Source organism: Terrabacter sp. Soil811, assembly GCF_001429655.1.
In the GTDB taxonomy this organism is placed as follows: domain Bacteria; phylum Actinomycetota; class Actinomycetes; order Actinomycetales; family Dermatophilaceae; genus Terrabacter.
Map to the genome: position 1 here is coordinate 1 of NZ_LMSX01000014.1, position 56,829 is coordinate 56,829.

The window sequence follows — 56,829 nt, forward strand, 5'->3', positions numbered from 1 at the left end:
CCCAGCATCAGAACCCAAGACCCGGCAGACTAGAAACACACGACCCGGTGGCCTCGTTTTCGACCGTCGGATCGGCCTCAGTTTCGAGCGTTGCCGACACCACGCCGCTCTACGACCTCATCCGGCCACCGGAACCGACGTGGCCGGCCTCTGTCGACGGGAAGAAGGTCAACGGCGTGTGGCGGCAAGGGCAGAGCCGGCTGTCTTCATCGTCCGAGTTGGTCACCGTCGTGGCCTCCGATGGGCAGGTAGGCATCAAACGCTGTCCGCCGGGAGTTGCTGCGTTCCACAGAGAACCCTGGTCGGAACGCCGCGAGGCGGCCGTTGCTGAGTCCTAGAGGACTCATCCAGCGAGGGCGGCGCAGAACGCGTCTAGACCCCGGCTCGTCCCCACGTCCGGCAGCACCACGTACGCGAGCCCGGACGCAAGCTGATCGACCCGACCGGCGGAGAAGAACGTCGAGCCATCAGGCAACGGGACCTTCACAAGCACGCCTGCGGTCGTCTCACGCACGATGTTGCCTTGCAGGTCGAGCTCCCCAGTGAAGTGGAAGGAGTACGGCGTCGACGTCAGGCTGACACCGTTTGCCGTGAACGTGTCCACCTCGCGGAGGCTGACCTCGAAGAGCGTGCCGTTGGCGGTCTGTCGAACCGAGATCGTGCCTTCCTGGTACGGATGGTTGGCGACCGGGAACGCGCAGGCGCCAATGTCCTCCACGTCGCCGGGGTATCCGGCGACGCGGATGACATTGGCGTTCGGCTGCGCGTTCGCCGCGGCGGGGGCGAACAGGAGAAGCGCCACGGCGCCACAGGCGATGGTGAGTGTCCGGACGGGGTGCTTGGGCGATTTCACAGTGCGTCCACCTCCATGGACCGGCCGCGTGAACTCGACCCCTGTACACCCGCGCACGCGGCGCATCGGTTGCTCCCCTGAGACCGCATTAGCCTAGTGGCTGCCCCTTCGGCCCTGTAGCGGAATCACTCATGATGCCCTGAAGGAGTGTCCCCCTCGTCGAACCGCGGCGCCAGCCTTGACATGCCGTCTCGTGCTGATCACCGATCCTGATGGCTGAGACACCTGTCCGCTCTGGGCCGCTACCCCCCGGCCGCGGACGCTACGCCACGGAAGTCACGCCGCTTGCCCGAACGGGAGGCGTTGCCCACGTGCGGTTGGCCAGAAACGCTGACACCCCTGCGCGGCGATGCCAACCTGAAAGGTGCAACCGTTTCCGCGACCAGCAGTCACGTTGGAGGTCACGATGTCAGGTCTTGTGCGCAAGAGCCTCGACTCGCCCGAAGAGACGCGCCCCTTCGAAGGGGACACGGGCCAGCTGCAGGTAGTGAACACGCAAGAAGGGGTCGTCGGCCGGGCGACGTTCTTGCCCGGCTGGAGATGGTCCGAGCACGTCAAACCGATCGCCGGCACGGACAGCTGCCAGGCGGCCCACCTGGGCTACTTCGTGTCCGGCCGCATGACGGTCGTCATGGACGACGGCGAGGAGACGGACTACGGCCCGGGCGACTTCGCGGCCATGGCGCCGGGCCACGACGCCTGGGTCGTGGGGGACGAGCCCTGCGTCTTCATCGACTGGCAGGGGTTCGCCGACTACGCAAAGCGCTGACGCGCCGGGCCCGGGACGCCACGTCTCGATAGAGCCGCGAGGCGCGCGATCGGGCGTCCGGCAGGGTCGCGAGCGTCACTACGGGGCTCCTGCGCCACAGGATGTCTGCTGCGGGAGGCGCCGCACCGGCCCCTCGCGCACGTGAGCCCGCCGCCCTGACGACGAGAGCGCCTGTGTGAATGCGATCGAGAGAGAACGACATGACTACTAGCCCGACTGGGCCGTGCAAGCCGCTGCCCTGTCGTCTCAACCTTCGCTACAAATGGCGCGTGGAACACTCTTCTGGCGGTGGACAGTATCGGCGTTGCGCCCGGTGCGGAAAGGACGATCCCGGCGGGTCCCCCGACCGCCCCTTGGACTTCGGCGATCACTTCATACGCAGGCCGACACACGTCGCCGGCATGCCTGGTGACGTCTCTGCCAACCCGGCGCGTGATCCCGAAGTCATCGCCGAAACTGGGGACGTGGACGTGCGACTTTGCCGCCGATCGGTCGTGCCGATGTCCGCGCTTTCGGGAACTGACTCACGCCGTTAGAACTCGGTGCGCACTCGGCTCCGCTCGTCGGTGACCCGGCGATCGTTATAGATGTCGCCGGCCCGCGCCATCGCCCGCCAGGGGCGGGCAAACTCGAGCGCACCGCGAAGCGCCGGATCTGCACGGTCCAAAGTCCCGACCACCAAGCCGGACTCGCCTCCGGCGTCGGCCAGCACCTCGCCGTCCGGGCCGATGAGTCCGGAGTGGAACAGGTGCGTAGTCTGCGCCGGAACCGACAGGCTCAACCAGTAGCTGTGGATCGCGGCGTACGCACGGGCCTTGGTCGCGAAGATCGAGTCGACCGGATAGGCGGACAGCAGCAGACAGTCGACGCCGAGCCGGTCGTACTCGGCAAACACGTCGGAGAAGTTGATCTCGATGCAGATCGCCATACCGAACCGGAAACCCTCGACGTCGAGGACCACCGGCTCGAAGCCAGGTGTGTAGAACCGCGTGACCTCGGTGTGCGAGCACTTCCGCTTGTCGTATCGGTCGACGAGCCTCCCCTCCTCCGAAATGACGTACAGGCTGTTGTGCGGCCAGTGCGGCTCGGTCAACGGGTGGGCAGACCCGAGCACCACCCAGATCCCCAGCTCGCCGGCGAGCGCGGCCACATCCTCGAGCTCGCTGCGGACGAGTGCCCAGTCGAAACCGTCCCAGGAGGCCACGTCCTCAACCGCGTACCCAGACAGGAACCCCTCGGGGAAGTGGGCTAGCCGCGCACCGGCGGCCGAGGCCTCCCTGAGCATGCGACGCACCTCGGCGCCGTTGGCGCGGGGATCGGTCGACGCGGTGGGCTGGCAGGTGGCGATGGCAAGGCTCATCCGCGCATGCTGGCAGGTCACGGCGACGAAGGGCGGTCGACTCACAGGTAGCCCATTCATTCGATCGGCGCGGCTCCCCAGCGCGCATGCTGAACTCCCACATCTGCCGCTTGTCGCATGTTCTGTTTGCCATACAAGAGATCGCTACGCGGACCGCACCCGCGAAGGCCGACGACTCGCGAGCTCGACCCTTCTGTCCGTCATTCCTTCCAAGAGCGAGGGCCCAGCGGAGCGCCTCCTTGTCGCATCTGCCGGGTCGCCATCAGTTCCTGATGGCCACAGCGCTGGCAGACGAGCATGTCCTTGTCTCCGGGCTTGTGGAGGTACATGTGGCCCATGACCCAGCACGGGAAGTTCCTCAAGCGCATACTCGATCATCCACCCGACCGCGCCTGAGCAGTATGCGTTTCGGCAGTCCGAGGTGTATGGCGGCGACGGTCTGTCTACGTCCAGTCAAGCCGCTGTCGGCGCGTCGCCGGGCGCCGTGGATGTCGCCGTCGGGCACCTGCCACGGCACTGCGAGCACCGCCGGGCGCCGGGCGCCGGGCGCTTGTCGCAGTCCCGTCAGGGACACTAGGGGAACACCGACCGTAGCTTCGACAAGGAGTCAGCCGTGACCGAGGGAACCGTCCGCTGGTTCGATGCCGACCGGGGGTTTGGCTTCATCGCCCTCGGGCAGGACGCAGAGGACCTGTACGTGCATGCGTCCGAGATCGTCAGCGACGACGCGATGAAGCTGCTCCGGGAGGGGCAGGTGGTTGAGTTCGAGATCGGCGAGGGGGACCGCGGCCCGCAGGCACGCCGCGTCCGGGTCACGGCCGACCAGGCCGCCGATACACCGCTGGGCGTGCTCGGCACCGTCGCCTGGTACGAGCCTGCCAAGGGGTACGGCTTCATCACGCCCGATGGCGGTGGTGCCGAGATCTTCGTGCACAGTTCGGCCATCGTGGCGGGCGGCGTGGTCTCGGAGGGGCAGCGAGTGGCGTTCCTCGTTGTCGACGGGGAGAAGGGACCGCAGGCTGACCATCTGCTTCCCTTGGGAGCCCCGGCCGCCCAGCAGGCCGTGGCATCCGACGGGGCGGACGGCACCGTGACCTGGTACGACCTCGACAAGGGCTTCGGGTTCATCACCCCCGAGTCGGGCGGCCCCGATGTCTTCGTCCACTTCCGGGCGCTTGCCGACGGGCTCCCCGAGCTGGACGAGGGAGACCGCGTGACGTTCGACGTCGTCGTGAGTGAGAAGGGCCCGCAGGCTCGCGACGTGCGCCTCGTACGCGGCTCGACACCGCGGGGCGCACCCGCGGCATCGACGGCCCGCCCTCGGTCGCGACACCTGGACGCATCCGACGTCCCGGCGCGCGGCGGCGAGGGAGTGGTCGCACGCTACGACGCGGAGCGGGGGTTCGGCTTCATCGCCCCGGACGCGGGAGGCCCGGACCTGTTCGTGCACGTGTCTGTCCTCAGAGACGCCGAGGCGCTGCACGAGGGCGATCGGGTCCGGTACCAGGTGCGACAGAGCGATCGAGGACCCCAGGCCGACCGCGTCGAACGGGTGTGAGCGGGACGCCGGTCCGGGCGGAGCCGGTGCTCGAGCGTGTCCCGATCCGGCTGCACGCCCGTCCCGCTCTCCGCGAGCGGTTCTGCCGACGGGTCGTACGCGGCTCGTCAGCGCGAGGGTGAGCGGCGCGGATGACGTGGCGCGGCAGCGTCGCGGCTCGGTCGATTCTGGACCCTGCCCTCGAAACGAGTCAGCCCCTGCGCCTACTGCAGGGGAAACGGTGGCTGCGACCACCAGGGTTGCGCTTGGACGCTGATGTGGTCGACCCACTTGACCCACCAGAAACCTCGGCGTCCGGGTGCGACCAACCGGACCGGCGCGCCGTGGCCGGACGAGAGCAGGGCGCCGCCCACCTGGGTGGCCAGCAGCAGCACGGACGTGTCCTCGGGTGGGAAGCGTCTCGTGTAGCCGGTCGCCGAACGGACGACGACAGATCCCCGGTCCGGGGTCCCGAGCAGGGTGTCCAGACGGACGCCGCGCCAAGTCTGCTCGGCCCACCACCCGCCCGTGCAGTCCAGGACCGCCACCTGCGTCGTGCTACTCATCGCCAAGAGCTCGCCGTGTGAAAGTGCAATCGTCGGCTCACCGGGTCGGCTGACCCTCAACGCGTACGTGTCCAGGTCGATACGGGCCACGTCGTCGGTGAACCACTGCGTGACCGGCATGGTGGAGGGGACGCCAGACCCCACCTCGTAGGACCCGGTCGCCCGACGGTGTCGACCCGGGAGACCTGCGACCGACGTGACGGACTCCGCCGCGCCGTAGGCCAGTGCCGCGGAGCCACCGATCACGATGGCTCTCAACGCGGTTCGACGGGACATGTCGGTCTGGCGCGGTCGCTGCGCCCGACGCGCCACGTGGAGCAGCACGAGCAGCGCGACCGCGACTGCAGAGGCGACGTGCACGGCGAGCACACGGACGCCGCCGACCTCAAGGGGACCGAGCGTGGCATGGACCACCCCGGCAGCCAGGCTGACAGTGACGACCACCGCCAAGGCGACGGCCACCGTGTGCCGACGCCGACGACGGAGTCCACGTCGCACGATCACGCTCTTCCACGGGGCGAGCACCAGGATGCCCAGGCCCAGGATGCCGTGCACCACGCTCACGGTCCTGGACTGCGGCGAACCCTCGACCCCGAACGCCAACCAGCCGGTCGCGAAGGCTCCCGCCAGCAGCAGAAGCAGGGCGAGGTTGGTCTGCCGGCTTGGCCGGGACGGTAAGACCATCCGTCAAGTGTGCCCCGGACTCCCGGAATGGCACCGTCACGCGCGTGCTGTCATCGGGCGGATGCCCCAGCCGTGTCGGGGTCCGCCCGCGAGCCTCCTCCGATCCTCACGACGACGGTCATGGCATGCGCGACTGGTTCACCGCTGTGCGCAATCGGCTGTCGAACCGGTCGCCGTGACAGGGGCGTAGGGAACGTCTGCATACGTCGCGTGAAGGGCGGCTGCGGGTGCCCGGTCGTGCCGCATCGAGACCTGCACGTGCAAGCAAAGGCGCGACGTTGAGCGACGCCGTCAGTCAGGGCGGAAGAACCTCAGGAGATCGAAGTTTGTGGTCTTCTCGGCGACCGACCGGGCACTGTTGTGAGAGAAGTTCTGAAGGTCAGGGTCAGCCCCGGCGGCCAGCAGCAGCCGCACGACCTCACCGCCTTGGTCGCCCACTCTCATGATCGCCACGAACAGCGGCGTCCTGCCGAAGCGGTCCTGCGGGCCAACCGGCACCCCTGCCGGCCAGCAGGCTTCGCGCGACGCTGGCGTGCAGTCCTTGGGCCGCGAAGTTCAGAGGGGTGTACCCGGCATGGTCAGGCAAACCCGGGGCGAGCCCTGGGTGATCAGTGCATCGGCGGCCTCGACGTCTCCCTCCAGGGCGGCGTAGTGCAGCGGGCTACGTCCGGCTCTATCCAGAGACCCAGCCTGCACCCAGTCCTCTTGCTTTCTGGGTGGCCTCATCAAGCCGAATGCTTCGACAACGGATATGCCGACAAATACACCGGATGCATCCGCACTCACAGCGCCAAGAGAGTCGTGACAGTTGAGTCCATAGCGTTGGTGTACGACGACACCGGTGAGCGTGTCCCTGCACATGCAGGTGCGGTCACCGCGTGATCCTTCGAGTGAACCTCTCACAAATGGAGCATCGCGATGACCGCGAAGACCAGTATCGACCCTGCCGCCTTTCTTCACGAGCAGCTGGCCCAGGCCAGTCCCGACCTGATGCGTGAGCTGCTCAGCACCTTCATCAACGCCTTGCTGTCCGCGCAGGCCGACAGCGTGTGCGGCGCCGAGTACGGGGTCCGCAGCGACGAGCGCACCAACCGTCGCAACGGCTACCGCCACCGCGACCTGGACACCCGCGCCGGCACCATCGACGTCGCGGTCCCGAAGCTGCGCGAGGGGTCGTTCTTCCCGGACTGGCTGCTCGAGCGCCACCGCCGGGCGGAGGCGGCGCTGACGACGGTCGTGGCGACCTGCTACCTGCTGGGGGTGTCCACCCGGCGGATGGACAAGCTCGTCCGCACGCTAGGGATCACCGGACTGTCCAAGTCGCAGGTGTCGGTGATGGCCAAGGACCTCGACGAGCAGGTCGCCGCGTTCCGGACCCGGCCGCTGCACGAGGGGCCGTACACGTTCGTCGCGGCCGACGCGCTCATGATGAAGGTCCGCGAAGCGGGCCGTGTCGTGAAGGTGGCGGTGATGGTCGCCACCGGTGTCAACGCTGACGGCTACCGGGAGGTCCTCGGGATCCACACCGCCACAATAGAATCGGGCGCCGGCTGGCTCGGGTTCTTCCGGGACCTGACCGCCCGCGGCCTCAAGGACGTCGCGCTTGTCACCAGCGATGCGCACGTCGGCCTGGTCGAGGCTATAGGGGCGACCCTGCCGGACGCGTCGTGGCAGCGGTGCCGCACCCACTACGCCGCGAACCTCATGGCCGCGACGCCGAAGTCGCAGTGGGGGTGGGTCAAGGCGCTGCTGCACTCGGTGTACGACCAGCCCGACGCCGAGGCCGTGAACGGCCAGTTCGACCGGGTCTTGGAGGGACTGTACGAGAAGCTCCCGACGGTGGCTGAGCACCTCGAGCTGGCCCGGGCGGACATCCTCGCCTTCACCGTGTTTCCGAAGGAGATCTGGCGCCAGATCTGGTCCAACAACCCGAACGAGCGGCTCAACCGTGAGATCCGCCGGCGCACCGACGTCGTGGGTATCGTCCCAAACCGCGAGGCCGTCATCCGCCTCGTCGGAGCGGTGCTGGCGGAGCAGCACGACGAGTGGGCCGAGCAGCGCCGCTACCTCGGCCTGAAAGCGCTGAAGAACGCCCGAGCCGTCCTCACCGAGCGCTCCCGCTGACGACAAGCCCGAGGAGGTACCGAACGACCTGATCGCCGCCACGATCACCGCCTGAACGAACGACCTCAACGGATCACCGTCGTACACCACCGATCCGGACTTGACCGTCGTGACCGTTGCCATACGCCCAACCAGTCACACCAAGACATGCCGCCAGGATGGCTGCCCGAATCAGCAAGTCCGCCCAAACGCCCTCACGCACTCCCTCGTCCTCGCTCTCCATGCGGCCGATCAACCAGGACCCTCGGCTCTTTCAACTGGGTGCGCGCCGTCGCACAGATATGTATCAAACACCTCCGAGGAGGACCGCGACATCCAAGGTCAGGCCGACGGCCTGTCATGCCGCTCCGCGAGGGATCGGGCCGCTGGGAGAACGTGCGGTTGAGGGAACGACCCGGCTTTACCGAGGCGTGCCCGGCTACGCATCATGAGAGACTGCCGGTTCTTTGGCTCTTGAAAGGTGCCCATGTCCGACGTGCCAGTTGATCGCCCAAAGATCGTCTGTCTGTGCGGTTCCCTGCGCTTCGGCAGCGAGTTATCGGCTGAGCGCACGCGCCTGACGCTCGATCTGGCGATCGTCTTGGCTCCGGAGGCCACCGAGGTGTCCGTGCCGGGCCCTTCCCTCGTCCGCTCATTGGGAGAGCTGCACCTCCGCCGGATCGACCTCGCAGACGAGGTGAGAATCGTGAACCCCGGCGGCTACATCGGAGAGGCCACCCGGCGCGAGATCGCGTATGCCGACGCAATGGGCAAGCGCGTGACGTACGTCCACGAGCCGGCCACGAGGGACAGCTAGTCCACGGCTCCGTCGAAGTCCGACCATCCCGCTGATGGGTGCGTGTCATAGCGCCGACGGCAGCCCTGCGCGAGACCGCGCCATGGGTCCAGTAGCCTGTCCCCGTTGGTCGGCCCGACAGGGCCTCGTGACAGCGAGGGTTACAGCGACCCTTGCAGCGAGGTTTCCAGCGAGGGTTCCAGCCATGCCCCGCCCTCGTAGCTCAGGGGATAGAGCACCGCTCTCCTAAAGCGGGTGTCGCAGGTTCGAATCCTGCCGGGGGCACCACCAAGAAATTCGCAACCGAGCGGCCATCGCCCAGCTCTCGTCACCGAGCGACCAGGGCGACCGCTAATCCACGGATCCACGAGCCACCCTCACGACAGCACCCCGACCAGCTGCGCCACGGTCGGCGAACCGTCCCGCCCGTCCGGCGTCGTGAACACGCGACAGGCCAGAGCCGGCTGCTCCGTCCCCGAGGCAAACGGGTCCGTGCCGTCGATGAGGATCGTGGGCGAGCCGATGAAGTCGAGTCGCTCGGCGTCCTCGATGGTCTCGACCCGCACTCGCAGAATCGGCTCGTCCCCATGGCCCACTTCGGCCAGTGCCGAGCGGAGCCTCTCCTCGGCCATCACCCAGTTCGTGCACCCGTCGAAGTAGAGCAGCCGCACGTCCATCAGCCCATCATGCGCTCCGTGGACAGCAACGCGGACCGGGCCCGACTCGGTCACCTCGCAGCCGCAGCATCAGCGGCTCCCAACTGGGTGGACGAAACGCTCGTCACACGACACTCGGTGCTCCTAGAGTCACTGCCATGGCGGGGCGTGGGCGGCTGGACTGCTCCCGACGATGACGACAGGCGTGGGGGCGGTGGAGACCTCGGGCCCTGCTGCCCTGCCCTCCCGCGTCACCCAGGATCTGGACGGCAAGGACACACCGGACATCTCCCCCGCCGCCACCCGGACGCGACGCCTCGTCCGCCTGGCCGCCATCGCCGTCGCCTACTACCTCGGCGCCCGCCTCGGCCTGAGCCTCTCGCTCGTCGGCAACGACGTGACCCCGTTCTGGCCGCCGACCGGTGTCGCCGTCGCCGCGCTCATCGTCTTCGGGCGGTCCTACTGGCCGGCCGTCGCCGTCGCGGCCCTTGCAGTCAACCTGCCGATCAGCGCCAACCCGCTGGCCGCGGCGGTCACGGCCGTCGGCAACACCCTCGCACCCGTCGTCGCGGTCACCCTCCTCCAGCGGGTGGGCTTCCGCCGCCAGCTCGACCGTCAGCGCGACGCCCTCGCGATCGTCTTCCTCGGCGCCCTCGCCAGCATGCTCGTCAGCGCGACGATCGGCGCGGCGACCCTCCTCGCCTCGGGCTCGATCACGACCGGGCAGCTGCCCGCGACTTGGGCTGTGTGGTGGACGGGTGACGCCATGGGCGTCCTCACCGTCGCGCCCTTCCTGCTGTGCCTGCCTCTCTTCTGGGAGCAGCGTCGCTGGCCGCTGCGGCTGTGGCTCGAGGCCATGGCGATCCTCATGGTGGCAACACTCGTCGTGGCGGCCGCCGTCACCACGGGGCTGCACATCTTCTTCCTCACCCTCCCGCTGCTGGGCTGGGCCGCCTGGCGCCTCCAGCTGCGAGGAGCCGCCCCTGCTGCGCTGATCGCCACCCTCCTCGCCACGGCGGCAGCCACCCGGCAGCGAGGTCCCTTCGAGGGCAAGACGCTGCTCGAGCAGATGGTGACGCTCCAGGCCTTCAACGCCTGCGTCGCGCTCACCTCCTTCTTCCTCGCCGCCCTCGTCAGCGAGCGCATGCAGACCGCCGCCGCCCTCGAGAAGGCCGCGTCCGAGCTCGAGCGACGGGTCGAGCAGCGCACCGCCCAGCTGTCGGCGGCCAACACCCGGCTCGTCCAGGAGATCCAGGAACGCTCCGAGGCCCAGGAGCTGCTGAGCCACGAAGAGGCCCGGGCGCAGCGCGAGCACCAGATCGCCGAAACCCTGCAGCGCAGCCTCCTGCCCGACCGGCTCCCCGACGTGCCCGGGGTCGCCCTCGCCGCGCGCTACGTGCCCGCGACGGCCGACGTGCAGGTCGGCGGCGACTGGTACGACGTCGTCCAGCTCCCCGGCGGCCTCATCGGGCTCGCCATCGGCGACGTCGCGGGCCACGGCCTCACCGCCGCCGCGACGATGGTCCAGGTCCGGATGGCCCTGCGCGCGTACGCCCTCCAGGACCCGTCGCCACCCGCCGTCATGCGCGGCGTCCACCAGCTCGTCGCCCAGCTCCCGGTCCCCGAGATGGTCACCCTCATCTATCTCGTCTTCGACCCGGCCACGCGCCGCATCCGCTGGACCAACGCGGGCCACCCGCCTGCGCTCGCCTTCGCGGGCGGTCACGGCACCTACCTCGAGGGCGCCCTCTCCCCTCCCGTCGGCGTCACCGTCGACGGCTCGTTCACCGAGGCCAGCCAGGTCCTGCCACCGGGCGCGACCCTCCTGCTCTACACCGACGGGCTCGTCGAGCGGCGCGGTGTCTCACTCACCGCCGGCCTCGACCGGCTCGACCGCGAGGCCTCCGCCATCCCCGACGACGACATCGAGGCCCTCTGCGAGCGCCTCATCGACACCTTCCTCGACGAGGAGCACATCGAGGACGACGTCGCGATCCTCGCCATGCGCCCCCTGCCGTCGGTCGACGGCGAGCTCGACGTCCGGCTGCCCGCCGAGGCCCGCAACCTCGTGCAGGTCCGCAGTGCCCTGCGCCGCTGGCTCAAGGAGGCCACCGTCTCCGAGGCCGACGTCAACGAGGTCCTCGTCGCCTGCGGGGAGGCCTGCGCCAACGTCGTGCAGCATGCCTACAGCGGGCAGGGGTCGGCCGGTGAGCTCGTCGTCGAGGCGCGCCTCGACGGCGACGCCCTCGAGGTGCGCATCCGTGACCACGGCCACTGGCGCCCCGCCGCCGACCGCGGCGGCGGCTGGGGACTCCAGCTCATGGACGCCCTCATGGACGACGTCGACGTCGAGCACACCCACGGTGGCACCGACGTCCGCCTGCGCCGCCGCGTGCACGTGGGGGTCGAGGCATGAGCGACCTCGCCCGTGTCGACACGCGCCGCGCCGGCACCACCCAGCTCGTCCGCATCACCGGCGAGCTCGACCTCTCCAACGCGCGCGAGCTCACCGACGCCCTCGGACACGCGGTCCCCGACGACGTCACGCTCGTCGTCGTCGACCTCAGCGGCACGACCTACCTCGACAGCGGCGGCATCGCCGCGTTCTTCCGCCTCGCCCAGCGACTACGGGACCGCCGACAGGACCTCCGGCTCGTCGTCCCCCACGACTCGCCCATCCGCGCCGTCGTCGAGTTGACCCGGCTGAGCCAGGTGATCCCCGTCGACGAGAGTGCCCCCGACCTCCCCGGCCAGATGGCGTATGCCGCCCTCCCGCCCGACGGCGCGCCCGCCCCGTCCCAGCCCCCACCCACCACAGACCTGCCCGATCCCGGGGACCCTGACCTGGCCGAGCCCGAGGGCGATCAGCGCAACGGGTAGCTGCCCGACCCGGGCAGCGTCGCTCCGGAGCGGTCGGTGAAGCGGGCCACGAGGTCCCCCGAGAGACGGGGCTGCACGCGGGTGACCTCGACGACGACCTCCCCGGCGCGCAGCCGCCCGTCGAACTGCGCCGTCGGCTGGCTCACGTGCTCGACGACCCGGGCGCCGTGCACGTCGCGCACCGAGGTGAGGAGCCAGCCGGCCGGCGCCGTCAGGTGCGCGAGATAGCCGCGGTCGCTCGGCGTGAATGCCAGGCTCGTCACCGTGCCGACCGGAGCGGGAGGCGGCGCGACCTTGGTCGTCGGGGTCGGCCGGCTGCTCGTCGGCGTCGGCGTCGTCGTCGGGCTCGGGCTCGGACGGCTCGTCGAGGTGGCACTCGTGCCGGTGGAGGTCGGTGCGGGGCGCGACGGCGGCCTCGTCTGCCGGTCGGCGCTCCCGCTCCGGCCGCCCGACGACCGGAAACGCGAGACGTTCTCGGCCGTCGCCATGCCGATCACCGGTCGCGGCGCGGTCGACGACGGCACCGACGAGCTCGTCGTCTCGGCCGGGTAGGGCGACTCCGTCCCGTCCACCGGTCCGGCCGACGAGTCCCGGCCCACCGGCGCGTCGGCCGAGACCCGTCCGGCCGGCTGGAGCTGGAGCAGGAAGAGCGCCGTCGCGACGACGAGTGCAGCCGCAGCCAGCACCGCGGCCGCCGAGCGACCCGGCACCGACAGCACGCGACCGTTGACCCCGCCCGAGCCACCTCCGGGCCCACCTCCACTGACGTCGGCGGCGAACTCTGACAGGTCGTCGGCCCCGTCCATGAGCGAGGCCACGCCCACGGCGACCGGGATCGTGGCACCGCCCGTCGCTGCGACCGCACCCACGCCCGCTGCACCGGCGCCGACCGTGCCGTCGCCCACCGTGCCGTCGCCCACCGCGTCGTCGCCCACCGCGTCGGCGACACCGACCCCCGACGCCACCGCGAACGCCCCGGGCAGGAGCACCGGCGCGACGCGCAGCCGGATGGCCGCGTCGACGTCGACGACGTCGAGCACCGCTGCCCGGCACCGGGCGCAGCCGTCGAGGTGCTCGTCGACGCGCTCGCGAGCCTTGACCGGGAGCGAGTCGCGCACGTAGCCACCGAGCTGGCGTCGCACCGCCCGACATTCGGCGTCGCCGGCGTTCGCGACGAGCTCGGAGAGGAAGGTCTGGCGCAGCCGCTCGCGTGCCCGCTTGCTCCGGCTCGCGACACCGTTCGGCGTCGTGCCCAGCCCGGGAGCGATCTGGTGCGGCTTCTCCTCGTGCACGACCAGACGCCAGAGCAGCGACCGGGACTCGTCGGGCAGCGAACGCCAGGCCGCCCAGACGGCGTCGCGCTCCTCGGCGTCGACGGCCTCGTCCTCCGCCGAGGCAGCCGTGCGGGTGTCGACGGTCGTCTCGTCGTCGGTCAGCACGACCCGGTTCGTGTAGCGCCGCGCCACGTCGATGTTGGCGCGGCGCAACGTGCTGAGCAGGTAGGGCCGGAAGGCGGTGTCGGGCCCGCCCCCACCACGGAGGGCATCGAGGGTGCGGGTGAAGCTCTCGCTGACGAGGTCGTCGACGTCGCTCGGCGAGGCGACCCGGGAGGCGAGCCGTCGGGCCGCGGGCTCGTGCCGCGACCACAGCGCGGAGTAGGCGGCGTCGTCGCCCGCCCGAACCCGGTCGACGAGCGCCGCGTCGCTCTCGGGTCCGTCGACGCGTACGCCCTCGTCCGCCCCATCCACGGACTCGCCGCCGTGCTCGTCGTGCGCCCGCTCCACGATCTTCTGTCCCCCACCCGTACGCCGACGTCTCGTCGGCTGTCTCGACCCAAGTTCCAGCAGGGTGCGTGACCGGGCGCCGGGTCCCGTCCCCGACCCGTCGGCGCGTCAGCAACGCACCTCACGCATCCTCCCCCCTGGAGACGCTCGAGGGACCGAATCATGGCGCGACATGCCCGCGGATGTACAGGGTTGACGGCGTGCCGGGTGATTTGCGTGCGTTTGCGACACACCTCGGGCGCCGCCACGTCTTCCCCCGTGAGGCGCCGCGCCGGACGCTTGGGCGGGGACCCGGGCGAGCCGGTGGGGGCGACGACCGGCGCATCACGAACGGCGGCGACGGGCTGCGGTCCGACGGGTGGTGGGTGCTCCCGAGGAGGGGACGGGAGCACCCACCGACGCCCGGGCGGGCTTGCCCAAGAGCCGGATCCGACCCGGACCTGCATGCGACGATGGAGACTCCACGACCCGTCACCCCAGGAGCAGCACATGACGGCGACCGACCCGAGCCACGGCTTCCTCAGCGAGCCGGCTCTGACACCGGAGCTCGAGGCCTACTTCGCGAGCGACGTCACCGACCATGGCTACGTCATGAACCTCAGCCGCGTCTGGGCCCAGTCGCCCGCGGCCCACGACACGCTCTTCGCGCTCCTGGCCGACATGGTCTCCGTCGCCGGCCTGAGCTTCCGGCAGCGCGGCATCCTCATCGCCGCGACCGCCTCGACCATCGGCGACTCCTACTGTGCGCTCGCGTGGGGTGGCCGCCTCGCCACCGCAGCCGGCGAGGAGGTCGCAGGCGCCGTGCTCCGCGGAGACGACGAGCCCCTCGACGCCGCCGACGCCGCCCTGGCGACGTGGGCCCGGACCGTGGCGAGCACCCCGAACGCCACCACTCCCGCCGATCTCGAGCCGTTGCGCGCCGTCGGCTTCGACGACCGGCAGATCTTCGCGATCACGGTCTTCGTCGCGCTGCGCCGAGCCTTCTCGACCGTCAACGACGCCCTCGGCCCGCTCCCCGACCACCAGCTGCGCGCCGACGCCCCACCCGCCGTGGACGACGCGGTCTCCTTCGGCCGCCCGGCCGCGGACCAGCCCTCCTGACCGAGGGCGTATGCCGTCCGCCCGGCTCCCCGGGTCGGGCACCCGGCCCGCGCGTTCGCGCTCAGACGGTCTGCGTGGCCACCCCGCGCAGCAGCGCGAGGTAGTCCTCGACCGGGTGGGCTCCGGTCACGGCGGCATACCCGTTGGCGACGACGAACGGCGTCGACGTCACACCCATGGACCGCGCCTGCTGCTCGTCCTCACGCACCTGTTCGGCGTACTCGTCGGAGGCGAGCACGGCCGACACCCGCCGCTCGTCGAGACCGCACTCGCCGGCGAGGCGCTGCAGGACCTCACGGTCGTCGATGGCGAGGCCCTCGCCGAAGTGCGCGGAGTGGAAGCGCTCGACCGCCGCGGAGCGCAGCGCGGGCCCGCCCATCTCGCCGGCGAGGGCGCAGAGCCGGTGCGCGTCGAAGGTGTTGGCGCGCACCGCGCGGTCCCAGTCGAAGACGAGGTCGTCGGCCTCGGCCACCTCGCTGGCCTTGGCGTTCATGAGCCGGCCGGCGCCCGCGTCGCCGCCGTGGCGCACCGAGAGGTGGTCGCTGACGGGCACGGAGCCACCGACCGGGACGTCCGGGTCGAGCTCGAAGGAGCGCAGGCGCACCGTGACGTCGTGCGGCCGCTCGAAGGCGGCAACGGCAGCCTCGACACGGCGCTTGGCGACCCACGAGTAGGGGCAGACCAGGTCGCTCCAGAGGTCGAGCTCGATGATGGTCGTGGACTCGGCAGCAGGCTGATCGGTCATCGACTCAGTCAACCACGGTGGCTGACGGGGCCGGAAAAGCGCTGCGCCCCCACCGGATCCGGTGGGGGCGCAGCGTGTGGCGTGAGAGGTGACCGCTCAGATGCGGCCGTACATCGACGGCGTCGTCCAGATGGAGTGGTTGCCGATGACGGTGCCGGGACGCTGGGCGTCGATCATGCGGCCCGGGCTGACGTAGATGCCCACGTGGTAGATCGGCGAGCCGAAGAAGACGAGGTCGCCGGGGCGCGGGTTGCTGACCGGGGTCGAGGCCGCGGCCTGCGCCGACGCGGTGCGCGGGATCGAGATGCCGGCCTGGCGGTAGACGTAGGACGTGAAGCCGGAGCAGTCGAAGCCGGAGGGCGTCGTGCCGCCGTAGACGTAGGGAACACCGAAGTACGACTGGGCGATGCCGATGATGCCCGTGGCGCTGGGGTTGGGCGCGACGTTGAGGGCGGCCCGGGTGGTCGAGCCGGAGCGCGACGCGCGCTGCTGGGTGGCCTCACGCTCGGCGGCGGCCTTCTCGGCGGCCTTCTTCGCGGCGCGCTCGGACTTGACCTGGACGTCCTCGATGACGACCGGCTTGACCGAGGCCTGCTTGAGGGCGGGCTTGGCGTAGCCGATCGCCGACAGGGCGTTGCCGGCCTTGAGCGTGCCGACGGCGGGGCCGACGGCCGCGGGACCGGCGACCGTGCTGGCGGAGCCGTCAGCGGCGTTCGCGGTGCCGGCGAACGAAGCGACGAGACCACCCGAGGCCGCGACGATGGCGGCACCCTTCACGGCGGGCTGGGCCGACTCCTTGGCGATCGTCTTGAGCTCCGAGATCGCGTTGAAGCGACCGGGGGCGCGGTGGCGCCCGGGAACGTTCTGAGCCACGTTTGACCTCTCGACGCCTACGAGGTGAGCTGTCGGGTTCGGGCTGGAGGTACTGCCCGGCCTTCGCTCGGACCGGTCTCGGTCCACGGAGGGCTTCACCCCGAGGGCGTCTCTCGACGCCCGGAGAAAGTGGTTCCCCCGCTCCTGCCATGCGGTTCGTACTGAGCCTCAGGTCGATGGCAGGACTAGGCGGTCCGACCCGGGGCACTCACTCGACGGGGAGAGCAAGTTCGCCCACCGTACCCAAGTAGGAGTGCCTTGTCACCTTCGAGTTCCCGGAAGTCAAAGAAATTTCAGCGACCTCCGGACGGGGCCGGACGAGGTGTGGCAAGGCCTGCCAAAACGACCCGGCACACCGGGGCAAACCCTGCCGGATACGGCGTGTTCAGGCGGCCTGGCAGAAGACGTGGACGGCCACGTCGTCGGGCAGGGAGACGCCCGTGGACGGCTCGCTGCCCTCGCGGACGGCGACGACCCGGCCGCCGTCACGGACGACCTCGACGCGGGCGCCGGGCACGACGCCGGCACTCGTCAGCAGCGCGAGCGCCTCCGGGTCGACCTGGACGGGCTCACCGATGCGACGGATCGTCACGACCGTCGGCGCGGCCCCCACGGCGGCGGTCAGGGTGCTGAGGCCGGTGAGGAAGTCCTCGTCCTGGCGCACCCCGAGCTCCTCGAGACCGGGGATGGGGTTGCCGTAGGGCGACTCGAGCCCCTCGCCGATGAGGCCGAGGATCTTGCGCTCGACCTTCTCGGACATGACGTGCTCCCACCGGCAGGCCTCGTCGTGGGCGTACTCCCACTCGAGGCCGATGACGTCGACGAGCAGCCGCTCGGCGAGGCGGTGCTTGCGCATGACGCGGGTCGCGAGCAGCCGGCCGTGGTCGGACAGCTCGAGGTGACGGTCGCCCGAGACCGCGACGAGCCCGTCGCGCTCCATGCGGGCGACGGTCTGCGACACGGTGGGGCCCGAGTGGCCGAGACGCTCGGCGATGCGCGCGCGGAGGGGCACGATGCCCTCCTCCTCGAGCTCGAAGATGGTGCGCAGGTACATCTCGGTGGTGTCGATCAGGTCCGTCACGGTCATACCTTCTCAGAATCGGAGAGCGGTCAGGGACCGCCCGTCAGTGGCCCCGGCGTCGGCCCGGTCCTCGCGCGTCGGGTCGGGTCGTGCCGTGGCACCCAGATGCGCAGCCAGCCCGCCCCGACCACGGCACCCACGCCGAGCACGACGGCGGAGGCGCCGAGCGACATGATGGCGCTCAGCCCTGACAACGCCAGCGGACCCGCCGCCCTTCCCACGTCCGCGCAGAGCCGCCAACCGCCGAGGAACTGCGCGCGTCCGTCTGCGGGCGAGGCGTCGGCGCCCAGGGTCATGATGAGCCCCGCCCCGAGGCCGTTGCCGAGACCGAGCACGGTCGCCGCGGCCGTCACGGCGACGAGGCTCGTGGCGAGCGGGAGCAGCATCATGCCGAGGCCGAGCACGAGCATGCTGGGCACGGCGGCCGCGACCCGGCCGTGGCGGTCCATGAGCCAGCCCGAGGGGTAGAAGAGCGCCATGTCGAGCGCCCCGGCGACCCCGAAGACGAGCGACGTCTGTGCCGGGGAGAAGCCGACCGACTCGGCCCACAGCGGCACGAGGGCCTCGCGGATGGCGCGCGCCCCGGCCACGCACATGGCCCCGGTGCCGAGCGTCAGGAGGACGTGCCGGTGCTGCAGGAGCACGGATGCCACGCTGCGCGGCGGTCCGCCGCCCCCGATCCGGTGCGCCGAGCCGGTGATGTCCGGCGCGACGAGGACGAGGACGAACGCGGCGATGCTCGCGACGCCGCCGACGGCATACGCCGCCTCGGTGCCCCACCTCGCGATGACGAGCGATCCGATGAACGGGCCGACGAAGTAGCCGATGCGGTGCACGCCACCCAACGTCGACAGGGCCCGCGCCCGCATCGCCACCGGAACCGCCTCGGTGAGGTAGGCCTGCCGGGCCAGGCCGAAGAGCGAGCCGGCGAGCCCGATGACGAACACCCCGACGAAGAGCATGACGAGACCGCCGGCCAGAGCCGCGACGAGCATGCCCATGGCCTCGATCACGGCCGCGACGAGCAGCGCCCGGCGCTCACCGATGCGGGCGGCGAGGGCACCGGACGGCAGGTCGCCGAGCAGCTGACCCACGCCCAGCATCGCGACGAGCAGCGCCGCGACGCCGACCGAGGCGCCGAGCTCACGCGCCGACACGGCGATGATCGGGGACACCGCGCCCGCGCCCGTCGAGCCCAGGAGGGTGGGCCCGTAGGCCGACAGCGCGAGGGCACGCAGGCTGCCGCTGCGCCCCTCCGCGCCGTTTCCCTGAATCTCGGTCACGCCACAGGACCCTAACGATCGGGTTACTCGGGTGGCCGGGCCGACCAGCCGACGAAAGCATTGGCCCGTGGCCGGGACTCAGAGGACGAGCAGACCGATGGCGGTGGAGGCGGCGTTGGCGGCGACGACCGCCACCGCCACCGTCACCGCGTCCTCGCGCGCCCGCACCCGCCAGCCCGCGACGAGGAGCACGGTCTCCACGGCGGCGACGGCGACCTCCGCCCCCACGAGCTGCCACGGTGACCCGAAGCCCGTCGACACGGCATACAGCACGGGGTGGGTCACGACGTTGACGCCGACCGCGCCGACGACCGCGCGGCCCCACCCGGCCCAGCCTGCCGCGCGCGCGAACGCCACGAGCACGGGCACCTCGACGGTCAGCGTCAGCGCCAGGGCCTGCAGCGCAGCGGGGCTCACCTCGTGACCGCGCGGCCCCGAGCGGGCGGCTCCGTGACCGACGCGCCCGACCCGGCCGTCGCGGTGCATCGTTCGAGCACCATCACGCTCCTCGTGCTGATGGCAGTCTGCCTCGCGCTCGCGATCGCCCTCGGGGCGCCGATCGCGACCGCCGTGATCGGTCTCATCCTCTTCGGCATCCTGCACAACCTCCTCGAGATCCGCTACGTCGCGGGCCGCTTCGCCGGCCTGCTCGGGCGGCCCTTCCTCGAGCTGCTCGCTGCACTCGTCACCGGCATCGTGGTCTGCCGGCTCCTCGCCGGTGTGGTCGGGCGGCCCGCGCTGCTCGCCGAGATCGTGCTCGGCTACGTCATCCTCGCGGCTGCCGCCCGTCACGGGCTCGACGGCCGGCGGCGCGTCGCCGCCTGGGTCCTCATCGGTGCCGCGGCTGCCGTCTCGCTGACCTTCCCGACGTACCACTTCGTCGTGCTGACCCACCTGCACAACGTCGTACCCCTCTTCTTCCTCTGGGAGTGGTCGCGCCGGATCACCTCGCGTCGCGGGCGGCAGGCGTTCCGGGCCGTGCAGCTGCTGTGGGTCGTCGCCATCCCGGCGGTGGTCCTGCTCGGGTTCCTCGACGGGTGGCTCAGCGCCGACCCCGGCATCGTGCGCAGCGTCGTCGGCGACGGCCAGACCGTCCTCGCCGCGAGCGCCCCGCCGAGCGCCGCGGCGACGGTGCTCGGGATGCGCTTCCTCACCGTCTTCGCCTTCATGCAGACGATGCACTACGTCGTGTGGGTGGCGCTGCTCCCCCGCGTCGCTCCGGACGCCTCGGCGGCCTTCGAGGCCCGCGTGCCGTGGGTGACCGGTCCGCGGCTCTGGGCCGTCGGCTTCGTCGCCGCCGCACTCTTCGCCGTCCTCTTCGGTCTCGACTTCGCACAGGGCAAGACGTTGTATGCCGCCCTGGCGAGCTATCACGCCTACCTCGAGCTGCCCGTGCTGCTCGCCCTGCTCGTGGGGGCCCGCAGTCTGTCCTCGCCCTCCCGCTCGGCCGACCGCCGTGACGGCTCCGGCTCGGGGACCGGGACGACCCCGCCGACCCCCACACCGCCGACGCCGCTCCCTCCGGCGGGCGGCGGGTCACGCGGCGCCGAGCTGAGGCCCGAGGCCACGGCGGCGGTCGCCCCGGACACCGAGGTGGGGCCATGACGGTGCCCGTGTCTGTGGGACTGGTCGCGGCCCTGCCGGTGGACGCCACGGCACCGCCGGACGCGGCCTGGGGCCCGATGGTCGTCGTGGCGCTGGTGGTCGTCGCAGTCGTGGCCGCGGTCGTCGCCTTCGCCCGGATCAGCCGACGTCGGACCAGCGCACCCGACCCGACCCGCAGCGGTGCCGGTGCCGATGCCGGCGCAGGTGCTGGCACCACGAGTGGCACGACCACCGACGACCCGCTGCCGACCGACCCGCAGCAGCACCGACGAGGGCAGCCCGGCGGTTCAGACGGCCCCGACGGCCCCGCCGGACAACCCTCGTAAAAGGTCTTGCCGCCCGTCAGGCCCCGACGTACGGTCGTGACATCGAAACCGAAGGGAGGTGATCCGAGAAGTGATTTCTTCCGGAGCGTGTGAGGTGGCCACGCGATAGCCGCGTCCCCATCCACACCATGGATGAAGCAGGGCAGTCCGACTCGTCGGGCTGCCCTGTTCCGTGTCCGGGGTGTGGGCGGGACTCAGGGCTGGAGACGCAGCCGCGTCCACGAGTCGGCGTCGGCGAGGTCGCCGTCGCCCGTGCGGCGGAAGACGATCCGGTCGTGGAGGCGGTTGCGCCGCCCGGCCCAGAACTCGACCTCGTCGCAGACGATGCGCCACCCGCCCCAGAAGTCCGGCACCGGCACGTCGTGATCGCTGCCCGTGTCGGGGAAGCGCTCGAGCACGTCCTGCCACTTGCGCTCGAGCTCGGCCCGGTCGGCGGCCGGGCGCGACTGGTCCGACGCCCAGGCCGACAGCCGCGAGCCGTAGGGCCGGGCGTCGAAGTAGGCCTCGACCTCGTCGCGGCCGACGAGCTCTGCCGTGCCCCGGAAGCGGATCGCGCGGTAGATGGCGGGCCAGGTCAGGGCCGCCGCGACACGAGGGTTGGACTGCAGGTGCTCGCTCTTGGCCGAGCCGAGGTTGGTCACGAAGCCCGGGCCGCGCTCGTCGAAGAAGCGCATGAGGACGGTGCGCACGTCCGGCGCGCCCGTCGCGTCGACGGTGGCCACCGAGATGGCGGTCGGCTCGGGCACGTCGTCGCGGTCCTCGGCGGCCGTGAGCGCGGCATCGACCCAGGCCCTGGCCTGAAGGTAGGGCGACGCGGCCACGTCGGACTCGACGAGGCCGTCGCCGGAGTAGTCGACGCGGCGTACGGCGGCGAGGCCCTCCCGGGCCGGCTCGCGAGATGAGCTGTCCATGACCCCACACTAGGGTTGGCCCGAGAAGGTCCGCGCGGACGTCAGGCCACGGCGCGCGCGGTCCCGGCGACAGCCCCGGCCCGTCCGGGGCGCTGTGAGGAGTCACCAACCATGGCAGGCAAGGGCAAGCTCGTCACCCAGACCGTCAAGCTCGGCATCAAGTACGGCCCCCAGATCTGGGTGGCCACGCAGGCGCTGCGCGAGCCCGCCAAGGAGGCCGCCAACAAGGCGATCTCGAGCGAGCGTGCTCGTCGCCAGGCGATGGCGCACGCGAAGTCGCTCGCCGACGGCAGCATCCTCAAGGTCTACAAGGGCGACGTCGCCCACTGGGTCGTCTTCAGCGGTGACGAGGCGGTCGGCGTCCACCCCGAGACCGACATGCTGCTGACGGCCCTCGTCGAGCGGGCCGACCTGACGAAGCGGATCCGGCCCGACGACAAGGTCAAGGCCACCGACCGCGCCAAGGACGCCGCCACTGCGGCGCTGCGTCGGGCCAAGCCCAACCAGATCAACTGACGCGCGCGCGGGGCGCAGCGTGCTCACGCCGCCCTGCGCTCAGTCGGCGACGAGGATCCCGAGCTCGGCCGCGAACGCGTCGGCGAGGTCGATGACCTGCGGGCGGCTCATCGTCGCGCCCTTGAGCCCGGCGAGACCCACCGGCGAACGGAGCGTGGCCCCAGAGAGGTCGAGCGCGGCATACGTCCCGCGACCGAAGGTCGGTGACACGAGCGTGCACCCCTCGAAGGTCAGGCCGTCGACGGTGGCTTCCTGGAGGTCGAGCTCGACGACGACGCAGTCGACGAAGGCGACGTCCTTGAGCCGGGCGCCGCGCAGGTTGAGGAAGTCGACCTTGCCGCCACGCACCGTGACGTCGCGCCACGTCGAGCCCCAGGCGGAGACGGCGGCCAGCCGGCACCCCTCGATGGTCGTCTCGATGATGCTCGCCTCGGCCAGCGTCACGCCGACGCCGCCCACGCGCTCCCACTCGCACTCCGACCAGCGCGAGCCCTCGAGGTGCGCCTCGTCGAGCGTGCCGCCGAGCACCGAGCACTCGAGGAACGAGTGGCCCTCGGCGTGGGTCCCGGTGAAGTCGGTGCCCTCGAAGCGGACCGCGTCGTGATGTTGGTCTCGGGTGGCGAACACGGCGTCACGAAACACGGTCTGGTCGGCGGCTGACGGCATACGGTGAGTCTGTCAGCCGGGACCGACGCCCACCGTCCGCATCCCGGCTGCGGCCTCCACACCGCGGTGGTACCGCCTGCACAGCAAGGACGCACATGGCAGACAGCACGCCCGACCCCGACTTCAAGCCAGGACTCGAGGGCGTCATCGCCTTCGAGTCGACCATTGCAGAGCCGGACAAGGAGGGTGGGGCGCTGCGCTACCGCGGTGTCGACATCAACGACCTCGTCGGGCACGTCGACTTCGCCCACGTGTGGGGCCTGCTCGTCGACAACGAGTTCGACCCCGGCCTGCCGCCGGCCGAGCCCTATCCCCTGCCCGTGCACACCGGGGACGTACGCGTCGACGTCCAGTCCGCGCTCGCCATGCTCGCACCGGTGTGGGGTTTCAAGCCGACGCTCGACATCGACGCCGACGAGGTGCGCGACAACCTCGCCCGCGCCGCCGTCATGGCCCTGTCGTTCGTCGGGCAGTCGGCCCGTGGGCTCGACAAGCCGATGGTCCCGCAGAGCGAGGTCGACAAGGCCCGCACCATCACCGAGCGCTTCATGATCCGCTGGCGCGGCGAGCCGGACCCGAAGCACGTGGAGGCCGTCGACGCCTACTGGGTCTCCGCCGCCGAGCACGGCATGAACGCCTCGACGTTCACCGCCCGCGTCATCACCTCGACCGGTGCCGACGTCGCCGCCGCGCTCTCGGGCGCCGTCGGGGCGATGTCCGGTCCGCTCCACGGTGGTGCACCCTCGCGCGTGCTCCACATGCTCGACGGGGTCGAGCAGCAGGGCGATGCCACGGCCTACGTCAAGGGCGTCCTCGACAAGGGCGAGCGCCTCATGGGCTTCGGCCACCGCGTCTACCGTGCCGAGGACCCCCGCGCCCGCGTGCTGCGCTCCGCGTGCGAGCGCCTCGGTGCGCCCCGCTACGAGGCCGCGGCCGCCCTCGAGAAGGCCGCGCTCGACGAGCTGCACGCCCGCCGACCCGACCGGGTGCTCGCGACGAACGTCGAGTTCTGGGCCGCCGTCATCCTCGACTTCGCGGAGGTCCCGCCGTCGATGTTCACGCCGATGTTCACGTGTGCGCGCACGGCCGGATGGTCCGCGCACATCCTCGAGCAGAAGCAGACCGGCCGGCTCATCCGGCCGTCGTCGCGCTACATCGGCGAGGGTCCGCGCAAGCCCGAGGACGTCGCCGGCTGGACGCCCGACATCTCCCACTGACAGCAGGCCCACCCCGTCGAGTGAGCGCGGCGTCCCAGGAGCGTGTGGCAGGTGGGACGACGGGGCCACTCGAGTGGGACCGGGCGCTCACTCGAGTGGGACCAGGCGCTCACTCGAGTGGTGACCGGCACTGAGCGGCGGTCGCCGCACCCGGACGTCCCGCTGAGCTCTCGACGCGCGGACCTGCCCGCTCGCGCGTAGCCTCGCGAGCGGAGCCAGCAGGTCACCGAGTCGGGGAGTCAGCATGGTGCAGCGACTGCGAGTCCGAGGATCGATCGCCCTCGTCGGCGCCCTGGTCGCGGGAGGTGCGCTCGCCGTCCAGCCCACGCCCACGGCCGAGGCGGCGCCGACCCTCCAGGTCACGACGGTCGTGTCCGGCCTCGGCTACCCGTGGGACATCACCTGGGTCGGCGACCTCATGCTCTACGACCTGCGCGCCGGGCAGGTCTGGAGCAAGCGAGGCGGCAACGCCCCTCGACGCGTCGCCATCTCGGGCTTCCCCTCGCTCTACGTCAACAGCGAGGGCGGCCTGCTCGGCATGGTCTCCGACCCATCCGCGGCGACGAACAAGCGCTTCTACACCTGCCAGGCCGTACGCGACTCGGCGGGCAACCCGCTCGACGTGCGCGTCCTGCGCTGGCGACTGACCGGCGACACCACCGCGGTCTCCGACGGGTCGCCGGTCGTCACCGGGCTGCCCGTCACGAGCGGTCGCCACTCCGGCTGCCGGCTGCGCTTCGGCGGTGACGGCAAGCTCTACGTCGGCACCGGCGACGCGGCCACGGGGACCAACCCTCAGAACCTCGGCTCGCTCGGCGGCAAGGTGCTCCGGGTCAACGCCAACGGCACGGTCCCGACCGACAACCCCTTCTACTCCCGCGGTGGCAACGCCCGCTACGTCTGGAACTACGGGCACCGCAACATTCAGGGACTCGCCGTGCGGCCCGGCACGACCGAGCTGTGGTCGGCCGAGCACGGCACGAGCCGCGACGACGAGATCAACCTCTCGGTCCGCGGCGGCGACTACGGCTGGGACCCCGTGCCCGGCTACGACGAGACCACCCCGATGACCGACCTCGGCAAGTTCCCGACCGCCCGCGTGGCCATGTGGTCCTCGGGCGACCCGACCGTGGCGACGAGCGGGGCCACCTTCCTGCGCGGCTCGGCCTGGGGTGAGTGGCAGGGTGCTCTCGCCGTCGGGCTGCTCAAGGGCCAGGGCATCTACCTCATGCGCTTCAACCCGTCCCCCACGACGACCCGCCCCGCGACGGTGACCCGGATCGCGATCGCCCAGGGCTACGGCCGCATCCGAGCCGTGCAGCTCGGGCCGGACGGGGCGCTGTGGTTCACGACCTCCAACGGCACCGACGACAAGATCGTCCGCATCACCCCGAGAGCCACGGTGCCGAGACGGTCCGGCGGCAGCCTCATCTCGCCCGTCGGCGTCACCGCCGCGCGCACCGGGTCGCAGGTCACGACCTTCATCCGCGGCACCAACGACGCCGTCTCGTTCAAGCGCAGCACCAACGACGGGGCCTCGTGGGGTTCCTGGATCTCGGCCGGGGTCACCTCCACCGATGCACCGTCGGCGACGAGCTCACGCTCCGGGCGCGTCGACCTCTTCACCCGCAACAGCGCGAGGCAGCTCGTCCACACGTGGTACCAGGACGGCATACGCAAGGGGTCGGCCAACCTCGGCGGCACCGTCGTCGCCCAGCACGGGGCGTCGCTCGGCAACGGGACGATGGACGTCTTCGCCGTCGCGACCACCGGATCGGCCTGGCGCAAGCACTTCGACGGCACGCGGTGGAGCGGCTGGATCTCGGCGGGCGGGGTCTTCACGTCGGGCCTGTCCGCGTCGGCGAACCCCGCGAGCGGCGGCATCCTCGTGACGGGCCGCGGCACCAACGGTGCGACCTACGAGCGGACCTTCTACCCGACGACCGCGACGAGCAGCTGGGTCCAGCGCGGCGACAACCTCGCGGCGTGGTCCGACCGCGCCCTCGGCGACGCCTGGCCCGGTCGAGCCCTCGTCGCCGTCGGCAACGGGGTCGACGGCCGCGCGGTCGTCCAGCGCGGCAGCCTCCTCGTCGGGACACCTCAGGCCTTCACGTCGGCCCCCGACGTCGTGACGCGCGCCGACGGCACCTTCCTGCTCTTCGGCCGGGGCTCGGGCGGCGAGCTGCGGGTCTACGACGGGCGGGTCGGCGCCTTCACGAGCACGTCGCTCGGCGGCATCGTCCGCTGACGCCACCGGACCGGGCGCACCCACGCGTGCGCGCCGGTCTCAGGAGTGCGCGATGCACCGCGCACTCCTGGGGCCGAGGGCCACCTGCGGGACGAGCGCACACCTGCGCTCACGCTGCCCAACGTCGAGAGTCGACGATGGCTGCCTGGGTGCGAGCCCGGATGAGGGCGACGTCGTCGAGCGGGGGCCCAGACGTAGCGCGCGAAGAGCCACCCCTTGCGCCGCATGGCGTCCTCGCGCCGCTTCTCCCCGAAGGCGGCGCGCTTGTCGGCGTACTTCTCGGCGCCGTCGAACTCGACGAGGACCCGCGTGCCCTCGATCCGGAAGTCCGCGTACCGGTCCCCGACATCCGTGGCCACCTCGAGCTGCGGCTCGAGCCGGTAGCCGAGGGCCCGCAGCCGGTGGCCGATGACGCTCTCCCCCGGCGACTCGATGCGGCTGTCCGCCTCTCGCAGGATCGCGCGGACCGGCCCGATCCCGCGACACCCCGCGAGCAGCTCGCAGGCCGCCGTGAGCTGCTCGGTCGTGACCAGCCCTCGATGCAGCGCGGCGTCGGCCGGCACGAGGGCGCTGAGCGGCACCCCCTCCAATCCGGCCTGCACCACACCGACCGCGGTCGCCACCCGGTCGTCCGAGGTGCCGTGCGCGAGGCCGTATGCCGGGAGCGAGCGGTGGATCTTCACGTCGCGTCCGTGGCGCGTCGGGCCCACGCCGAGGGGTCAGCAGGCCGGCGCGCACGGCTCGCGCGACGGCAGCCGGGCCGTGGCCGGCAGCGCCGAGTCGGGCAGCGCTGACGACGTCGCGGTGGGCGAGCTGGTCGAGATCCATCGCCTCATTGTCGCGCGTCGGACGCCTCCGGCGCTCCGGGCCTGTGGACAGTGGTGACGCAGCACCCCGACGGTGCGGGTTCGTGCCAGAGATGCGCGTTCCGACGCGCACTCCTGGTGCGGGGACGCATCTCCCGAACCACCGCGCACCCCGCCCGCGCGCCGCGTGGGCGTCCACACATCGAGCAGCGATGTCCAAGGGGTGGGCACGTGGGGTTGAATGTCAGCGGTGACAACGGCGTCATCCGACCTCAACACGTCCGCCACGAGACCGTAGCGTGGCCGCACTTCGCAAGGGTGAATCCGTGACCGAAGCACCAGTCGTGACCCAGCCCATCACCATCCCGGCCGAGCTGCTGCCCGCCGACGGACGGTTCGGCTCCGGACCTTCGAAGGTCCGCCCCGAGCAGATCGACTACCTCAGCTCCCTGGGTCGCACGGTGCTCGGCACGTCACACCGCCAGGCGCCGGTCAAGAACCTCGTCGGCGAGGTCCGCCAAGGCCTGCGCGACCTCTTCTCCCTGCCCGACGGCTACGAGATCATCCTCGGCAACGGCGGCTCGACGGCGTTCTGGGACATCGCCGCCTTCGGCCTCGTCCGCGACCGCGCCCAGCACCTCGCCTTCGGGGAGTTCTCGAGCAAGTTCGGCAACGTCACGGCGGCGGCCCCCTTCCTCGGCGACCCGACGATCATCAAGGCCGACCCGGGCACGCTCGCCTCGCCGCGAGCCGAGGCGGGCATCGACGTCTACGCCTGGCCGCACAACGAGACCTCGACCGGCGTCATGGCCCCGGTCCAGCGCGTCGAGGGCGCCGACGACGACGCGCTCGTCCTCATCGACGCGACCTCCGGCGCCGGCGGCCTGCCCGTCGACATCACCCAGACCGACGTCTACTACTTCGCCCCGCAGAAGTGCTTCGCCTCCGACGGCGGCCTGTGGCTCGCGGCCTTCTCCCCCGCCGCGCTCGCCCGCGTCGACGAGATCGCCGCGTCGGGCCGCTGGGTCCCCGACTTCTTCAGCCTGCCGACCGCGGTCGACAACTCGCTGAAGAACCAGACCTACAACACCCCCGCGCTGTCCACGCTCGCGCTCATGAAGAGCCAGCTCGACTGGATGAACGGCAACGGCGGGCTCGAGTTCACGACCGGCCGCACCGAGGACTCCTCGAGCCGCCTCTACGGCTGGGCCGAGCAGACCGACTGGACGACGCCCTACGTCGCCGACCCGGCTGCCCGCTCGCAGGTCGTCGGCACCATCGACCTCGACGACTCCATCGACGCCGCCGCGGTGGCCAGCACTCTGCGTGCCAACGGCATCGTCGACGTCGAGCCCTACCGCAAGCTCGGCCGCAACCAGCTGCGCGTGGCGATGTTCCCGGCCGTCGACCCCGAGGACGTCACGAAGCTGACGCAGGCGATCGACCACGTGGTCGCAGCACTCGGCTGACCGCCCGCCCGCGTCCCCAGAGGGCCAGCTCCCGTATGCCGGGTGCTGGCCCTCGGCGCGCACGCCCGCTGTGAGCGCGTGACCTTTGGGTACGTCCCTCGTTGATCCGTGCAGACCGCCAAAGGGGGCGGCCGTCGCTTCCGAGGAGTCACCATGGTCCGCATCGTCCGCGCAGGCACCACCGCGCGCCGGGTCGCTGCAGCCGTGCCGGTCATCGCCCTGGCGACCGCCGGCATCGCGTTCGCCGCCACCCGCGGCAGCGACACCGTCGCACCGACGTCGGCGATCACCGTGCCCGACCAGGCCATCACCGAGGGCAGCCCGCTCTACCCGCAGGCCGGCCCGGCGCCCGCGCCGATGCAGCTGCCCCCGATCTACCAGACCTTCACCCAGGACTACGCCCGCGTGAACGTGGCCGGGCCGGCCAAGGGCGCGATCATGGCGATCGACTCGCTCGCGCCGGTCCGCCTGGACGCGAACGGCATACCCGCGGTGGCCGTCACGGCCTACCAGCGCGCAGCCGGCGTCCTCGGCAGCATCAAGCCCGGGTGCGGCGTCGACTGGGCCCTGCTCGGGGCCATCGGCCGCGTCGAGAGCAACCACGCGCGCTTCGGCGGCAACGTCCTCGACGCGAGCGGCATCGCCCGGCCCGGCATCATCGGCATCCCGCTCGACGGGTCCCGCGGCACGGCCCGCATCACCGACACCGACGGCGGTGCCCTCGACCGCGACACGACGTTCGACCGCGCCGTCGGCCCGATGCAGTTCATCCCGACGTCGTGGTCCATGGCCGGCCGTGACGGTGACGGCGACGGGGTCGCCAACCCGCAGAGCCTGACCGACGCGACCACCGGCGCGGGGGTCCTGCTCTGCTCGGGCGGCACCGACCTGCGCAAGCCCGGTGCGGCCTACGACGCCGTGCTGCGCTACAACCACTCCGACTCCTACGTGCGCACGGTGCTGTCCATCGCCGACGCGTACCGCCGCGGCGTGGCCGTGGTCCCGATGAGCGCGATCCCCGCCGCCCGCCCCGCTGCCGGGAGTGGCTCGGCCACCCCCGAGGGCTCGGGCTTCGCGTATGCCGGTTCGCCGGCTCCCCGTTCGACGGCTTCGCCGAGCGCACGCCCCACACCGAGCTCCTCGGCGAAGCCGTCACCCGCACCGTCCAGCACCTCGAAGCCCTCGGCGTCACCGAAGCCGTCGGCGTCGCCCAAGCCGGTCCCGAAGCCGAAGCCCGGCGCGCCCGGCTTGCCGATCCCGCTGCCGTCGGTCCCCGGCGTCCCACTGCCGTCGGTGACGGTGCCGCTCCCGCCCGTGCCGAAGGTGCCCGTCCCGACCCTGCCGGCCGAGATCGTTCGGCTGCTCGCCCTGCCGCACCTGCCGCTGCTGAGCGGCGACCCCAAGGACCTCGTCCGGGTGCTCGACCCGCTCACCGCGAAGGTCGTCTGCGTCCTCGACACCAAGGTCGTGACGTGTCCCACCGGAGGTCTGCTCGGCTGAACGACCCCCGTCGGCCGAGCAGCACCCCACACCGCGAGAGCGGCCGCCCGTCCGGGCGGCCGCTCTCGTCGTCTCCGCGGCAGGCGTCAACCGCGCGTGACGCAGCGATCGTCAGGCGCCGGCGCCGGCGATGGGCGGCGCGGAGGCGTCGGCCTCCTCGCTGCTGGCCTCGCGGCGGAGGTACTCCTCGATGTTCTCGACGTCGGCGCGGTTGCGCCGGACGACGGTCAGCAGGTCGGACATCGAGCTGACCTCCTCGACCTGCTCCTTGATGAACCACTGCATGAACTGGTCGGACGCGAAGTCGTGCTCCTCGCGGGCGACGGCGGTCAGCGCGTTGATCTGGTCGCTGACGCGCTTCTCCTGGACCAGGGCGAGTTCGACGGGCTCGACGATGTCAGCGAAGGTGTTGGTCGGCGCGGCCACGCCCGGGATCGCCACCGTCGAGTCGGTGTCCAGGAGGTACTGGACCATCATCATCGCGTGGTCGCGCTCCTCGACCGCCTGACGGTAGAAGAGCGCTGCCATCTGCGGCATCGTCAGGGTGTCGTAGTAGACCGCGATCGCGACGTACTGCTGGTGGGCGGCGTACTCGTGGCCGATCTGCTCGTTGAGCAGGTCGACGAACCTCTGGGCGGCCATGGTGGCTCCTCCGCACTGGTCTCGACGGGTGGGGCAGACGCCCATCCTAGGGACGCGGTCCGGTCCCGTTTGCGCCCGCCCACACGTCGGTCCGCACCGTGGGGAGGGGCCTGGCCCGGGTCGGGCCTCGCCCGACGGCTCAGCGGTTGACGAACGCGGCGATGACGGCGATGGCGATGAAGAGCACGAGCGCCGCGACCGTGATGCGGTGGCGGAACTTGAAGTTCACTTGGTCACCTCGGGGGCCGAGGACACCACCGAGGCGAGCTGGATCCGGAGTCGGGGGCGCCGCTGGGTCTGGATGGTCACCGCGACATTCTGCCGACGTGCGACCCAGAGTCCAACCGCGGCGAGGCTGAGGCCCACCGCGATGGTGCCGATGGCGATCGTCCAGCGGGGTCCCCAGACGTCACCGATCCACCCGATGACGGGCGCGCCGATGGGCGTGCCCCCCATGAAGATCGCCATGTAGAGGGCCATGACCCGTCCCCGCATCACCGGGTCGACGCTGACCTGGACCATGGCGTTGGCCGTGGTGAGCGCGGTCAGGGCGGAGAGGCCGGTCGGCACGAGGAAGACGGCGAACATGACGTAGTTCGGCGCCGTCGAGAGGAAGGCCGTCGACACCGTGAAGCCGGCGAGCGCGACGAGGAGGACCCGCATCCGGGGCCGGGCGCGACGGGCCGAGAGCAGGGCGGCGGTCAAGGAGCCGACGGCCATGATCGAGCCGAGCAGGCCGTACTCCCCCGGACCCTTGTCGAACACCTTGGTGGCCATGAGCGCCATCGTCAGCTGGAAGTTCATCCCGAACGTCCCGAGGACGAAGACGAGCGCCATGATGAGCACGAGGTCGGGCCGTCCCTTGACGTAGCGCAGTCCCTCACGGATCTGACCCTTGCCTCGGGCACGCGGTGAGGGCGTCAGCAGGCTGGTGTTCATCCGCAGGAGCGCCACGAGGACGAAGACGAAGGTCGCGGCGTTCACGTAGAGCGCGGGCGCGATGCCGAACCACGCGATGACGAGGCCGGCGACGGCGGGCCCGACGAGGCGACCGAGGTTGAACGAGGCACTGTTGAGCGCGACGGCGTTGGGCAGGTGCTCGGTGTCGACCATCTCGGAGACGAACGTCTGCCGGGCCGGGTTGTCGACGGCCGTCGCGACGCCCTGGAGGAAGGCGAGGGCGTAGACGTGCCACAGCTCGACGACCCCGGCCGCGGTGAGCACCGCGAGCAGCAGGGCGGTGAGGAGCAGCGCCGTCTGGGTGAGGAAGAGGATGCGCCGCTTCGGGAAGCGGTCGACGAGCATCCCCGCGAACGGCGCGAGGATGAGGAAGGGCAGGAACTGCAGTCCCGTGACGATGCCGAGCGCCGTCGACGAGTGATCGGTGAGGACGGTGAGGACGAGCCAGTCCTGGGCGACGCGCCCCATCCACGTGCCGATGTTGGAGACGATCGCGCCGGAGGCGTAGATGCGGTAGTTCGGGATCGAGAGGGAGTGGAAGGTGGGGCTCATTCGCTGGCCACCTTGGCCAGCACGGCGGCTGCCCGCTGGAGCAGCTCGCGCTCGTCGTCGGTGAGCTGCTCGAAGCGCGAGAGCATCCACTCGTCGCGGTGCTTCCGGATCCGCTTGAGCGCCTTGCGGCCCTCGGGGGTCAGCGACAGGATCACCTGTCGGCCGTCGGTGGGGTCGTCGGCCCGGGCTACGTAGCCGCGCTCCACGAGCATGTTGGTCGTGCGCTTCATGCTCGGGGCGGACACGCGCTCGATGTCGGCCAGCTCGCTGTTGGTACGGGCCGTGGCCTCGAGGCGGCAGAGCACGGAGAACTGGTGCGGGGGCAGCTCACGGTCGGACTCGAAACGGACCCGCCGCGAGATGCGCATGCAGGCGAGTCGGATGTCGTTGGAGAGTGAGACGAGCTCGGCTCTGGAGAGCCGGATGGTCGGGTTCTTGGCAGTCAAGGGCGGATCCTCGGAAGTGCAGTCTGGTGATGCTTAGCCTAACTCATTACCTCGGCTAACCATTCCCAACCCTGGACAGACCGGGCACGCTCCGATCCGCAGACCCGACGCGTGAAGGCCCCCTCCCGAGCGGGAGGAGGCCTTCACGGCATACGTGCCCTGGTGTGGTGTGGAGCGAACCGCCTTGTGCGGCAGCGTCACTCAGGTGAGCATCGACTCCAGCGGCGCCTTGATGAAGTAGACGACGAAGAACGCGGCGACGATCCACAGCAGCGGGTGGATCTCGCGGCGCTTGCCACGAGCCATCTTGACGAGCACCCAGGCGATGAAGCCGGCGCCGATGCCGACGGTGATGTTGTAGGTGAACGGCATGAGCACGATGGTGAGGAAGGCCGGCAGGGCGACCTCCATGTCGTCCCAGTCGATGTTCTTGACCTGGGTCATCATGAGGAAGCCGACGATGACGAGCGCCGGGGCCGCCGCCTCGGACGGCACGACGGCGAAGAGCGGAGCGAGGAAGGTCGCGAGCAGGAAGAGCACACCCGTCACGACCGACGCGAGGCCGGTGCGGGCCCCCTCCTCGACGCCCGACGCGGACTCGATGTAGGACGTGTTGCTGCTGACGCCACCGGCGCCACCCGCGATCGCGGCGACCGAGTCGACGACGAGGATGCGGTCGGTGTGCGGCGGGTTGCCGTCCTCGTCAAGGAGCTTGGCCTCGGTGCCGATCGCGACGACGGTGCCCATCGTGTCGAAGAAGTCGGCGAGCAGGAGCGAGAAGACGAACATGACGGCCGTGACGACGCCGATCTTCTCGAACGAGCCGAGCAGGCTGAACTGGCCGAGGATCCCGAGGTCCGGGGTGTTGGTGATCGAGTCGGGCAGCTTCGGCACGGTGAGGGCCCACGCCGACGGGTTGGTCAGGGCGCCCTTGTCGTCGAAGACCCGCGGGCCGATGCTGAAGACCGCCTCGAGCAGCATCGCGAGGACGGTCGCCGCGACGATGCCGATGAGGATCGCGCCCTTGACCTTGCGGATGAGCAGGACCGCGATGAGGAAGACGCCGACGACGAAGACGAGGGTCGGCCAGCCGTCGAGGCTACCGCCGATGCCGAGCTCGCTCGGGACCGAGCCGGGGGTCGTGGGACGGCGCGCGAAGCCGGCGTCGATGACGCCGATGTAGGCGATGAAGAGGCCGATGCCGACGGAGATCGCGACCTTGAGCGGCCCCGGGATCGCCTTGAAGACCGCCTTGCGGAAGCCGGTCAGCACGAGCACGAGGATGATGACACCCTCGATGACGACGAGGCCCATGAGGTCGGCGAAGGTGATCTTGTCGGCCGAGTGGGTGATGACCATGCCAGTGATGAGGCCGTTGATGCCGAGCCCCGCAGCCAGCGCGATCGGGAAGTTCGCGACGAGCCCCATGAGGATCGACATGACGCCGGCGATGACCGCCGTGCCGACCGCGACGAGGAGCTTGCTCTCGGTCAGGTCGGTCGTGCCACCGATCATGGTGCCCGAGCCGTCGATGACGCCCGAGAGAATGATGGGGTTGAGGACCACGATGTAGACCATCGTGAAGAAGGTGACGAAGCCGCCCCGGACCTCGCGAGCGACGGTCGACCCGCGCTCGGTGATCTTGAAGAAGCCGTCGAGCCCGGTCAGTGTGGGCGCTTTGCGTGTATCCGTCGACATGGCGCACACCCTAGTGGCGGCGCGTTTCGTGTGTGTGACGAGACCCTAGGCTGTCCACGTGACCGACGAGACCACCCCGGACGTGCCGACCGACGCGCCGACCGACGCGTCCGAGCCGACGACGCCGGAGCAGATCGCGCCGCTGCCCGTGCCGATGCTGCGGATCATCGAGGTCGGGCTCGCGGCGTGGGTCGTGGCCCTCGTCGTCATCCTCGCGGTGCCCGCCCTCCACGAGGGTGACCGCGACTGGTGGCCGTGGACGTGCGTGGCCGGCTTCGTGCTCGGCGCCATCGGCTGGGTCTACGTGTGGCGCGGGCGCGGCAACGCGAGCGACGCCGCCTGAGCCGCACCCACCGCCGGTCCCACCGCCGGTCCCACCGCCGGTCCCACCGCCCCGGGAAACGCACGAACCACCCGGGTATGCCGGGTGGTTCGTCGTGGTCGGGCGCGGTCAGTCGGTGACGGGGTCGTCCGAGCCGTGCGACTCCTCAGCCTGATCGGACTGCTCGGCCTGGTCCTCGTCGTCCCGGTCGACGCGCTCGGCCGGCTCGAGGTCGACCGCGAACTCGTCGACGATCGGCTCCCCGATCGGCGTCGGCTCGGGGTGGTCCAGGTCGGTCTCGGAGTGGGCCCCGCAGCCGTGGTCGAGCGAGACGACCCGGCCGTCGGACGGGCTCCACTCGTTGGCGCACACGCCGAACGTCGCGCGCAGGGCGCCGGCCATCGGCAGGAAGTATCCGCACGTCGTGCAGTGCTCGGTGGCCTTCGTCGCGATCTCGGCGGTCGGCCCGTGGTCGCCGTCGTACCAGCGGCTCGCCGCGACCTCCCGCCCCTCGGCGGAGAGCACGCGCGGACGTCCGAGCCCGAGCTCGAAGAAGGCCATCTGGTCGACGTCCTCCTCGCCCGTGGCCTCGAAGCCGGCCTCGAGGTTGGGGTCGTCGGGGCGGAAGGGCAGCACGTCGCCGGCGCCGAGGTCTCCGGGAGCGAGCCGGTCGGCATACGGCAGCCACTCGGGCGCGAGGACGGCGTCGGGACCGGGCAGCAGGTTGGTCTCGCAGACCGTCGCCACCTTGGCGCGCGACACCCGGGCGACGCTGACGCCCCAGCGCCAGCCGCGATAGCCCGGCGACGTGCACTCGAACCAGTGCATGCCGAGGCGCTCCTCGAGCAGGTCCATGCCGAGGTGCGCGCCGATGGTTCCGGGCTCGGCGACGTCCTCGAGGACGCTGCGGGCGAGGTCGGACGCGGCCAGCAGCACGGCGTCCGTCTTGGGGGCGGTGACGGTCATCAGCTCACTTCTCCAGCTCGTCCGCGAGGCCGCGCAGGGCGCGAGCGACGTTGGAGACGAGCTTGCGGTCGGGACGGCGTCCGGAGCGGTAGCCATTGCCGACGCCGTCGAGGAGCTGCACGACGTCCTCGATGATGACGGTGAGCTCCTCCGGCGTCCTGCGGGTCTGTGCGGTCTTGTTGGCGGCGACGGACTGGACCGGGTCGAGCACCTTGACCGACAGCGCCTGGGCACCCTTGCGGCCCTCGACGATGCCGAACTCGACACGCACGCCCTTCTTCAGGGTCGTGACGCCCGCGGGGAGCGCGTTCGCGTGCAGGAAGACGTCCGCGCCCGAGTCCTCGGAGATGAATCCGAAGCCCTTGTCCGCGTCGTAGAACCTGACCTTGCCAGTCGGCACAGTCCACCTCGTTCAGATCTCGGTCGGCCGCGTCACGGCACGACTCGATGGCGCTCCTTGCGCTCCGCTCCAGCCTAACGGCTCGGGGCAAGCCGGATTCCGCGCCGCGCAGGCGCCGAGGCCCCGACCGCCGGCCGGCCGACCTACGCTGGGGCATGCCCACGCCCCTGCACCTCGAGTCGTCCCGCGCCCTGCCCGTCGAGGTCGCCGACGCCTACGACCGCCTGCTCCCCCACCCGCTGACCGACCTCATGTCGCGGCGCTACGGGCTGCTGCCGCCGATCCGCGAGGTGCGCGACCAGACCGGTCCGTGGGGCGAGGTCGGGCAGACCCGGACCATCGCCCTGGCCGACGGCGGGACGATGCGCGAGCGCCTGACCGAGGTCGTGCGGCCCCAGCGCTTCGACTACGTGCTCACCGACTTCACCGGGGCGTTCAAGCCGCTCGTCTCACACGTCGACGGCCGCTGGGCCTTCACGCCGGAGGGCACGGGCGTGCGGGTGACGTGGAGCTGGACGCTGCACCCGACGAGCACGTATGCCGCCCGCGTCCTGCCGCTCGTCGGCCGGATGTGGCGGGGCTACGCACGTCAGGCCCTCGAGCAGACGTCGGACGTGCTGCTCGGCCGCTGAGGCGTCACGTGGCCGGTCGGGCTGACGGGGTCAGGCCGGGGAGATGCCCCACGTGCCGGTCCACTCCTCGCGCGGGGCGAGCACGACGAGTCCGTGCCCGGAGTTGAAGGCGTCGGCCGGGCAGCTCATCGGCTCGACGGCGATGCCGACCTCGCCCTTGCGGTCCTCGGCGATCGCGGTGAAGACCTGCAGCCACGGGAAGGCGGCATCGGCCCAGAGCGTCGTCGTGCGGTCGGCGGCCGACACCGTGGCGCGCCACATGCCGTCGGGGTCGCGAAGGACGTCGGTGTAGGCGGTGTCGAGGCGCGCCTCGCCGACGGGGCGGCGATCGCGGAAGTCGTACGGCTCGCCGTCGACCGGACGGTTCGCGGCGGGGAGCAGTCGCTCGTCGACCTCGACCCACGTCGACCCCGGGATGCGCAGCTCGACGTCGGGCAGCAGGGTCTCGCCGATGGCGAGGTAGGGGTGGGCGCCGTAGCCGAAGGGCGCCTCCGACGGGCCGACGTTGCGGGCGGCCGTCGTCACGACGAGGCCCGAGTCGTCGAGCAGGTAGGTGGTGCGCAGGTCGAGGAAGTGGTCCCACCCCGGCTGCGGGTGCAGGCGGTAGCCCACGGTGACGCGGTCGTCCTCGAGCTCGACGAGCTCCCAGAGCGCCCAGCGCACGAGTCCGTGGCTCGCGTTGCCACGGGCGACCTCGGTGACCGACAGCTGGTGCTCGGTGCCCGCGAACGTGAAGCGCCCGTCGCGGATCCGGTTGGGCCAGGGCATGAGCTGCTGCCCTCGGCCGGACGCGCAGGTCTCGTCGGCGGCGTAGCCCGCGACGACGTCGACGCCGTCACGGGTGAACGTGCGCAGGCCGCCCCCGACCTCGACGACGGTCGCCTCGAACGGGCCGTGCCCGACGGTCCACTGCTGCCCGGTCGGGTGCGCCGGGGCGTTCTCGGCGGGTGTCGCCGGTGAGAGCGCGCTCATGGGGGCAACGCTAGCGGGCGCGTCCCCGGCGCGAGTCGGAGGCACGGCGTGCGGGCAGTAGGTTGGGAGGATGGCCACCTCGAGCCGGAGCCTCGCCGACGACATCCGCGGTCGCAGCGACGCAGAGCTCATCGACCTCGTGCTCGCGCGCCCGGATCTCGCGCGCCCCGCCCCGGCCGACCTGACGAGCCTGGCCGCCCGTGCCGGCACCCGGGCCAGCGTGCAACGCGCCGTCGAGGCGCTCGACCGGGGCCACCTGCAGGTGCTCGAGGCCGTCGTCGTCGCGGGCGACGCCGCCGAACGCAGCACGCTGCTGCACCTGCTCGGCACCGACGACGCCGCGACCGTCGACGCGATCGTGCAGGACCTGTGGCAGTCGGCCCTGCTCTGGCGCGGCGCCGACGGCGACCACGTCGTGCGCACCTTGCCCGAGGTCCTCGGCACGGCGGTCGCCGGGCTCGGCGCGCCGATGCGTGAGCTGCGGCCCTCGTCGCTCCCCGAGCACGCCGACCCCGAACACATCCGGGCCGCCGTCGCCGAGGCGCCCGACGACTCGCGGGCGATGCTCGAGCGGATGACGTGGGGGCCGGCCTTCGGCGTGCTGCCCACGGCCACGCCCGGACGCACGACGGCCCGGTGGCTGCTCGAGCACCACCTGCTCGTCCCCGTCTCGACCGACCGCGTCGCGCTCCCCCGCGAGGTCGGGCTCGTGCTGCGGCAAGGCCGCCTGCACCGGTCGGCCGAGCTGACGCCGCCCGACATCGAGGCCCGACCCGTCTCGCTCGTCGACGCAGCTGCCGGCGGTGCCGCGAGCGAGTGCCTGACCCACCTCGACGAGCTGGCCGCGACCTGGGGCGCCGAGCCACCCCGGGTGCTGCGCGCCGGCGGCCTGTCAGTGCGGGACCTCCGCGTCACCCAGATGGCGCTCGACCTCGACCCCGAGCACACCGCCTTCGTCGTCGAGCTGGCGTATGCCGCCGGGCTCGTCGCCGACGACGGCGAGGTCGTGCCGGTGTGGGCCCCCACGTCCGAGATCGACGAGTGGAGCTCGAGCGAGGCCGGGCACCGGTGGTCGACGCTGGCCGTGGCCTGGCTCGGGTCGACCCGAGCACCACACCTCGTCGGTCGGCGCAGCACGGGCACCGGGGCGGCCAACGCCCTCGGCCCCGACGTGCAATGGCCGGCGATCCGTGCGATCCGCCGCGAGGTGCTGCGCGAGCTGGCGTCCCTCGAGCCGGGCCACGCTGCCGACCACACCTCGCTGCGCGAGCGCCTGGCGTGGCGCCGGCCGAACCGGTCCGCCGCCGTCCTCGACGAGGCCGTCGAGGCGGTGCTGCGCGAGAGCGAGTGGCTCGGCGTGACCGGTCGCGGCGCCCTGTCCGAGGCCGGCCGTGCGCTCGTCGCCCCGCTCCTCCCCCCGCCCGCACCCCCAGTTCGAGGTGGTGGCGCGAGCAAGGCGGGTGTCGCGAACACCTCGAACGGCAGGCGCCCCGCCCGCGGTCGAGGTGATCGCGCGAGCGGCAGCGCTGCCGACATCACCTCGAACGGGCAGACGTCGGCCGAGCCGGGAGCCGTGGCCGAGGCCGTCGCCGCGGCGATGTCGGCCCACCTGCCCTCGCCCGTCGACCACATCCTCGTCCAGGCCGACCTCACCGCCGTCGCCCCCGGGCCGCTCGTCGGCGGCCTCGGGTCGTTCATGCGCCTCGCCGCCGACGTCGAGTCCCGCGGCGGCGCCACCGTCTACCGCTTCACCCCCGAGTCGGTGCGCCGCGCGCTCGACGCCGGGTGGACCGCGGCCGACTTCACCGAGACGGTGCGCCGGTCGAGCCGCACCCCGGTGCCGCAGCCGCTCGAGTACCTCGTCGCCGACGTCGCGCGCAAGCACGGCCAGACCCGGATCGGCGGCGCGGCGGCCTACATCCGGTCCGACGACGAGGCCGTGCTCGACACGATGCTCGCGTCGCGCGACCTCACGCCTCTCCGGCTGCGGCGGCTCGCGCCGACGGTGCTCGTCTCGTCGGCGGACCCGCGCGTCCTCGTCGAGCTCTTGCGCGACAACGGTTTCGCCCCCGTCCACGAGGGGCAGGACGGCGCCGTCGTCCACGCCGAGACACCTCGCCGACGGGCGGGTGCACGCCGCCGGGGTCCCGGTCCGATGGTCTCCCCGGTCGACCGGCCCTACACCCAGTCGCTCGTCGACGGGCTGCGCGCGGCCGAGGCGACCGCCGACCAGCGCCGCGTCGAGGACGAGACCCGACCCGGACCGCGCATCCAGGCGATGGACCCCGTCGTGACCCTCTCGCTGCTGCGTGACGCCGTCGCCGACCGGCACGGCGTCTGGATCGGCTACTCCGACGGCCACGGAGCCACGAGCCGCCACCTCATCCACCCGCAGAAGGTCGAGGGCGGCCGCGTCCGAGCCACCGACGAGTCCGGCCACGAGAAGTCGTTCTCGGTCCACCGCATCACCGGCGCGACGCTCGAGAGCTGAGCAGCCTTGGCAGGCAACGACGTCCGCGGGGGTCAACGGCCGGCATACGTGCTCCACGACCACCGGAAGCCGCGGCCGCACTTCGACCTGCGGCTCGAGGAGGAGGGCGTCCTGCGCTCGTGGGCGGTGCCCAAGGGCCTGCCGACGACGAGCCGGCACGACCGCCTGGCCGTCGCGGTCGACGACCACGACCTGGACCACCTGACCTACACCGACGAGCACAAGTCGGTCGCTGACACCGGCTGGTGGGAGGAGGAGTCCCGCGACGACCACCGGATCGTCTTCGTGCTCCACGGGCAGACCGGGTCACGCCGCTACGCCCTGATCCGGACCGACCGCGACTGGCTGCTCCACCTCACCAAGGACCAGCCCTCCGACTGACGCGTGGGCGGGTCAGGCGCCGGCGAGGGCGCGCACGACGTTGCTCGGCGACGGGCGGCCGAGCTGCTGCGCCATCCACACCGACGTCTCGACGAGTGCATCGAGGTCGACCCCGGTCTCGACGCCCGCGCCGTGCAGGGCCCAGACGAGGTCCTCGGTGGCGAGGTTGCCGGTCGCGGACTTCGCGTAGGGGCAGCCGCCCAGGCCCCCCGCGGCCGCGTCGACGACCGAGACGCCGTCGCCCAGGGCGGCCATCGTGTTGGCGAGCGCCTGACCGTACGTGTCGTGGAAGTGCACGGCGATGCGGTCGGTGCCGATGCCGCGGGCGTCGAGCGCCTCGAGGAGCCGGTGGACGTGGCCCGTCGTGCCGACGCCGATGGTGTCGCCGAGGCTCAGCTCGTGGCAGCCGAGGTCCATGAGCCGCTCGGCCGTGTCGACGACCTGCTCGATCGGCACCGGACCCTCCCACGGGTCGCCGAAGCACATCGAGACGTAGGCGCGCACCCACATCCCGTCAGCGAGGGCACGCTTCACGACCGGCTCGAACATGGCGTACTGCTCGCTCACCGACCGGTTGAGGTTCTTCTGCGCGAAGGTCTCGGTGGCCGAGCCGAAGATCGCGATCGCACCGAGCCCGAGCTCCTCGGCGCGGTCGAGGCCTCGTTCGTTGGGCACGAGGGCCGGACGGCGGCGCCCGAGCCCGTCGGCGCCGAGGCCGGCGAGCACCTCCTCGGCGTCACCCATCTGCGGCACCCACCTCGCCGGGACGAACGAGGTCGTCTCGATGGTGCCGAGCCCGGCAGCCTCGAGACGGCGGATGAACTCGACCTTCGTCGCGGCCGGGACGATCGTCTTCTCGTTCTGCAGGCCGTCGCGCGGACCGACCTCGTAGATCGTCACCTTCGGGGGCAGCCCCGTCGCCGCCTCGACCTGTGGGGATCGCATGCGCCCATACTGTCACCAGCACGCCCCGCGCCCGGGCCGAGGTATCGGCTCACGGGGGGCCCGACGGAATACCTCGACCCACGCTCGGAGTTGTCCCCACACGATGAATGACGGACCCCTGATCGTCCAGAGCGACAAGACCCTCCTCCTCGAGGTCGACCACCCGAACGCCGAGGCCGCACGCCGGGCCATCGCCCCGTTCGCCGAGCTCGAGCGTGCCCCGGAGCACGTGCACACCTACCGCATCACGCCGCTCGGCCTGTGGAACGCCCGCGCGGCCGGCCACGACGCCGAGCAGGTCGTCGACGCCCTCATCACCCACAGCCGGTATGCCGTGCCCAACGCGCTGCTCGTCGACGTGGCCGACACGATGGACCGCTACGGCCGCCTCACCCTCACCAAGGAGGGGCTCGCCGACAGCCCCGAGGGCACCCGGCTCGTGCTGCGCACGACCGACCGGCCCGTCCTCGAGGAGGTGCTGCGGCACAAGAAGATCAAGCCGCTGACCGGCGAGCGCCTCGACGACCTCGCCGTCGTCGTGCACCCGAGCGAGCGCGGCACCCTCAAGCAGGAGCTGCTCAAGGTCGGCTGGCCCGCCGAGGACCTCGCCGGCTACGTCGACGGTGAGGCCCACCCCATCGACCTCGACCAGGCCGACTGGCACCTGCGCCCCTACCAGCAGCACGCCGTCGACGGCTTCTGGCACGGCGGCTCCGGCGTCGTCGTCCTCCCCTGTGGCGCGGGCAAGACGCTCGTCGGCGCGGGCGCCATGGCCGCGGCCAAGGCGACGACCCTCATCCTCGTCACCAACACGGTCAGCGCGCGGCAGTGGAAGGACGAGCTGATCAAACGCACGACCCTGACCGAGGAGGAGATCGGCGAGTACTCCGGTGCGCGCAAAGAGATCCGCCCGGTCACGATCGCGACCTACCAGGTGCTGACGACGAAGCGGAAGGGTGCCTACGCGCACCTCGACCTGCTCGACGCCCGCGACTGGGGCCTCATCGTCTACGACGAGGTGCACCTGCTGCCGGCCCCGATCTTCCGGATGACCGCCGACCTGCAGGCGCGCCGCCGCCTCGGCCTCACCGCGACCCTCGTGCGCGAGGACGGCCGCGAGGCCGACGTCTTCAGCCTCATCGGCCCGAAGCGCTTCGACGCGCCGTGGAAGGACATCGAGGCCCAGGGCTACATCGCTCCCGCCGACTGCGTCGAGGTGCGCGTCACGCTGCCCGAGGGCCAGCGCCTCGCGTATGCCGTGAGCGAGCCCGAGGACCGCTACCGGCTCGCGTCGTGCTCCGACGCCAAGCTCCCCGTCGTCGAGACGCTGGCCGAGCAGCACGCCGGCGAGCCGACGCTCGTCATCGGGCAGTACCTCGACCAGCTCCACGAGGTGGCCGAGCGGCTCGGTGCCGAGGTCATCACCGGAGAGACGACGGTCAAGGAGCGCCAGCGCCTCTACGACGCCTTCCGCACGGGCGAGATCACGACGCTCGTCGTCAGCAAGGTCGCCAACTTCTCCATCGACCTGCCCGAGGCGAGCGTCGCGATCCAGATCAGCGGCACCTTCGGCTCGCGCCAGGAGGAGGCCCAGCGCCTCGGACGCGTCCTGCGCCCCAAGGGTGACGGGCGCACCGCGCACTTCTACACGATCGTCAGCCGCGACACGGTCGACGCCGACTTCGCCGCGCACCGACAGCGCTTCCTGGCCGAGCAGGGGTACGCGTACCGCATCGTCGACGCCGACGACCTCTGAGCCTCGGGGGCCGTCTCAACCCGTGACTCAATGAGGTCAGGCAAGCCTTACCTTTTTAGCATCGACGGCGTGGGCAAGCTCAAGGCCAAGGACGTGGCGAAGCTCAAGCCGAAGTCCACGTGCTGCAAGGACATCCCGCGGTGCACGAAGTGCCCCGTGGTGATCAAGCGACTGTGCGCGCAGGACTGCGCCTCGATGTGCGGCAAGGACTTCAAGAAGGCCCTCGCCAAGGCCCGCATGCGCTGACCCGGCGCGCACCCACGAAAGGAATTCGCGACTCCCAGCGAACTCCCAGCGAACACCCTGACACTGGGACCGTGGACACCCAGACAGCTGCGGCACCCGAGGCTCGCCTGCTCGTCGTCGAGGACGAGCCGAACATCCGCGAGCTCCTCGCGACCTCACTCCGCTTCGCCGGCTTCGAGGTCGAGACGGCCGGTGACGGCACGACCGCCCTCGCCATGGCCGCCGAGTCCGAGCCCGACCTCGTCGTGCTCGACGTCATGCTCCCCGACGTCGACGGCTTCGAGGTGACCCGTCGCCTGCGCGACCGCGGCCGACAGCAGCCGATCGTCTTCGTCACCGCTCGCGACGCGACGGGCGACAAGATCCAGGGCCTCACCGTGGGCGGGGACGACTACGTCACCAAGCCGTTCAGCCTCGAGGAGGTCATCGCCCGCATCCGGGCGGTCCTGCGCCGCACCCGCGGGCAGGCCGACGACGGCGCCACGCTGCGCTTCCACGACCTCGAGCTCAACGAGGACAGCCACGAGGTGCGCCGCGGTGGCCGCATCATCGACCTGTCCCCCACCGAGTTCAAGCTGCTGCGCTACCTGCTGCTCAACCCCAACCGGGTGCTCTCCAAACTGCAGATCCTCGACCACGTCTGGGACTACGACTTCCGCGGCGAGTCCGGCATCGTCGAGTCCTACATCTCCTACCTCCGGCGCAAGATCGATGCCGACGGCCCCTCGCTCATCCACACCAAGCGCGGCGTGGGTTACGTTCTCCGGGTGCCCCCAGAGCTGACCGCCTCCTGACCGGATGGCCGACCTGACCGCCCCGGCGGCCGACGCGACCGTCCCCGGCGCCGCGCTGCGCGGACGCTCCCTGACCCGGCGCCTGCGGGCCATGCCCCTGCGTTGGCGCCTGCTGGCCGTCACCCTCGGGCTCATCGCCGTGGCCCTTGCCGTCACCTCACTCGTGGTCAGCGCACTGCTGCGCGCCTACCTCGTCAACCAGACGGAGCAGGAGCTCGACGTCTACGCGGCAAGCCTGGCCTCGGTCGACCTCGCCGAGCTGCAGGTCACGGGCTCGCAGCTGCCGTCGAACTTCACCGCGAAGGTGCTCGACCTGGCGACCGGCAAGGTGACCAACCTGCGCGATGCCGCCCTGCTGGAGCCGACGACCCCGGCGCTGCCGATTCCCAGGATCACCGACGCGAACGTCCTCGAACCGTCGACCTTCCAGGTCGACTCCGCCACCGGTGACGGCCAGTGGCTCGCTCTCGCCAAGGTCAACGACGAGGGCACCGGGATCGTCGAGGTCGCGTTGCCCCTGCGGCCGCTCGAGGCCACCGTCGACCAGTTCCTGCTCTACGCCGGCGGGATCGGCGCCATCGCCCTGCTCGCCATCGCCCTGCTCGGCTGGTACCTCATCGCGCGCACCTTCCGGCCGCTGACCCGCATCGAGGACACCGCGGCCAAGATCGCCGTGGGCGACCTGACGCAGCGCATCGACGTGCCGGACACCGACGACGAGGTCGCGTCACTCTCCCGGTCGCTCAACGCGATGCTCGCCCGGATTGAGCAGAGCTTCGCCGTGCGCGAGGCCAACGAGGAGAAGATGCGCCGCTTCATCGCCGACGCCTCCCACGAGCTGCGCACGCCGCTCGCAGCCGTCGGCGGCTACGCCGAGCTCTACCGACAGGGTGCCCTGCCCACGACCGACGCCGTGACCGGCGCCATGGGGCGCATCGAGTCCGAGGCGCACCGGATGAGCGGGCTCGTCGAGGACCTGCTGACCCTCGCGCGCCTCGATGGCGAGCGCCCGCTCGAGCTGCAGACCGTCGACCTCGCCGTCCTCGCGGCCGACGCGGCCCAGGACGCGCGCACCATCGCGCCGGGCAGGCACATCGTCGCGACCGGCATCAACGGACCGATCGAGCCGACGGAGCTGCGGGCCGACGAGCACCAGCTGCGGCAGGTGGTGACCAACCTCGTGACCAACGCGCGCGTGCACACGCCCGACGGCACCCCCATCGAGATCCTCGTCGGACGGGTCGACGCCCAGCACGTCGCGCTCCACGTGCGCGACCACGGACACGGCATACCCGTCGACGCCCGCGCCGACGTCTTCGAGCGTTTCTACCGCGCCGACCGCAGCCGAAGCCGTGGCCAGGGCGGTGGCAACGGGCTCGGGCTGGCCATCGTCCACGCGATCATCGAGGCCCACGACGGCACGGTCCGGGTCGACGAGACTCCCGGCGGTGGAGCCACCGTCGTCGTCGAGCTCCCGATCACCCGGGCCACGAGTGAGCCACGTCACCATCGGTCGTCCCAAGGCACAGCGGATTCCTAGGAACACCACAACGTCATCCAAAGCTGGGCCGATGTCATGGAGACAACAGACCAGAGCGAGGAGGAGCCATGACCCTGGCACCTGAGGACCACACCCAGCAGATCCCGCAGGGCAGCTACTACAGCCAGTCCGCACCACCCGCGCCGCCGGCCCCGCCGACGCCGCCCCTGGGTGAGGGCAGCCGTCCGGCGCCCAAGCGCGAGAGCCGCGTCGGCCAGACCATCGGCGTCGCGCTGCTCGCAGCCGTCCTCGCGAGCGGTGGCACGTATGCCGTCACGCAGCTCGGCGACCAGGGCACCGCCGCGGCGACGACGTCCACCACGTCGACGACGAACCAGAACCAGGGCTCCTCGCCGACGGTCGTGCAGGGCAACGCCACCGCTCCCGACTGGACCGCGGTCTCCGCCGCCGTGACGCCGAGCGTCGTCAGCATCAACGTCACGACCCAGCAGGGGTCGGGCGCCGGCTCCGGCGTCGTCTTCGACAAGAGCGGCCACATCCTGACCAACAACCACGTCGTCGGCGACGCGACCGGCAACGGCGCCATCACCGTGACGCTGAACGACGGGCGCACCTACGGCGCGACCATCGTCGGCACGGACCCCTCGACCGACCTCGCCGTCATCACGCTGACCAACGGACCGAGCGACCTGACCCCGATCACCCTCGGGGACTCCGAGGCCCTGAAGGTCGGCGACCCGGCGATGGCCGTCGGCAACCCGCTCGGCCTGTCGGGCACCGTCACCACGGGCATCGTGTCGGCGCTCAACCGTCCGGTCAGCACCGGGACGGCGAGCGAGTCGCCCCTCGGTCAGCAGCAGACGTCCGGCGACGAGGTCGTGACGAACGCCATCCAGACGTCGGCCGCGATCAACCCGGGCAACTCCGGTGGCGCGCTCGTCAACGCCAAGGGCGAGCTCATCGGCATCAACAGCTCGATCGCGTCGCTGGGCCAGAGCTCGAGCGGCAGCCAGAGCGGCAACATCGGCATCGGCTTCGCCATCCCCGTCAAGGAGGCCAAGTCGATCGCCGACCAGCTCATCAAGAGCGGCAAGGCCCAGCACGCGTTCCTCGGGGTCAGCACCCGCGACACGGTGGTCTCCGACGGCAGCGCCAAGCGTGCCGGCGCCCAAGTGGTAGCCGTCAACGGCGGGACGCCCGCCGCGAACGCCGGCATCAAGAACGGCGACGTCATCATCGCGGTCGACGGTCAGCGCATCGACTCCGCGACGGCCCTCGTCGCCCAGATCCGCGAGATGACGGCCGGCGACAAGACCACGCTCACGGTGATCCGGGGCGGCGCCCGCCAGGACGTCCCCGTGACGCTCGCGGTCAAGCCGGCCAGCTCGAACTGACCCCTCCACTTCGCGCCGGGTCACGGACAGGGTGACGACACGCTGGACGTGACCCGGGCGAGGCCAACCTCCCCGGTCTCGTATGCCGTCGGGCACGCGCCCGTCCCCACCACCACGCTCCCGGTGGCTCGGACGGTCGCCGGCCCGGCGGCATACCCTGTCTCCGGGCCGGGACCGCGGATTGGGGGCGGAGCGAGCAGCCCGCGTACCCTTGCGCGGTGAGTGAGACCGAGAACGAGCTGGACCCCGCTGCCGTCGTGCACCTCGACCCCGAGGACGTCGCGACTGCGGTGCGTGTGCTGGCCCTGGCGCCCTCGCTCGAGATCGACGACCCGGACTTCGAGACCCTGAAGCGGGCCGCTTCGCTGATGTACAAGCGGCTCAAGAAGGACCGGCGCAACGCGAAGACGTGGGCCGAGCGCAAGGCCGACCGGCAGGTCATCGAGTCGACGGCCACCGGATCCCCCATGCGGATCGACGATGAGACCAAGGGAATCCCGTTGGTCTCCAACGCAGCCGGCGCCTTCGCCGGTGAGCTCATCAACCCGCGCGGGTGCTACATCTGCAAGACCGACTACACGCTGGTCGACGCGTTCTACCACTGGCTCTGCCCGGACTGCGCGGCTCGCTCGCACGCGAAGCGTGACCAGCGCACCGACCTCACGGGCAAGCGCGCCCTGCTCACCGGGGGCCGCGCGAAGATCGGGATGTACATCGCGCTGCGCCTGCTGCGCGACGGCGCCCACACGACGATCACGACGCGCTTCCCCAAGGACGCGATGCGCCGCTTCTCCGCCATGGAGGACTCGGCCGACTGGATCCACCGGCTCAAGATCGTCGGCATCGACCTGCGCGACCCCACCCAGGTCGTGGCCCTGACCGACGAGGTCAGCGCGGCCGGCCCGCTCGACATCCTCATCAACAACGCCGCCCAGACGGTGCGCCGCTCCCCCGGCGCCTACAGCAACCTCGTCGAGCTCGAGTCGGCTCCGCTGCCCGACGGCGTGGCCCTGCCCGAGATGGTGACCTTCGACCGGATCAGCGAGGCGCACCCGGCCTCGATCGCCGGGGCGCTCGGCACCCACGCGATCGCCCACCACGACGGCGAGTCGGTCGAGCACGCGATCGCGGCCCAGACGGCCGCGTCGATGACAGCCCTGGCCCTGACCGCCGGGCACGCGAGCCTCGAGGCCCACCGGGCCGGCACCGCCGTCGACGCCGGCGGTCTGCTGCCCGACCTCCAGCGCACCAACTCGTGGACGCAGAAGGTCGAGGAGGTCGACCCGCTCGAGCTGCTCGAGGTGCAGCTGTGCAACTCGACGGCGCCCTTCATCCTCGTCTCGCGTCTGCGGCCGGCGATGCGGGCCGCGGTCGCGGGCGGCGCACGGCGGGCCTACGTCGTCAACGTGTCCGCCATGGAGGGGCAGTTCTCCCGCCGCTACAAGGGGCCCGGCCACCCGCACACGAACATGGCCAAGGCCGCCCTCAACATGATGACCCGCACGAGCGCGGGCGAGATGTTCGAGACCGATCGCATCCTCATGACGGCCGTCGACACCGGCTGGATCACCGACGAGCGCCCGCACGACGAGAAGCTGCGCATCGCCGCCGAGGGCTGGCACGCCCCGCTCGACCTCGTCGACGGCGCCGCCCGCGTCTACGACCCGATCGTGCGCGGCGAGGCCGGCGAGGACCTCTACGGCTGTTTCGTCAAGGACTACGAGCCCAGCCCCTGGTGACCTCGGGCACCCGGAACCCCGCTCTCGCGGTGGTTCGCCGGCGCCTGGTGGCCGGCAGTCGACCGCGGAGTGACAGGGGAGGCCCCGTCACGGGCGGATGCACAAACGCGACCCTCGGCCCACCGCGGACACGGGTATGCCGTCGCGTGCCTCATCGGCGTAGCGTCCCGTCCATGATCACTGCCGTGCACAACCTCGTGTACTCCGACGACGCAGCGGCGACGCGCGCCTTCTTCCGCGACGTCCTCCAGTGGCCCTGCGTGACCGACGACGGCTCGGACGGCGCCGACGACACGAACGCCTGGCTCATCTTCGGGACCGGCCCGAGCGAGCTCGGGGTGCATCCGACGCGCGGGCCTGAGGGGTCGACGTGGTCGGCGCCGCGGCACCATGCGATCTCGCTCATGTGCGACGACCTGCGCTCGACGATGGACGAGCTCACCGCGCGCGGAGCGGTGTTCACGACCGAGCCCACGGACCACGGCTACGGCCTCGTCGTCATGCTGGCGATCCCGGGAGCCGACGAGATCCAGCTCTACGAACCACACCACACGACGGCCTACGACCGCTGACCGGCCGGCCCCGGCGTCCGGGGCACCTGTTCGTGGAGATCCTTCGGCACCTGGTGCCGGAAGATCTCCACGAACCAGCGGTCAGCGGAGAGGCTTGGCGTACCAGACCTCGGCGTAGTCGCCGTCGTTGAACGCCGGCACCTCGACGTAGCCCCGCCGGAGGTAGAGCGCGCGGGCCTCGACGAGGTCGAGGCGCGTGTCGAGCCGGACCGTCGTCGCACCGAGGTCACGCGCGGCCTCCTCCGCCGCGGCCAGCAGCGCCGCGGCCAGTCCGGACCCGCGTGCCTCGGGTCGCACGAACATCCGCTTCAGCTCCACGACGTCGGACCGGCCCGGGACGAGTCGGACACCGGCGCAGCCGACGAGCCGCGCCCCGGACCGGGCGACGACGAAGGCTCCCGTCGGTGGCGCGAGGTCGTCGCTCGGCATCTCCGCGAGGCTCCGCTCGATCTCCTCGGGCGTCGAGTCGCGGTCCTCGTGCAGCCGGAACCACCGGTCGCTGACGTCGATGAGGTAGTCGCGCAGCAAGATCGCCGACTCGGCCGACGTGACGTCGGCCCGCTCGACGACCCACCCGCCCCGGGACACCCGGCTCACCGCTCGGCGGGCTCCGTGAGTGCGACGCCGTCGGCGATGACCTCCGTCATGAACGCGATGAGGTCACGGCGACGACGACCGGGGTCGGTGGCATACGTCGACGGGTCGTCGGGACGCTCCCGCACCCGGAGGCCCTCCTCGACGATCTCGCGGTGGTGCGGGTATGCCTCGCGTGCCCACCGACCCGCCCTCGACTTCGACGTGGGCTGCCCGGTGACGAGCAGGTGGACGAGCCGCGGCGCCCCCAGGGCACCCCACTCGGCGGCCTGGGGCAAGGACGCCTCCCGCGGGTGGTGCTCCATCGCCTCGAGCTGCGAGCGCCAGAAGGTGTCGAGGTTCTCGCGGGTGGAGTCGTGCAGCGCGGTGTCGTCACTCGCGATCGCGATGTCACGGATGTGCTTGCCGCGCAGCGTGATCCCGTGGTCACGCAGCTCGCGCCACGTGATCTCCTTGAGGTCGCAGTGGGTGCCGACGTCGAACCACTGGTGCAGGACGCCAGGTCCTTCGGGCACGTCGCCCGGAGCGCCGGCCAGGTCGCTCTCGAGAACGTAGAAGCCGTCGTAGTCGGGCTCGGGCCAGCGCCGGGCCAGCTCGCCGTGGACCTCCCGGAGCACCTCGACGTCCGCCTCGGTGGGGCGGCGAGTGGTGACCGCGACGAAGTCGATGTCGCTGCCGCCGTGGAACTCGCCGTCGAACCCGATCGAGCCGTGGAGGTGGAGACCGTGGAGCAGCCCCGGCAGGCGCTCGTCGAGGAGCGCGAGATGAGAGCCGCACACGTCGCGGACGACGTCCGGGAGCTCGTCGCGGGTCGGGACGTCCACCGCGGTCAGACGGCCGCGCCGAACGTCGCCCGCGACGCGAGGGCCTCACGCAGCTCGGCGTCGGCGTCGACGAGAGAGCGGTGGACCGCGGGGGTGAGGTCGTCACGCGCGATGGCCGCGGCGCTGAGACGTGCCGTCTCGTCGTCGAAGACCCGCGGGAAGGCGACGAGGACGACGCGCGACAGGGCGTCCTCCCCGACCCAGGCCGACATCGCCGGGACGTCCGTGAAGTAGCGCGGCACGTAGTCGGCGACGAGGGCCGCGTCGGGCGCGACCCAGAAGCCGCGCGCGAGATGGACCATCTCGTAGTTGGAGCGGCCCTCGCGGCCGGTCAGCTGCTCCCACGCCCAGGCCTTGGCCTCCGCATCGGGCAGGCTCGCCCGGCACATCAGCGCGTTCAGGCCGCCCTGGAGGGTGTCGTCCTTGGCGCGGAACGCCTCCACCTCCGAGACCCCGATCAGCCCGCGCGCCGCGAGGTTGCGCACGACGATCCAGCGGAAGTCACCGTCGTCCTCGAGTCCGGCCGGCAGACCCTGACCGTCGGCCCACGCGCGCAGCAGGGCCTCGTCGTCGCTCGTGCCGGCGACGAGGCGGGCCGCGGSGAGCGACTCGGTCGTGCCGGCCGTGGCCCGCTCGAGCAGCCCCACCGCAGCCCGGTTGAGACGGGCCATGGCCGCCTCCTGCGACTCGCGCGGCACGAAGTACGGCACGATCCGGTGCTCGGCGTAGGCCGCGACCCGGGTCAGGATCGAGGAGTTCGCCTCGAGCGGCCACGCGGCGTCGAAGACGTCGAGGAAGGCCTCGGGCGAGACCGTCGCGCCGTGCACGCCGTCGATGAGCGCGGACCACACGACGGCGCGGGCCTGCTCGTCGGGGATCTGGCCGAGCTGGGACGGCAGCGCGGCCACGGTGGCGTCGGACAGGCGTACGCGAGCCCACGTCAGGTCGGACGCGTTGGGCACGACGACGGCGGGCTCCGGGGTCCCCTCGAGCCCGGCGAGGGTGGTCTCGGGTCCGGTGACGGTGGCCATGACACGACCGAGCTCGCGTCCGTCGGTCCACCCCGCGACGTCGAAGGCGTGCGGGCGGTCGGCCGGCCGGTCCGCCGGCGCCTCGCGGCGCACGACGGCCGACTCGACGACGCCTGCCTGCTCCTCGACGTCGACCGAGATCGTGTCGCGGTCGGCCGTCAGCAGCCAGGCCCGCGACCAGGCCTCGAGGTCCTTGCCGCTCGCGGTCTCGATCGCGGCGAGGAAGTCGGCGAGCGTGCCGTTGCCGTAGGACTTGTCGTTCAGGTAGGCGCGGACGCCGGCGATGAACTGGTCGTCACCGACGTACGCGATGAGCTGGCGCAGCGTGGCCGCGCCCTTGGCGTACGAGATGCCGTCGAAGTTCTGCAGCGCGCTCTGCGCGTCGAGCGCCTCGACGCCGGCGACGGGGTGGGTCGACGGGGAGCGCTCGGCGCCGTAGCCCCACACCTTGCGCACGATCGAGGAGTCGACCCAGGCGTCGGTGTACTCGGTGGCGTCGACGAGGCACCGGTGCGACATGTACTCGGCGAACGACTCGTTGAGCCAGAGGTCGTCCCACCACTTCATCGTCACGATGTCGCCGAACCACATGTGCGACATCTCGTGGCTGACGGTGTTGGCCCGGGTCAGCAGCTCGTCGCGCGTCGCTGCACCGCGGTAGAGGTACTGGTCGCGGAAGGTCACGCAGCCGGGGTTCTCCATCGCGCCGGCGTTGAACTCCGGCACGAAGACCTGGTGGTACTCGCCGAACGGGTAGCGGATGCCGAAGAGCCCGTGGAAGTAGTCGAACGACCGCTTCGTCACGTCGAAGAGCTCGGCCGCGTGCCGCTCGAGCGGCTCGCGCAGCGAGGCCCGCGCGTGGAGGCCCAGGGGTATGCCGTCGTGCTCGTCGTGGACGGAGACGTACGGTCCCGCGCACACGGTCATGAAGTACGTCGCGAGCGGCTTCGTCGTGGCGAGGCTCCACGTGCCGGCGCCCGCCTCGGAGGCGGCGCCGTTGCCGATGACCGTCCAGTCGAGGGGCGCGTGGACCATGACGTCGTAGGGCGCCTTGAGGTCGGGCTGGTCGAAGCAGGCGTAGACGCTCGGCGCGGCGTCGAGGAAGAGGTGGCCGTAGACGTAGTCGAGGTCGTCGGCGGGGTCGGTGGCCCGGTGCAGCCCCTGCCCGTCGTGGCTGTAGGCCATGGTCGCGGCCACGACGAGCTCGTTGTCGGCGGCCAGTCCCGCCAGTGGGAGGCGGCCGTCGACGACGCCGGCCGGGTCGAGCGACTCGCCGTTGAGCGAGATCGTCTCGACCGAGCGGGCCTTGAGGTCGATCCACGAGTCCGCGCCGGGCTCGGCGCACGTGAACCGGACGCTGGTGCGCGAGCCGAAGACCTCCGACCCCTGGTCGAGGTCGAGCTCGACGGCATACGACGTGACGGTGATCAGCGAGGATCGCTCGCGGGCTTCGGCCAGGGTGAGACTGCGCATAGGGGCGAGCCTGCCAGATCGACGGGCCCGCCGTCGCCGGGGTTGCCCCCTCGTCGTGTCGACCCCGCCCGGTCAGCGGTGGAGCGGACCGCCGGCCATGCTCTCGAGGCGCGCGATGCGCTGGTCCATCGGCGGGTGCGTCGAGAGGAACCGGGTGACGTCCTGCGCCCGGAAGGGGCTCGCGATCATCATGTGGCTCGCGTTGACGATGTCCTGGGAGGGTGCGAGCGGTGCGCGGGCGACGCCGGACTCGAGCTTGCGCAGGGCCGAGGCGAGAGCGAGCGGGTCACCGGTCAGCTTCGCGCCGTCCTCGTCGGCGTCGTACTCGCGGGTGCGGCTGATCGCCATCTGGATCATCATCGCGGCCATCGGCGCGAGCAGGCTCATCGCGAGCAGCGCGAACGGGTTGGGGCGGTCCTCGTCGGAGCCACCGCCGCCGAAGATGCTCGAGAACATCAGCATCTGGCCGATCGAGGTGATGACGCCGGCAACCGCGGCGGCGACCGAGCTGGTGAGGATGTCGCGGTTGTAGACGTGCATGAGCTCGTGACCGAGCACGCCGCGCAGCTCGCGCTCGTCGAGCAGGCCGAGGATGCCCTCGGTGCAGCACACCGCGGCGTTCGACGGGTTGCGGCCCGTCGCGAAGGCGTTCGGCGCCTGGGTGGGGCTGATGTAGAGGCGCGGCATCGGCTTGCCGCCTGCCGTCGAGAGCTCGCGCACGATGCGGTACATCGCCGGCGCCTGCGCCTCGGAGACCGGGTAGGCGTGCATGGCCCGGATCGCGAGCTTGTCGCTGTTCCAGTAGCCGTAGAACGTCATCGCGACGCCGATCAGCGCGAAGAACCAGATGAAGCGCCCTCCACCGACGAGCGCGCCGATCCCGAGCAGCAGGGCCCAGATGCCGCCGAAGAGCGCGGCCGTCTTGAGCCCGTTGAAGTGGTTGTGCATGTCGGGTGAACGAGCGGCCTGGAGCGCGTGTTCCCACTGTGAATCCCCTGAGAGGTGACTGGGATCCACCTCGACGACCTCTGTGACCCAGATCTCGGTCAGACATCGTTGAACCGGCAACTTATCTACTACGTGCGGTAGTAGTTTGGCGGTGTTGGGGAAACCGACATCCCATCCGATGAAAGAAGCACATGATGCGCAAGACACTCGACCGGCTGATCTCGTGGACGGGCCTCATCATGGCCGTCGTGCTGGCGGTGGCCGGCGCGCTCCTGATCTACGCGAGCAGCTTCGTCGCCAACAACGTCAAGGAGCAGCTGAGCCAGCAGAACATCACGATGCCGGCCGCCGCCGCGCTCGAGACCCAGGACCAGAAGGACGCCCTGCTGCAGTACGCCGGCCAGAAGATGGAGAACGGCGCCCAGGCCAAGGCCTTCGCCGACCACTACATCCTCGTGCACATGAACACCCAGGCGAACAACAAGACGTACTCGGAGGTGTCCGCCGAGTACATGTTGGCCGTCAAGGACCCGAACGCGGACCCGGCCCAGGTCACGGCCCTCGGCGACCTCCGCCAGAGCCTCTTCATGGGCAACACGCTCCGGGGCCTGCTGCTCAACGCCTACGCCTTCGGCACCATGGGCACGATCGCCCTCTGGGCCGGCATCGCCTCCTTCGTCGGAGCGGCCCTGCTGCTCGTGCTCTCGCTGCTCGGCCTGCGCCACGCCAAGACCGTCGAGGACGAGGCGACCGGTCTCGCGAAGCCGACCGAGGCCACGGGTGACGCCCGGGCAGTGCCCCAGACCGCCTGACCGCTCCACCGCTGACGACGACGAGGATGGCCGACGCGAGGACGAGCCCGGCGACCATGACCGGTCGCCGACGCGCGACAGCCACCGGGGCGGGGCCCGGGCCTTCGGAGCCCGCGGCACCGGCCACCACGTCGGGGGCGGTGATCACGGCACGCAGCCAGCGCAGGTAGACGGCGACGCCGATGACGGCGTTGACCGCCGCGACGACCGCGAGCCAGACCCAGCCCTCGGCGACGACCGGCCGCAGGGCCGTGATCTTGCCGACGAGGCCGATGATGCCGGGCGGCAGTCCCGCGAGCGAGGTCAGCGCCAGGGCGAGCGCGCCGGCCCGCCACGGGCTGCGCTGCCACAGACCCTCGTAGGCCGCGATGGACCGCCCCTCCCCGGGCCGGTCGCGCAGGGTGACCGCGACGACGGCGAAGGCGACGAGCGTCGCGACGACGTAGGTGAGCAGGTAGGTGGCGCTGGCGCCGACGCCGAGCGCGGAGATGCTGACGAGCGGCAGCACGACCCACCCGGCCTGGGCGACCGTCGACCACGCGAGCAGGCGCACGACGTCGTCCTGGCGCAGCGCCATGACGTTGCCGAGCGTCATGCTCAGTGAGGCGAGCAGCGCGATCGACACCAGGGCGGGCGTCCCGAGAGCGGCGACCGCGCGCAGCACGACGAGCAGGGCCGCGAGCGCCGCRACCTTGGAGACCGTCGCGAGGAACGTCGCGACGGGCACCGACGAGCCGGCGTATGCCGTGGGCGTCCACGCGTGGAACGGCACGAGCGAGAGCTTGAAGCCGACCCCGGCGACGACGAGGACCGTCGCCAGCGCGACGACGCCTCCCGAGACCGACGGGAAGACGACGGACGTCGGGGCGCCCGACGCGGCCGAGAACGCGCCACCGGAGGACAGCGCGGCGTCCGGGGTCAGGAACGGGCTTCCCGTCGCGGCGAACCAGAGGGCGACGCCGAGCACGAGCAGGGCGAAGGACACGAGGGACGTCACGAGCAGCTGGGTGGCGCCGGCCACGGCCGACCGGCGCCCGGAGAGGGCGACGAGCGCGATGACGGGCAGGGTCGCGAGCTCGAGGGCGACGAGCCACGTGCCGACGTCGCGGCTCGCTGCCACGACGATCGTGCCGGCGAGGGCCGCGAGGAGCAGTACGGCCTCGACCGGCTCACGGGTGCTGTCGGTCGGGCGCCGACGGCGGGTGCGGGGCCAGGCCAGGGCGATGCAGACGAGGGCGGAGACGGCGGCTGCGAGCTGGAGGGTGCTGCCGAGCGCATCGGCCTGCCACAGGCAGACCTGCGGCAGGCCGTCGACGCCGGCCGCCGTGGCGCCGCCCGTGGCCTGTCCGGTCCGACCGGTCAGGCAGAACGTCTCGCGCGTCGACCCGCCGCCGAGCGCGAGC

At 71.5% G+C, this 56,829-nt stretch carries 53 protein-coding genes, 1 tRNA gene, 1 pseudogene and 1 riboswitch (1 of these 56 only partly in view); of the genes and pseudogenes, 28 read left to right on the plus strand and 27 right to left on the minus strand.

What is annotated here, in order from left to right:
• The coding region (locus ASH01_RS23775) for a hypothetical protein (RefSeq protein WP_235509695.1) at positions 1-338 on the plus strand (338 nt) is incomplete at its 5' end.
• 5 nt (positions 339-343) lie between these two features.
• Here ASH01_RS23775 and ASH01_RS21795 read toward each other — a convergent pair.
• A complete protein-coding gene (locus ASH01_RS21795; protein ID WP_056781312.1) occupies positions 344-853 on the minus strand; it encodes a hypothetical protein in 510 nt (169 codons plus the stop codon).
• A 406-nt stretch (positions 854-1,259) separates the two neighbouring features.
• Here ASH01_RS21795 and ASH01_RS21800 point away from each other — a divergent pair, with 406 nt between their 5' ends.
• On the plus strand, positions 1,260-1,622 hold the full coding sequence (locus tag ASH01_RS21800; protein ID WP_056781315.1) for a cupin domain-containing protein: 363 nt from the start codon (positions 1,260-1,262) through the stop codon (positions 1,620-1,622).
• 532 nt (positions 1,623-2,154) lie between these two features.
• Here ASH01_RS21800 and ASH01_RS21805 read toward each other — a convergent pair.
• On the minus strand, positions 2,155-2,982 hold the full coding sequence (locus ASH01_RS21805) for a carbon-nitrogen hydrolase family protein (RefSeq protein WP_056781318.1): 828 nt from the start codon (positions 2,980-2,982) through the stop codon (positions 2,155-2,157).
• Positions 2,983-3,595: 613 nt separating this feature from the next.
• Between ASH01_RS21805 and ASH01_RS23960 the strand changes: the two genes are divergently transcribed.
• The gene (locus ASH01_RS23960; protein WP_056781320.1) at positions 3,596-4,540 is read left to right on the plus strand and encodes a cold-shock protein; all 945 of its coding nucleotides are present in this window, start codon (positions 3,596-3,598) and stop codon (positions 4,538-4,540) included.
• A 203-nt stretch (positions 4,541-4,743) separates the two neighbouring features.
• Here ASH01_RS23960 and ASH01_RS21815 read toward each other — a convergent pair whose 3' ends face one another.
• Together ASH01_RS21815 and ASH01_RS24105 are read right to left on the minus strand one after the other, a co-directional pair.
• A complete protein-coding gene (locus ASH01_RS21815) occupies positions 4,744-5,769 on the minus strand; it encodes a molybdopterin-dependent oxidoreductase (protein ID WP_056781323.1) in 1,026 nt (341 codons plus the stop codon).
• A 291-nt stretch (positions 5,770-6,060) separates the two neighbouring features.
• Positions 6,061-6,267 carry an ankyrin repeat domain-containing protein gene (locus ASH01_RS24105; RefSeq protein ID WP_056781326.1) on the minus strand — a complete coding sequence of 69 codons (207 nt, stop codon included), beginning with the start codon at positions 6,265-6,267 and terminating at the stop codon, positions 6,061-6,063.
• Between the two features lie 420 nt (positions 6,268-6,687).
• Here ASH01_RS24105 and ASH01_RS21825 point away from each other — a divergent pair, with 420 nt between their 5' ends.
• From ASH01_RS21825 to ASH01_RS21835, 3 genes are all read left to right on the plus strand, one after another.
• Entirely contained in the window at positions 6,688-7,893 is a 1,206-nt protein-coding gene (locus ASH01_RS21825; protein WP_056781329.1) for an IS256 family transposase, read from the plus strand.
• 466 nt (positions 7,894-8,359) lie between these two features.
• Positions 8,360-8,689: a hypothetical protein gene (locus tag ASH01_RS21830; RefSeq protein ID WP_056781334.1), complete on the plus strand. Its 330-nt coding sequence runs from the start codon at positions 8,360-8,362 to the stop codon at positions 8,687-8,689.
• A gap of 191 nt (positions 8,690-8,880) precedes the next feature.
• Positions 8,881-8,956: transfer RNA gene (locus ASH01_RS21835), tRNA-Arg, on the plus strand.
• An 89-nt stretch (positions 8,957-9,045) separates the two neighbouring features.
• Here the strand turns inward: ASH01_RS21835 and ASH01_RS21840 are convergent.
• Positions 9,046-9,345 carry a hypothetical protein gene (locus ASH01_RS21840; protein ID WP_056781337.1) on the minus strand — a complete coding sequence of 100 codons (300 nt, stop codon included), beginning with the start codon at positions 9,343-9,345 and terminating at the stop codon, positions 9,046-9,048.
• A 172-nt stretch (positions 9,346-9,517) separates the two neighbouring features.
• Here ASH01_RS21840 and ASH01_RS21845 point away from each other — a divergent pair, with 172 nt between their 5' ends.
• A complete protein-coding gene (locus tag ASH01_RS21845; protein WP_235509696.1) occupies positions 9,518-11,740 on the plus strand; it encodes an MASE1 domain-containing protein in 2,223 nt (740 codons plus the stop codon).
• The gene (locus ASH01_RS21850) at positions 11,737-12,204 is read left to right on the plus strand and encodes an STAS domain-containing protein (RefSeq protein WP_056781343.1); all 468 of its coding nucleotides are present in this window, start codon (positions 11,737-11,739) and stop codon (positions 12,202-12,204) included. Before ASH01_RS21845 ends, ASH01_RS21850 begins: the two co-directional genes overlap by 4 nt.
• Here ASH01_RS21850 and ASH01_RS21855 read toward each other — a convergent pair.
• The gene (locus ASH01_RS21855; protein WP_056781347.1) at positions 12,189-13,988 is read right to left on the minus strand and encodes a sigma-70 family RNA polymerase sigma factor; all 1,800 of its coding nucleotides are present in this window, start codon (positions 13,986-13,988) and stop codon (positions 12,189-12,191) included. The genes ASH01_RS21850 and ASH01_RS21855 overlap by 16 nt on opposite strands.
• Before the next feature lie 489 nt (positions 13,989-14,477).
• On the opposite strand from ASH01_RS21855, the gene ASH01_RS21860 reads away from it, so the two are divergent.
• On the plus strand, positions 14,478-15,089 hold the full coding sequence (locus ASH01_RS21860) for a hypothetical protein (RefSeq protein ID WP_056781350.1): 612 nt from the start codon (positions 14,478-14,480) through the stop codon (positions 15,087-15,089).
• A gap of 61 nt (positions 15,090-15,150) precedes the next feature.
• Here ASH01_RS21860 and ASH01_RS21865 read toward each other — a convergent pair whose 3' ends face one another.
• From ASH01_RS21865 to ASH01_RS21885, 5 genes are all read right to left on the minus strand, one after another.
• On the minus strand, positions 15,151-15,834 hold the full coding sequence (locus tag ASH01_RS21865) for a DsbA family oxidoreductase (protein WP_056781353.1): 684 nt from the start codon (positions 15,832-15,834) through the stop codon (positions 15,151-15,153).
• 96 nt (positions 15,835-15,930) lie between these two features.
• Positions 15,931-16,707: a C40 family peptidase gene (locus ASH01_RS21870; protein ID WP_056781356.1), complete on the minus strand. Its 777-nt coding sequence runs from the start codon at positions 16,705-16,707 to the stop codon at positions 15,931-15,933.
• Between the two features lie 2 nt (positions 16,708-16,709).
• A riboswitch (cyclic di-AMP (ydaO/yuaA leader) is annotated at positions 16,710-16,885 on the minus strand.
• A gap of 207 nt (positions 16,886-17,092) precedes the next feature.
• Entirely contained in the window at positions 17,093-17,788 is a 696-nt protein-coding gene (locus tag ASH01_RS21875; RefSeq protein WP_056781582.1) for a metal-dependent transcriptional regulator, read from the minus strand.
• 29 nt (positions 17,789-17,817) lie between these two features.
• Positions 17,818-19,071: an MFS transporter gene (locus tag ASH01_RS21880; protein ID WP_056781360.1), complete on the minus strand. Its 1,254-nt coding sequence runs from the start codon at positions 19,069-19,071 to the stop codon at positions 17,818-17,820.
• Between the two features lie 78 nt (positions 19,072-19,149).
• Positions 19,150-19,488, minus strand: coding sequence for a hypothetical protein (locus ASH01_RS21885; RefSeq protein ID WP_156415708.1), 339 nt, complete (start codon positions 19,486-19,488; stop codon positions 19,150-19,152).
• 33 nt (positions 19,489-19,521) lie between these two features.
• Between ASH01_RS21885 and ASH01_RS21890 the strand changes: the two genes are divergently transcribed.
• Both ASH01_RS21890 and ASH01_RS21895 read left to right on the plus strand, forming a co-directional pair.
• Positions 19,522-20,676, plus strand: coding sequence for a hypothetical protein (locus ASH01_RS21890; protein ID WP_200961848.1), 1,155 nt, complete (start codon positions 19,522-19,524; stop codon positions 20,674-20,676).
• Positions 20,673-21,002, plus strand: a complete 330-nt coding sequence (locus tag ASH01_RS21895) for a hypothetical protein (RefSeq protein ID WP_156415709.1) — start codon at positions 20,673-20,675, stop codon at positions 21,000-21,002. Before ASH01_RS21890 ends, ASH01_RS21895 begins: the two co-directional genes overlap by 4 nt.
• Before the next feature lie 194 nt (positions 21,003-21,196).
• Here the strand turns inward: ASH01_RS21895 and pdxH are convergent, their stop codons facing one another.
• Positions 21,197-21,913 (minus strand): pyridoxamine 5'-phosphate oxidase, encoded by a 717-nt coding sequence (pdxH, locus tag ASH01_RS21900; protein WP_056781371.1) that lies wholly within the window; start codon positions 21,911-21,913, stop codon positions 21,197-21,199.
• Positions 21,914-22,024: 111 nt separating this feature from the next.
• Between pdxH and ASH01_RS21905 the strand changes: the two genes are divergently transcribed.
• Complete coding sequence (locus ASH01_RS21905) at positions 22,025-22,429, plus strand: hypothetical protein (protein ID WP_056781374.1); 405 nt, start codon at positions 22,025-22,027, stop codon at positions 22,427-22,429.
• Positions 22,430-22,468: 39 nt separating this feature from the next.
• Here the strand turns inward: ASH01_RS21905 and ASH01_RS21910 are convergent, their stop codons facing one another.
• Positions 22,469-23,095, minus strand: a complete 627-nt coding sequence (locus tag ASH01_RS21910; RefSeq protein WP_056781377.1) for a pentapeptide repeat-containing protein — start codon at positions 23,093-23,095, stop codon at positions 22,469-22,471.
• Positions 23,096-23,190: 95 nt separating this feature from the next.
• Here ASH01_RS21910 and ASH01_RS21915 point away from each other — a divergent pair, with 95 nt between their 5' ends.
• Together ASH01_RS21915 and ASH01_RS23505 are read left to right on the plus strand one after the other, a co-directional pair.
• Positions 23,191-24,312 carry a citrate synthase 2 gene (locus ASH01_RS21915; protein WP_020145632.1) on the plus strand — a complete coding sequence of 374 codons (1,122 nt, stop codon included), beginning with the start codon at positions 23,191-23,193 and terminating at the stop codon, positions 24,310-24,312.
• Between the two features lie 244 nt (positions 24,313-24,556).
• The gene (locus ASH01_RS23505) at positions 24,557-26,560 is read left to right on the plus strand and encodes a PQQ-dependent sugar dehydrogenase (RefSeq protein ID WP_082620090.1); all 2,004 of its coding nucleotides are present in this window, start codon (positions 24,557-24,559) and stop codon (positions 26,558-26,560) included.
• On the opposite strand, the gene ASH01_RS23165 is transcribed toward ASH01_RS23505, so the two are convergent.
• Entirely contained in the window at positions 26,503-27,243 is a 741-nt protein-coding gene (locus ASH01_RS23165) for a hypothetical protein (protein ID WP_156415710.1), read from the minus strand. The two genes, ASH01_RS23505 and ASH01_RS23165, sit on opposite strands and share 58 nt — an antisense overlap.
• A gap of 467 nt (positions 27,244-27,710) precedes the next feature.
• Between ASH01_RS23165 and serC the strand changes: the two genes are divergently transcribed.
• Positions 27,711-28,835 carry a phosphoserine transaminase gene (gene serC / locus ASH01_RS21930; protein WP_056781383.1) on the plus strand — a complete coding sequence of 375 codons (1,125 nt, stop codon included), beginning with the start codon at positions 27,711-27,713 and terminating at the stop codon, positions 28,833-28,835.
• Between the two features lie 153 nt (positions 28,836-28,988).
• Entirely contained in the window at positions 28,989-30,335 is a 1,347-nt protein-coding gene (locus tag ASH01_RS21935; protein ID WP_056781385.1) for a lytic transglycosylase domain-containing protein, read from the plus strand.
• A gap of 111 nt (positions 30,336-30,446) precedes the next feature.
• Here ASH01_RS21935 and ASH01_RS21940 read toward each other — a convergent pair whose 3' ends face one another.
• The 4 genes from ASH01_RS21940 to ASH01_RS21955 form a co-directional block, all read right to left on the minus strand.
• Positions 30,447-30,977, minus strand: a complete 531-nt coding sequence (locus ASH01_RS21940) for a ferritin (protein ID WP_056781388.1) — start codon at positions 30,975-30,977, stop codon at positions 30,447-30,449.
• 225 nt (positions 30,978-31,202) lie between these two features.
• Positions 31,203-32,489: an MFS transporter gene (locus tag ASH01_RS21945; protein WP_056781391.1), complete on the minus strand. Its 1,287-nt coding sequence runs from the start codon at positions 32,487-32,489 to the stop codon at positions 31,203-31,205.
• Positions 32,486-32,935 carry a MarR family winged helix-turn-helix transcriptional regulator gene (locus ASH01_RS21950; protein WP_056781393.1) on the minus strand — a complete coding sequence of 150 codons (450 nt, stop codon included), beginning with the start codon at positions 32,933-32,935 and terminating at the stop codon, positions 32,486-32,488. The genes ASH01_RS21945 and ASH01_RS21950 overlap by 4 nt, the downstream gene beginning before the upstream one ends.
• A 201-nt stretch (positions 32,936-33,136) precedes the next feature.
• Positions 33,137-34,633 (minus strand): NCS2 family permease, encoded by a 1,497-nt coding sequence (locus ASH01_RS21955; RefSeq protein WP_056781396.1) that lies wholly within the window; start codon positions 34,631-34,633, stop codon positions 33,137-33,139.
• Between the two features lie 58 nt (positions 34,634-34,691).
• Here ASH01_RS21955 and ASH01_RS21960 point away from each other — a divergent pair, with 58 nt between their 5' ends.
• Complete coding sequence (locus tag ASH01_RS21960) at positions 34,692-34,976, plus strand: DUF2530 domain-containing protein (protein WP_056781398.1); 285 nt, start codon at positions 34,692-34,694, stop codon at positions 34,974-34,976.
• A gap of 108 nt (positions 34,977-35,084) precedes the next feature.
• Here the strand turns inward: ASH01_RS21960 and ASH01_RS21965 are convergent, their stop codons facing one another.
• Together ASH01_RS21965 and ASH01_RS21970 are read right to left on the minus strand one after the other, a co-directional pair.
• Positions 35,085-35,921 (minus strand): DUF3027 domain-containing protein, encoded by an 837-nt coding sequence (locus ASH01_RS21965; RefSeq protein ID WP_056781400.1) that lies wholly within the window; start codon positions 35,919-35,921, stop codon positions 35,085-35,087.
• 4 nt (positions 35,922-35,925) lie between these two features.
• A complete protein-coding gene (locus ASH01_RS21970; protein ID WP_056781403.1) occupies positions 35,926-36,321 on the minus strand; it encodes a cold-shock protein in 396 nt (131 codons plus the stop codon).
• Between the two features lie 155 nt (positions 36,322-36,476).
• On the opposite strand from ASH01_RS21970, the gene ASH01_RS21975 reads away from it, so the two are divergent.
• On the plus strand, positions 36,477-36,953 hold the full coding sequence (locus ASH01_RS21975; protein ID WP_056781406.1) for an SRPBCC family protein: 477 nt from the start codon (positions 36,477-36,479) through the stop codon (positions 36,951-36,953).
• Positions 36,954-36,983: 30 nt separating this feature from the next.
• Here the strand turns inward: ASH01_RS21975 and ASH01_RS21980 are convergent, their stop codons facing one another.
• On the minus strand, positions 36,984-37,925 hold the full coding sequence (locus ASH01_RS21980) for an aldose 1-epimerase family protein (RefSeq protein ID WP_056781409.1): 942 nt from the start codon (positions 37,923-37,925) through the stop codon (positions 36,984-36,986).
• Positions 37,926-37,995: 70 nt separating this feature from the next.
• Between ASH01_RS21980 and ASH01_RS21985 the strand changes: the two genes are divergently transcribed.
• Positions 37,996-40,416, plus strand: coding sequence for a helicase-associated domain-containing protein (locus tag ASH01_RS21985; RefSeq protein WP_056781413.1), 2,421 nt, complete (start codon positions 37,996-37,998; stop codon positions 40,414-40,416).
• Positions 40,417-40,422: 6 nt separating this feature from the next.
• Positions 40,423-40,797 (plus strand): DNA polymerase ligase N-terminal domain-containing protein, encoded by a 375-nt coding sequence (locus ASH01_RS21990; RefSeq protein WP_056781417.1) that lies wholly within the window; start codon positions 40,423-40,425, stop codon positions 40,795-40,797.
• Between the two features lie 12 nt (positions 40,798-40,809).
• On the opposite strand, the gene ASH01_RS21995 is transcribed toward ASH01_RS21990, so the two are convergent.
• Entirely contained in the window at positions 40,810-41,742 is a 933-nt protein-coding gene (locus ASH01_RS21995) for a hydroxymethylglutaryl-CoA lyase (protein WP_056781420.1), read from the minus strand.
• A 103-nt stretch (positions 41,743-41,845) separates the two neighbouring features.
• Here ASH01_RS21995 and ASH01_RS22000 point away from each other — a divergent pair, with 103 nt between their 5' ends.
• The 7 genes from ASH01_RS22000 (at position 41,846) to ASH01_RS22025 (ending at position 49,744) form a co-directional block, all read left to right on the plus strand.
• Positions 41,846-43,498 (plus strand): DNA repair helicase XPB, encoded by a 1,653-nt coding sequence (locus ASH01_RS22000; protein WP_056781424.1) that lies wholly within the window; start codon positions 41,846-41,848, stop codon positions 43,496-43,498.
• Between the two features lie 69 nt (positions 43,499-43,567).
• Entirely contained in the window at positions 43,568-43,744 is a 177-nt protein-coding gene (locus ASH01_RS23510; RefSeq protein ID WP_200961849.1) for a hypothetical protein, read from the plus strand.
• Positions 43,745-43,815: 71 nt separating this feature from the next.
• Positions 43,816-44,538 (plus strand): response regulator transcription factor, encoded by a 723-nt coding sequence (locus ASH01_RS22005; protein ID WP_056781427.1) that lies wholly within the window; start codon positions 43,816-43,818, stop codon positions 44,536-44,538.
• Between the two features lie 4 nt (positions 44,539-44,542).
• Positions 44,543-46,078, plus strand: a complete 1,536-nt coding sequence (locus ASH01_RS22010) for a sensor histidine kinase (RefSeq protein WP_056781430.1) — start codon at positions 44,543-44,545, stop codon at positions 46,076-46,078.
• Between the two features lie 68 nt (positions 46,079-46,146).
• On the plus strand, positions 46,147-47,433 hold the full coding sequence (locus tag ASH01_RS22015) for a S1C family serine protease (RefSeq protein ID WP_056781433.1): 1,287 nt from the start codon (positions 46,147-46,149) through the stop codon (positions 47,431-47,433).
• A gap of 218 nt (positions 47,434-47,651) precedes the next feature.
• Positions 47,652-49,172, plus strand: a complete 1,521-nt coding sequence (locus ASH01_RS22020) for an SDR family NAD(P)-dependent oxidoreductase (protein ID WP_056781437.1) — start codon at positions 47,652-47,654, stop codon at positions 49,170-49,172.
• Between the two features lie 173 nt (positions 49,173-49,345).
• On the plus strand, positions 49,346-49,744 hold the full coding sequence (locus ASH01_RS22025) for a VOC family protein (RefSeq protein ID WP_056781440.1): 399 nt from the start codon (positions 49,346-49,348) through the stop codon (positions 49,742-49,744).
• An 81-nt stretch (positions 49,745-49,825) separates the two neighbouring features.
• Here the strand turns inward: ASH01_RS22025 and ASH01_RS22030 are convergent, their stop codons facing one another.
• The 4 genes from ASH01_RS22030 to htpX form a co-directional block, all read right to left on the minus strand.
• Positions 49,826-50,341: a GNAT family N-acetyltransferase gene (locus tag ASH01_RS22030; protein ID WP_056781443.1), complete on the minus strand. Its 516-nt coding sequence runs from the start codon at positions 50,339-50,341 to the stop codon at positions 49,826-49,828.
• Positions 50,338-51,162, minus strand: coding sequence for a hypothetical protein (locus ASH01_RS22035; protein ID WP_056781445.1), 825 nt, complete (start codon positions 51,160-51,162; stop codon positions 50,338-50,340). Before ASH01_RS22035 ends, ASH01_RS22030 begins: the two co-directional genes overlap by 4 nt.
• Before the next feature lie 5 nt (positions 51,163-51,167).
• Positions 51,168-53,666, minus strand: a complete 2,499-nt coding sequence (gene pepN / locus ASH01_RS22040; protein ID WP_056781449.1) for an aminopeptidase N — start codon at positions 53,664-53,666, stop codon at positions 51,168-51,170.
• 72 nt (positions 53,667-53,738) lie between these two features.
• Complete coding sequence (gene htpX / locus ASH01_RS22045; RefSeq protein ID WP_056781453.1) at positions 53,739-54,614, minus strand: zinc metalloprotease HtpX; 876 nt, start codon at positions 54,612-54,614, stop codon at positions 53,739-53,741.
• 194 nt (positions 54,615-54,808) lie between these two features.
• Between htpX and ASH01_RS22050 the strand changes: the two genes are divergently transcribed.
• Entirely contained in the window at positions 54,809-55,426 is a 618-nt protein-coding gene (locus ASH01_RS22050) for a hypothetical protein (protein WP_056781585.1), read from the plus strand.
• A gap of 193 nt (positions 55,427-55,619) precedes the next feature.
• On the opposite strand, the pseudogene ASH01_RS23800 reads toward ASH01_RS22050, so the two are convergent.
• A pseudogene (locus tag ASH01_RS23800) lies at positions 55,620-56,829 on the minus strand (NADH-quinone oxidoreductase subunit N); its annotated part runs 167 nt beyond the window's last position; the annotation flags it as partial.

What these genes read in the sequence shown, in the direction of transcription:
- ASH01_RS21800 (WP_056781315.1), top strand. Translation starts at nt 1,260, where the DNA reads ATGTCAGGTCTTGTGCGCAAGAGCCTCGACTCGCCCGAAGAGACGCGC.
- ASH01_RS21805 (WP_056781318.1), bottom strand. Translation starts at nt 2,982, where the DNA reads ATGAGCCTTGCCATCGCCACCTGCCAGCCCACCGCGTCGACCGATCCC.
- ASH01_RS21815 (WP_056781323.1), bottom strand. Translation starts at nt 5,769, where the DNA reads ATGGTCTTACCGTCCCGGCCAAGCCGGCAGACCAACCTCGCCCTGCTT.
- ASH01_RS21825 (WP_056781329.1), top strand. Translation starts at nt 6,688, where the DNA reads ATGACCGCGAAGACCAGTATCGACCCTGCCGCCTTTCTTCACGAGCAG.
- ASH01_RS21830 (WP_056781334.1), top strand. Translation starts at nt 8,360, where the DNA reads ATGTCCGACGTGCCAGTTGATCGCCCAAAGATCGTCTGTCTGTGCGGT.
- ASH01_RS21840 (WP_056781337.1), bottom strand. Translation starts at nt 9,345, where the DNA reads ATGGACGTGCGGCTGCTCTACTTCGACGGGTGCACGAACTGGGTGATG.
- ASH01_RS21845 (WP_235509696.1), top strand. Translation starts at nt 9,518, where the DNA reads ATGACGACAGGCGTGGGGGCGGTGGAGACCTCGGGCCCTGCTGCCCTG.
- ASH01_RS21850 (WP_056781343.1), top strand. Translation starts at nt 11,737, where the DNA reads ATGAGCGACCTCGCCCGTGTCGACACGCGCCGCGCCGGCACCACCCAG.
- ASH01_RS21860 (WP_056781350.1), top strand. Translation starts at nt 14,478, where the DNA reads ATGACGGCGACCGACCCGAGCCACGGCTTCCTCAGCGAGCCGGCTCTG.
- ASH01_RS21865 (WP_056781353.1), bottom strand. Translation starts at nt 15,834, where the DNA reads ATGACCGATCAGCCTGCTGCCGAGTCCACGACCATCATCGAGCTCGAC.
- ASH01_RS21895 (WP_156415709.1), top strand. Translation starts at nt 20,673, where the DNA reads ATGACGGTGCCCGTGTCTGTGGGACTGGTCGCGGCCCTGCCGGTGGAC.
- pdxH (WP_056781371.1), bottom strand. Translation starts at nt 21,913, where the DNA reads ATGGACAGCTCATCTCGCGAGCCGGCCCGGGAGGGCCTCGCCGCCGTA.
- ASH01_RS21905 (WP_056781374.1), top strand. Translation starts at nt 22,025, where the DNA reads ATGGCAGGCAAGGGCAAGCTCGTCACCCAGACCGTCAAGCTCGGCATC.
- ASH01_RS21910 (WP_056781377.1), bottom strand. Translation starts at nt 23,095, where the DNA reads ATGCCGTCAGCCGCCGACCAGACCGTGTTTCGTGACGCCGTGTTCGCC.
- ASH01_RS21915 (WP_020145632.1), top strand. Translation starts at nt 23,191, where the DNA reads ATGGCAGACAGCACGCCCGACCCCGACTTCAAGCCAGGACTCGAGGGC.
- ASH01_RS23505 (WP_082620090.1), top strand. Translation starts at nt 24,557, where the DNA reads ATGGTGCAGCGACTGCGAGTCCGAGGATCGATCGCCCTCGTCGGCGCC.
- ASH01_RS21935 (WP_056781385.1), top strand. Translation starts at nt 28,989, where the DNA reads ATGGTCCGCATCGTCCGCGCAGGCACCACCGCGCGCCGGGTCGCTGCA.
- ASH01_RS21940 (WP_056781388.1), bottom strand. Translation starts at nt 30,977, where the DNA reads ATGGCCGCCCAGAGGTTCGTCGACCTGCTCAACGAGCAGATCGGCCAC.
- ASH01_RS21945 (WP_056781391.1), bottom strand. Translation starts at nt 32,489, where the DNA reads ATGAGCCCCACCTTCCACTCCCTCTCGATCCCGAACTACCGCATCTAC.
- ASH01_RS21955 (WP_056781396.1), bottom strand. Translation starts at nt 34,633, where the DNA reads ATGTCGACGGATACACGCAAAGCGCCCACACTGACCGGGCTCGACGGC.
- ASH01_RS21965 (WP_056781400.1), bottom strand. Translation starts at nt 35,921, where the DNA reads ATGACCGTCACCGCCCCCAAGACGGACGCCGTGCTGCTGGCCGCGTCC.
- ASH01_RS21975 (WP_056781406.1), top strand. Translation starts at nt 36,477, where the DNA reads ATGCCCACGCCCCTGCACCTCGAGTCGTCCCGCGCCCTGCCCGTCGAG.
- ASH01_RS21980 (WP_056781409.1), bottom strand. Translation starts at nt 37,925, where the DNA reads ATGAGCGCGCTCTCACCGGCGACACCCGCCGAGAACGCCCCGGCGCAC.
- ASH01_RS21985 (WP_056781413.1), top strand. Translation starts at nt 37,996, where the DNA reads ATGGCCACCTCGAGCCGGAGCCTCGCCGACGACATCCGCGGTCGCAGC.
- ASH01_RS21995 (WP_056781420.1), bottom strand. Translation starts at nt 41,742, where the DNA reads ATGCGATCCCCACAGGTCGAGGCGGCGACGGGGCTGCCCCCGAAGGTG.
- ASH01_RS22000 (WP_056781424.1), top strand. Translation starts at nt 41,846, where the DNA reads ATGAATGACGGACCCCTGATCGTCCAGAGCGACAAGACCCTCCTCCTC.
- ASH01_RS22010 (WP_056781430.1), top strand. Translation starts at nt 44,543, where the DNA reads ATGGCCGACCTGACCGCCCCGGCGGCCGACGCGACCGTCCCCGGCGCC.
- ASH01_RS22015 (WP_056781433.1), top strand. Translation starts at nt 46,147, where the DNA reads ATGACCCTGGCACCTGAGGACCACACCCAGCAGATCCCGCAGGGCAGC.
- ASH01_RS22025 (WP_056781440.1), top strand. Translation starts at nt 49,346, where the DNA reads ATGATCACTGCCGTGCACAACCTCGTGTACTCCGACGACGCAGCGGCG.
- htpX (WP_056781453.1), bottom strand. Translation starts at nt 54,614, where the DNA reads ATGCACAACCACTTCAACGGGCTCAAGACGGCCGCGCTCTTCGGCGGC.
- ASH01_RS22050 (WP_056781585.1), top strand. Translation starts at nt 54,809, where the DNA reads ATGCGCAAGACACTCGACCGGCTGATCTCGTGGACGGGCCTCATCATG.